This window comes from Rhizobium sp. LjRoot258 (assembly GCF_964254185.1).
Taxonomy (GTDB): domain Bacteria; phylum Pseudomonadota; class Alphaproteobacteria; order Rhizobiales; family Rhizobiaceae; genus Rhizobium.
Genome location: NZ_CAXUST020000001.1, coordinates 3245951 through 3301163 on the forward strand (window position 1 = coordinate 3245951; position 55213 = coordinate 3301163).

The 55213-nt window shown below is 61.4% G+C and carries 53 protein-coding genes and 2 pseudogenes (2 of these 55 cut by a window edge); 25 read left to right on the forward strand and 30 right to left on the reverse strand.

The genetic code is table 11. The features are described 5' to 3' along the window. Together ACSQ9D_RS15940 and ACSQ9D_RS15945 are read left to right on the forward strand one after the other, a co-directional pair. On the forward strand, nt 1–36 hold the final stretch of the coding sequence (locus ACSQ9D_RS15940) for a DUF1007 family protein (protein ID WP_037119613.1). Its footprint begins 606 nt before the window's first position; the window shows 36 of its 642 coding nt (coding positions 607–642); its start codon lies beyond the left edge, outside the window; it ends in the stop codon at nt 34–36. After that, on the forward strand, nt 30–1109 hold the full coding sequence (locus ACSQ9D_RS15945; protein ID WP_436283006.1) for a nickel/cobalt transporter: 1080 nt from the start codon (nt 30–32) through the stop codon (nt 1107–1109). Before ACSQ9D_RS15940 ends, ACSQ9D_RS15945 begins: the two co-directional genes overlap by 7 nt. Before the next feature lie 8 nt (nt 1110–1117). Here ACSQ9D_RS15945 and ACSQ9D_RS15950 read toward each other — a convergent pair whose 3' ends face one another. The 4 genes from ACSQ9D_RS15950 to ACSQ9D_RS15965 all read right to left on the reverse strand — a co-directional run bounded on the left by ACSQ9D_RS15950 (nt 1118) and on the right by ACSQ9D_RS15965 (nt 3551). Continuing rightward, nucleotides 1118–1333, reverse strand: coding sequence for a hypothetical protein (locus tag ACSQ9D_RS15950; protein ID WP_436283007.1), 216 nt, complete (start codon nt 1331–1333; stop codon nt 1118–1120). Further along, nucleotides 1330–2022 carry a GNAT family N-acetyltransferase gene (locus ACSQ9D_RS15955; RefSeq protein ID WP_436283008.1) on the reverse strand — a complete coding sequence of 231 codons (693 nt, stop codon included), beginning with the start codon at nt 2020–2022 and terminating at the stop codon, nt 1330–1332. The genes ACSQ9D_RS15950 and ACSQ9D_RS15955 overlap by 4 nt, the downstream gene beginning before the upstream one ends. Before the next feature lie 70 nt (nt 2023–2092). Further along, the gene (locus ACSQ9D_RS15960; RefSeq protein WP_436283009.1) at nt 2093–2803 is read right to left on the reverse strand and encodes a tellurite resistance TerB family protein; all 711 of its coding nucleotides are present in this window, start codon (nt 2801–2803) and stop codon (nt 2093–2095) included. A gap of 109 nt (nt 2804–2912) precedes the next feature. Beyond that, nucleotides 2913–3551, reverse strand: a complete 639-nt coding sequence (locus ACSQ9D_RS15965) for a 2-dehydro-3-deoxy-phosphogluconate aldolase (protein ID WP_436283010.1) — start codon at nt 3549–3551, stop codon at nt 2913–2915. Between the two features lie 156 nt (nt 3552–3707). Between ACSQ9D_RS15965 and ACSQ9D_RS15970 the strand changes: the two genes are divergently transcribed. From ACSQ9D_RS15970 to trhO, 3 genes are read left to right on the forward strand one after another with little or no spacing between them, the layout of a single operon-like run. Next, entirely contained in the window at nt 3708–4196 is a 489-nt protein-coding gene (locus ACSQ9D_RS15970) for a CYTH domain-containing protein (RefSeq protein WP_436283011.1), read from the forward strand. After that, nucleotides 4174–5082 (forward strand): CHAD domain-containing protein, encoded by a 909-nt coding sequence (locus tag ACSQ9D_RS15975; RefSeq protein ID WP_436283012.1) that lies wholly within the window; start codon nt 4174–4176, stop codon nt 5080–5082. Before ACSQ9D_RS15970 ends, ACSQ9D_RS15975 begins: the two co-directional genes overlap by 23 nt. Before the next feature lie 46 nt (nt 5083–5128). Beyond that, on the forward strand, nt 5129–6070 hold the full coding sequence (gene trhO, locus ACSQ9D_RS15980; protein WP_436283013.1) for an oxygen-dependent tRNA uridine(34) hydroxylase TrhO: 942 nt from the start codon (nt 5129–5131) through the stop codon (nt 6068–6070). Nucleotides 6071–6087: 17 nt separating this feature from the next. Here trhO and ACSQ9D_RS15985 read toward each other — a convergent pair whose 3' ends face one another. The 3 genes from ACSQ9D_RS15985 to ACSQ9D_RS15995 form a co-directional block, all read right to left on the reverse strand. Beyond that, complete coding sequence (locus ACSQ9D_RS15985; protein WP_436283014.1) at nt 6088–8298, reverse strand: putative bifunctional diguanylate cyclase/phosphodiesterase; 2211 nt, start codon at nt 8296–8298, stop codon at nt 6088–6090. A gap of 155 nt (nt 8299–8453) precedes the next feature. Beyond that, nucleotides 8454–9002, reverse strand: a complete 549-nt coding sequence (locus tag ACSQ9D_RS15990) for an NADPH-dependent FMN reductase (RefSeq protein ID WP_436283015.1) — start codon at nt 9000–9002, stop codon at nt 8454–8456. A gap of 39 nt (nt 9003–9041) precedes the next feature. Beyond that, nucleotides 9042–10415: a GH1 family beta-glucosidase gene (locus tag ACSQ9D_RS15995; RefSeq protein ID WP_436283016.1), complete on the reverse strand. Its 1374-nt coding sequence runs from the start codon at nt 10413–10415 to the stop codon at nt 9042–9044. A gap of 168 nt (nt 10416–10583) precedes the next feature. On the opposite strand from ACSQ9D_RS15995, the gene ACSQ9D_RS16000 reads away from it, so the two are divergent. Beyond that, complete coding sequence (locus ACSQ9D_RS16000) at nt 10584–11549, forward strand: acetylxylan esterase (protein ID WP_436283017.1); 966 nt, start codon at nt 10584–10586, stop codon at nt 11547–11549. Then, nucleotides 11546–12274 (forward strand): esterase family protein, encoded by a 729-nt coding sequence (locus ACSQ9D_RS16005; RefSeq protein WP_436283018.1) that lies wholly within the window; start codon nt 11546–11548, stop codon nt 12272–12274. The genes ACSQ9D_RS16000 and ACSQ9D_RS16005 overlap by 4 nt, the downstream gene beginning before the upstream one ends. 49 nt (nt 12275–12323) lie before the next feature. Here ACSQ9D_RS16005 and ACSQ9D_RS16010 read toward each other — a convergent pair whose 3' ends face one another. Further along, nucleotides 12324–12449, reverse strand: coding sequence for a hypothetical protein (locus tag ACSQ9D_RS16010; RefSeq protein ID WP_436283019.1), 126 nt, complete (start codon nt 12447–12449; stop codon nt 12324–12326). 94 nt (nt 12450–12543) lie between these two features. Between ACSQ9D_RS16010 and ACSQ9D_RS16015 the strand changes: the two genes are divergently transcribed. Then, complete coding sequence (locus tag ACSQ9D_RS16015) at nt 12544–12747, forward strand: hypothetical protein (protein ID WP_436283020.1); 204 nt, start codon at nt 12544–12546, stop codon at nt 12745–12747. A gap of 39 nt (nt 12748–12786) precedes the next feature. Here the strand turns inward: ACSQ9D_RS16015 and ACSQ9D_RS16020 are convergent, their stop codons facing one another. The 4 genes from ACSQ9D_RS16020 to ACSQ9D_RS16035 form a co-directional block, all read right to left on the reverse strand. Then, nucleotides 12787–14388, reverse strand: a complete 1602-nt coding sequence (locus tag ACSQ9D_RS16020) for an ABC-F family ATP-binding cassette domain-containing protein (protein WP_436283021.1) — start codon at nt 14386–14388, stop codon at nt 12787–12789. Between the two features lie 568 nt (nt 14389–14956). Further along, nucleotides 14957–15340 (reverse strand): hypothetical protein, encoded by a 384-nt coding sequence (locus ACSQ9D_RS16025; protein WP_037119643.1) that lies wholly within the window; start codon nt 15338–15340, stop codon nt 14957–14959. 124 nt (nt 15341–15464) lie between these two features. Continuing rightward, nucleotides 15465–16652: a Gfo/Idh/MocA family protein gene (locus ACSQ9D_RS16030; RefSeq protein ID WP_436283022.1), complete on the reverse strand. Its 1188-nt coding sequence runs from the start codon at nt 16650–16652 to the stop codon at nt 15465–15467. Nucleotides 16653–16749: 97 nt separating this feature from the next. Continuing rightward, complete coding sequence (locus tag ACSQ9D_RS16035) at nt 16750–17802, reverse strand: sugar phosphate isomerase/epimerase family protein (RefSeq protein WP_024314889.1); 1053 nt, start codon at nt 17800–17802, stop codon at nt 16750–16752. A 292-nt stretch (nt 17803–18094) separates the two neighbouring features. On the opposite strand from ACSQ9D_RS16035, the gene ACSQ9D_RS16040 reads away from it, so the two are divergent. Further along, nucleotides 18095–19870 carry a tetratricopeptide repeat protein gene (locus tag ACSQ9D_RS16040; RefSeq protein ID WP_436283023.1) on the forward strand — a complete coding sequence of 592 codons (1776 nt, stop codon included), beginning with the start codon at nt 18095–18097 and terminating at the stop codon, nt 19868–19870. A 64-nt stretch (nt 19871–19934) separates the two neighbouring features. Here ACSQ9D_RS16040 and ACSQ9D_RS16045 read toward each other — a convergent pair whose 3' ends face one another. The 3 genes from ACSQ9D_RS16045 to ACSQ9D_RS16055 all read right to left on the reverse strand — a co-directional run bounded on the left by ACSQ9D_RS16045 (nt 19935) and on the right by ACSQ9D_RS16055 (nt 23579). Further along, a complete protein-coding gene (locus ACSQ9D_RS16045) occupies nt 19935–20882 on the reverse strand; it encodes a substrate-binding domain-containing protein (RefSeq protein ID WP_037119650.1) in 948 nt (315 codons plus the stop codon). An 87-nt stretch (nt 20883–20969) separates the two neighbouring features. Continuing rightward, on the reverse strand, nt 20970–21974 hold the full coding sequence (locus tag ACSQ9D_RS16050) for an ABC transporter permease (protein ID WP_436283024.1): 1005 nt from the start codon (nt 21972–21974) through the stop codon (nt 20970–20972). An 81-nt stretch (nt 21975–22055) separates the two neighbouring features. Next, the gene (locus tag ACSQ9D_RS16055) at nt 22056–23579 is read right to left on the reverse strand and encodes a sugar ABC transporter ATP-binding protein (RefSeq protein ID WP_436283025.1); all 1524 of its coding nucleotides are present in this window, start codon (nt 23577–23579) and stop codon (nt 22056–22058) included. Between the two features lie 170 nt (nt 23580–23749). Here ACSQ9D_RS16055 and ACSQ9D_RS16060 point away from each other — a divergent pair, with 170 nt between their 5' ends. After that, a complete protein-coding gene (locus tag ACSQ9D_RS16060; RefSeq protein ID WP_037119656.1) occupies nt 23750–24781 on the forward strand; it encodes a LacI family DNA-binding transcriptional regulator in 1032 nt (343 codons plus the stop codon). A 102-nt stretch (nt 24782–24883) separates the two neighbouring features. On the opposite strand, the gene ACSQ9D_RS16065 is transcribed toward ACSQ9D_RS16060, so the two are convergent. From ACSQ9D_RS16065 to ACSQ9D_RS16075, 3 genes and pseudogenes are all read right to left on the reverse strand, one after another. Then, nucleotides 24884–25354, reverse strand: a complete 471-nt coding sequence (locus tag ACSQ9D_RS16065) for a cupin domain-containing protein (protein ID WP_436283026.1) — start codon at nt 25352–25354, stop codon at nt 24884–24886. Between the two features lie 128 nt (nt 25355–25482). After that, the gene (locus tag ACSQ9D_RS16070) at nt 25483–25701 is read right to left on the reverse strand and encodes a hypothetical protein (protein WP_436283027.1); all 219 of its coding nucleotides are present in this window, start codon (nt 25699–25701) and stop codon (nt 25483–25485) included. A 380-nt stretch (nt 25702–26081) separates the two neighbouring features. Then, a pseudogene (locus tag ACSQ9D_RS16075) lies at nt 26082–26210 on the reverse strand (AraC family transcriptional regulator); the annotation flags it as partial. Between ACSQ9D_RS16075 and ACSQ9D_RS16080 the strand changes: the two are divergent. Beyond that, nucleotides 26202–26527, forward strand: a pseudogene (locus ACSQ9D_RS16080) (DsrE family protein); the annotation flags it as partial. The pseudogenes ACSQ9D_RS16075 and ACSQ9D_RS16080 overlap by 9 nt on opposite strands. A gap of 154 nt (nt 26528–26681) precedes the next feature. On the opposite strand, the gene xylA reads toward ACSQ9D_RS16080, so the two are convergent. The 5 genes from xylA to ACSQ9D_RS16105 form a co-directional block, all read right to left on the reverse strand. Continuing rightward, entirely contained in the window at nt 26682–27992 is a 1311-nt protein-coding gene (xylA, locus tag ACSQ9D_RS16085) for a xylose isomerase (RefSeq protein ID WP_436283028.1), read from the reverse strand. Between the two features lie 37 nt (nt 27993–28029). Then, the gene (xylB, locus tag ACSQ9D_RS16090; protein WP_436283029.1) at nt 28030–29484 is read right to left on the reverse strand and encodes a xylulokinase; all 1455 of its coding nucleotides are present in this window, start codon (nt 29482–29484) and stop codon (nt 28030–28032) included. A gap of 18 nt (nt 29485–29502) precedes the next feature. Then, nucleotides 29503–30528 (reverse strand): LacI family DNA-binding transcriptional regulator, encoded by a 1026-nt coding sequence (locus ACSQ9D_RS16095; protein ID WP_436283030.1) that lies wholly within the window; start codon nt 30526–30528, stop codon nt 29503–29505. A 192-nt stretch (nt 30529–30720) separates the two neighbouring features. After that, nucleotides 30721–32313: a DHA2 family efflux MFS transporter permease subunit gene (locus ACSQ9D_RS16100; protein ID WP_436283031.1), complete on the reverse strand. Its 1593-nt coding sequence runs from the start codon at nt 32311–32313 to the stop codon at nt 30721–30723. A 22-nt stretch (nt 32314–32335) separates the two neighbouring features. Next, nucleotides 32336–33532 carry an HlyD family secretion protein gene (locus ACSQ9D_RS16105; RefSeq protein WP_436283032.1) on the reverse strand — a complete coding sequence of 399 codons (1197 nt, stop codon included), beginning with the start codon at nt 33530–33532 and terminating at the stop codon, nt 32336–32338. Nucleotides 33533–33686: 154 nt separating this feature from the next. Here ACSQ9D_RS16105 and ACSQ9D_RS16110 point away from each other — a divergent pair, with 154 nt between their 5' ends. The 3 genes from ACSQ9D_RS16110 to ACSQ9D_RS16120 all read left to right on the forward strand — a co-directional run bounded on the left by ACSQ9D_RS16110 (nt 33687) and on the right by ACSQ9D_RS16120 (nt 36157). Continuing rightward, the gene (locus ACSQ9D_RS16110) at nt 33687–34358 is read left to right on the forward strand and encodes a TetR/AcrR family transcriptional regulator (RefSeq protein ID WP_436283033.1); all 672 of its coding nucleotides are present in this window, start codon (nt 33687–33689) and stop codon (nt 34356–34358) included. Between the two features lie 107 nt (nt 34359–34465). Next, entirely contained in the window at nt 34466–35305 is an 840-nt protein-coding gene (locus ACSQ9D_RS16115) for an AraC family transcriptional regulator (protein ID WP_436283034.1), read from the forward strand. Between the two features lie 102 nt (nt 35306–35407). Continuing rightward, nucleotides 35408–36157 (forward strand): TerC family protein, encoded by a 750-nt coding sequence (locus ACSQ9D_RS16120; protein ID WP_436283035.1) that lies wholly within the window; start codon nt 35408–35410, stop codon nt 36155–36157. A 31-nt stretch (nt 36158–36188) separates the two neighbouring features. Here the strand turns inward: ACSQ9D_RS16120 and ACSQ9D_RS16125 are convergent, their stop codons facing one another. Further along, nucleotides 36189–37121: a phytanoyl-CoA dioxygenase family protein gene (locus tag ACSQ9D_RS16125; protein WP_436283036.1), complete on the reverse strand. Its 933-nt coding sequence runs from the start codon at nt 37119–37121 to the stop codon at nt 36189–36191. 75 nt (nt 37122–37196) lie between these two features. Between ACSQ9D_RS16125 and ACSQ9D_RS16130 the strand changes: the two genes are divergently transcribed. Continuing rightward, nucleotides 37197–38042, forward strand: coding sequence for an AraC family transcriptional regulator (locus ACSQ9D_RS16130; RefSeq protein ID WP_436283037.1), 846 nt, complete (start codon nt 37197–37199; stop codon nt 38040–38042). A gap of 46 nt (nt 38043–38088) precedes the next feature. Here the strand turns inward: ACSQ9D_RS16130 and ACSQ9D_RS16135 are convergent, their stop codons facing one another. Together ACSQ9D_RS16135 and ACSQ9D_RS16140 are read right to left on the reverse strand one after the other, a co-directional pair. Then, nucleotides 38089–39660: a DHA2 family efflux MFS transporter permease subunit gene (locus tag ACSQ9D_RS16135; protein ID WP_436283038.1), complete on the reverse strand. Its 1572-nt coding sequence runs from the start codon at nt 39658–39660 to the stop codon at nt 38089–38091. A gap of 24 nt (nt 39661–39684) precedes the next feature. After that, complete coding sequence (locus ACSQ9D_RS16140) at nt 39685–40884, reverse strand: HlyD family secretion protein (protein WP_436283039.1); 1200 nt, start codon at nt 40882–40884, stop codon at nt 39685–39687. A 123-nt stretch (nt 40885–41007) separates the two neighbouring features. On the opposite strand from ACSQ9D_RS16140, the gene ACSQ9D_RS16145 reads away from it, so the two are divergent. Then, complete coding sequence (locus ACSQ9D_RS16145) at nt 41008–41664, forward strand: TetR/AcrR family transcriptional regulator (protein ID WP_037119698.1); 657 nt, start codon at nt 41008–41010, stop codon at nt 41662–41664. Nucleotides 41665–41691: 27 nt separating this feature from the next. Here ACSQ9D_RS16145 and ACSQ9D_RS16150 read toward each other — a convergent pair whose 3' ends face one another. Next, on the reverse strand, nt 41692–42240 hold the full coding sequence (locus ACSQ9D_RS16150; protein ID WP_436283040.1) for a glutathione peroxidase: 549 nt from the start codon (nt 42238–42240) through the stop codon (nt 41692–41694). A 135-nt stretch (nt 42241–42375) separates the two neighbouring features. On the opposite strand from ACSQ9D_RS16150, the gene ACSQ9D_RS16155 reads away from it, so the two are divergent. Further along, nucleotides 42376–43134, forward strand: coding sequence for a hypothetical protein (locus tag ACSQ9D_RS16155; protein WP_436283041.1), 759 nt, complete (start codon nt 42376–42378; stop codon nt 43132–43134). 58 nt (nt 43135–43192) lie between these two features. On the opposite strand, the gene ACSQ9D_RS16160 is transcribed toward ACSQ9D_RS16155, so the two are convergent. Beyond that, the gene (locus tag ACSQ9D_RS16160; protein ID WP_436283042.1) at nt 43193–44227 is read right to left on the reverse strand and encodes an aldo/keto reductase; all 1035 of its coding nucleotides are present in this window, start codon (nt 44225–44227) and stop codon (nt 43193–43195) included. Nucleotides 44228–44340: 113 nt separating this feature from the next. On the opposite strand from ACSQ9D_RS16160, the gene ACSQ9D_RS16165 reads away from it, so the two are divergent. Continuing rightward, entirely contained in the window at nt 44341–44895 is a 555-nt protein-coding gene (locus tag ACSQ9D_RS16165; RefSeq protein WP_436283043.1) for a TetR/AcrR family transcriptional regulator, read from the forward strand. Here the strand turns inward: ACSQ9D_RS16165 and ACSQ9D_RS16170 are convergent. Continuing rightward, entirely contained in the window at nt 44892–45302 is a 411-nt protein-coding gene (locus ACSQ9D_RS16170; RefSeq protein ID WP_436283044.1) for a hypothetical protein, read from the reverse strand. The genes ACSQ9D_RS16165 and ACSQ9D_RS16170 overlap by 4 nt on opposite strands. Nucleotides 45303–45520: 218 nt before the next feature. Here ACSQ9D_RS16170 and ACSQ9D_RS16175 point away from each other — a divergent pair, with 218 nt between their 5' ends. The 3 genes from ACSQ9D_RS16175 (at nt 45521) to lysS (ending at nt 50492) form a co-directional block, all read left to right on the forward strand. Continuing rightward, nucleotides 45521–47290 carry an SLC13 family permease gene (locus ACSQ9D_RS16175; protein WP_436283045.1) on the forward strand — a complete coding sequence of 590 codons (1770 nt, stop codon included), beginning with the start codon at nt 45521–45523 and terminating at the stop codon, nt 47288–47290. Between the two features lie 188 nt (nt 47291–47478). Beyond that, complete coding sequence (gltX, locus tag ACSQ9D_RS16180) at nt 47479–48936, forward strand: glutamate--tRNA ligase (protein WP_436283046.1); 1458 nt, start codon at nt 47479–47481, stop codon at nt 48934–48936. An 11-nt stretch (nt 48937–48947) separates the two neighbouring features. Continuing rightward, nucleotides 48948–50492 (forward strand): lysine--tRNA ligase, encoded by a 1545-nt coding sequence (gene lysS / locus ACSQ9D_RS16185; RefSeq protein WP_436283047.1) that lies wholly within the window; start codon nt 48948–48950, stop codon nt 50490–50492. Between the two features lie 64 nt (nt 50493–50556). Here the strand turns inward: lysS and ACSQ9D_RS16190 are convergent, their stop codons facing one another. Continuing rightward, the gene (locus ACSQ9D_RS16190; RefSeq protein ID WP_436283048.1) at nt 50557–51279 is read right to left on the reverse strand and encodes a hypothetical protein; all 723 of its coding nucleotides are present in this window, start codon (nt 51277–51279) and stop codon (nt 50557–50559) included. Between the two features lie 180 nt (nt 51280–51459). Here ACSQ9D_RS16190 and ACSQ9D_RS16195 point away from each other — a divergent pair, with 180 nt between their 5' ends. The 4 genes from ACSQ9D_RS16195 to ACSQ9D_RS16210 form a co-directional block, all read left to right on the forward strand. Beyond that, complete coding sequence (locus ACSQ9D_RS16195; protein WP_436283049.1) at nt 51460–52368, forward strand: LysR family transcriptional regulator; 909 nt, start codon at nt 51460–51462, stop codon at nt 52366–52368. A gap of 123 nt (nt 52369–52491) precedes the next feature. Further along, nucleotides 52492–53652, forward strand: a complete 1161-nt coding sequence (locus ACSQ9D_RS16200; RefSeq protein WP_436283050.1) for an ABC transporter substrate-binding protein — start codon at nt 52492–52494, stop codon at nt 53650–53652. A gap of 195 nt (nt 53653–53847) precedes the next feature. Then, entirely contained in the window at nt 53848–54834 is a 987-nt protein-coding gene (locus tag ACSQ9D_RS16205; RefSeq protein WP_047519993.1) for an ABC transporter ATP-binding protein, read from the forward strand. Next, nucleotides 54831–55213, forward strand: partial view of an ABC transporter permease gene (locus ACSQ9D_RS16210; RefSeq protein WP_037119722.1) — the start only. Its footprint extends 592 nt past the window's final position; the window shows 383 of its 975 coding nt (coding positions 1–383); it begins with the start codon at nt 54831–54833; its stop codon lies beyond the right edge, outside the window. The genes ACSQ9D_RS16205 and ACSQ9D_RS16210 overlap by 4 nt, the downstream gene beginning before the upstream one ends.

A 55213-nucleotide genomic window follows, 5' to 3' on the forward strand; every position in this document is an offset into this window, starting at 1 on the left:
AAGCTCTTTGCGACGCGGTTAGACGTGACATGCTGAGGCACCGGCTTCGACCGCTTGCCCTGGGAGTAGCACTCGTGCTCGTCGCGGGCATAGCGGTCGCGCATGCGCAATCGCCGCTCGGCATCGGCACGTCGGAGCCAAGCTTCCAGCCAACCGGCGGGCCGCTCGCGCCCATTCTCCTTTACATCAATGCGCAACAGCAAGCCTTCTATCGCGCGCTGACCGGCGCGCTCAAAACCATGCGCGATGATTCCTGGCATCTCTGGACACTGATTGGCCTCTCCTTCGCCTATGGCGTCTTCCATGCCGCCGGTCCCGGACACGGCAAGGCTGTCATTTCCTCCTACATGATCGCGAACGAAATCGAGTTGAAACGCGGCGTGTCGATCTCCTTCGTGTCCGCCTTCCTACAAGGGCTTGTGGCGATCGCGCTCGTCGGCGGGGCATGGTTGGTGCTGCGTGGCACCGGCATTACCCTCACCGCAGCGACACAGGCGATGGAGATCGCGAGCTTCATCATGGTCGTCCTCTTCGGTTGCTGGCTGCTGTTTCGCAAGCTGCGCGCGATCGTCGCCGGCATGCCGCGCCGCGAAGTCATGGCAACGTCCTCCGGGCCCGTCAGCATGATGCTGGACTGGAGGGACAACGAGGCACAGAAGCAGGGGGCAAGCTACGCCTTCGGCGAGGCGCAAGCGCTCAAAGCCGGGCACAAGTTCATTGCGGGCATGGCCTGCGAGACCTGCGGGCAATCGCACATGCCCGACCCGTCCCTGCTCGGCGCGGAGAACTTCAATATCCGGGAAGCCTGGTCGGCCATCATCGCGGTCGGCCTGCGCCCCTGCTCCGGCGCGCTGCTGGTCATGACCTTCTCGCTGCTGAACGGCCTCTATCTCGGCGGCGTGCTGTCGGTGATCGCCATGTCGTTTGGCACCGCCATAACAGTCGCGATCCTGGCGACGCTTGCCGTCACCGCCAAGAGCGCCGCGATGCGGCTTGCCGGCCGTGGCTCTGCCGCTTCGATCTGGATCGGGAATACGATCGAAATTCTCGGCGCCCTGCTCGTGATTGCCATGGGCGCGCTGCTGCTCGGCGCCTCGCTGCAGGGTTAGCGGAAGCGCTACTTTCCGCGGCCGCGCTGGTATCGCGCCCTTAGCCAGAAGACGACAAAGAAAGCGAAAACCAGGCAGGCGCCGACGGCAGCCGCCAGATAAGGCGAGTAGCTGCCGAGCTTGAGAACGATGGTCGGCATGAAATAGAGTACGAGACCTGCCGCCACGAGGATGACGGCCGCGGCAATCGCCTGCGACCTGCTTTCCGATTTCGGAGCCGTCATACCGCCTGCTCCTTGCTGATCTCGGCGCGGATATCCTCCAGTCGGCGCTTCTGTTTGCCGTCCGCATCGAAATTGTCAGGCGACAGCCAGGCCTCGAACGCGGCGTTCAAGACGGGCCATTCGGAATCGATCATCGAAAACCACGCGGTATCGCGGTTGCGGCCCTTGGAGATCATATGCTGTCGGAACACGCCTTCGAAGGTGAAGCCGTAGCGGGCCGCGGTCGTTTTGCTCGCCTCGTTCAGATTGTCGCATTTCCACTCGTAGCGCCGGTAGCCGAGCGTCTCGAAGATATGCTTGGCCATGAGGTAATGGACTTCCGTGGACAGCGGCGAGCGCTTCATGTCGGGACCGTGCGCAACGCCGCCGACCTCGATCACGCCATTGGCCGGATCCGCCCGCATGTAGTTCGCCACGCCGACGATCTTGCCGGAGCTGTTGTCACGGAAGATGTGCGTCAGCCAGCCCGATTTGGCGACCGAATGAAGCCAGTTGGAGAAATCCTCCATGCCGGTGAAGTCGGGCTGGGTGAAATAGCGCAGCAGCGGGTTGATAGCCATGCCACCGAGTCCATCCCACAAGGCCTGCAGATGCTGCTCGCGGACATAGGGTTCAACGGTGACGAAACGGCCCTTGAGGGTTACCGGCTGTGGTGCCGGGCAGCCCTTGAAATTCGATAGATCGCGCATGCGCTCCTCCAGATAAGGAGACATGGCTTAGGCCAGCCGCCAGGGAAAGGCAACTGGCCGGATGATGCCCTTACAAACTGACCTTGGCGGAGGAAACCGTCGCCTCGATGTGATCGACGAGCGCATCGGGAAGACCGAGGCGGCCGGCCAGCAGATCGAGGTAGCCGCGCTCGGCGCGCGAATCCGGCTCGATGGTCAGGCGCGAGGCGGTGTAGAGTTCCACCCGCTGCTCCTCGGTGACGGCGGCTGCAACCAGCGCATCGATATCCGTCGGCTGCGACAGCTCCCGTTCGATGAAGGTGGCTGCCTCGCCGCTCACCTCGGCGGCCTTGACCTTGTCGAGAATGAGCGCGCGTTCGCCATCGTCGATGTGGCCATCAGCCTTCGCCGCCGCGATCATGGCGCGGATGAGAACGAGCACGAATTCGTTGCTCTGAGCGGGCGAAGCGGCGCCGAACCCGGACTCGGCGGGCGGCGGCAGCACGGCCGTCTTCGGCGGCGGCGCGTCGGACGGCGTCGCCGGCGCCTGCCCTGCCTGGTAATTCTTGTAGGCCTGATAGCCGAGGCCGGCGATTGCGGCCAGACCGCCGATGGTCAGCGCATTGCCGGCAATGCTGCGGCCGGTCTTGGTTCCGAGAAGCGCGGTTGCCAGCGCACCGGCTTTCCACGGATTGTCCTTGGCCATCTGGACCGCGTCACCAGCCCGGTCCCGGACAGAACCGCCGACACCCGGCACCTGCGAACCCAAGAACTGCTCAAGAAGCTTCTTCGCGTCGAACATTCCTCATCATCTCCCTGTCTAGAGGCCAGATGGGAGATAGGTATTGGCGAGGGAAATACAAATGCAGGTGGGAAATCCACCTGCATCGAATGATGGGTCTGCCCCGAAATCAGCTCTTCAACGCTGCCGCTTCCGATGCGAGCTTGGTGATGCCGGCCCAATCGCCAGCGGCGATCAGTTCCTTCGGCGCAACCCAGGAGCCGCCAACGCAGATGACGTTCGGCAGCGACAGGTAGTCCATCGCATTCTTCAGCGAGATGCCGCCGGTCGGGCAGAAAACGGTGCCGGCGAACGGCGAGGACAGCGCCTTGAGATAGGCAGCGCCGCCGGCCTGCTCTGCCGGGAAGAACTTCAGCACCTGATAACCTTCTTCGCGCAGCGCCATGACTTCGCTTGCGGTCGCAGCACCCGGCAGCAGGGGAACGGACGAAGAACGCGCGGCATCGAGCAGTTCCTGCGTTGCGCCCGGGCTGACGATGAACCTCGAGCCGGCAGCGACCGCGGCATCCCAATGAGCGACATTGAGGATGGTTCCGGCACCGACCTCGGCGCCTTCGACCTCGTCGGCAACGGCGCGGACGGCATCAAGTGCGACCGACGTGCGCATGGTAATCTCGATCGCCTTCAGACCGCCTGCGACAAGAGCGCGCGCCAGCAAAACGGCAGACTTGACGTCATCGACGATCAGGACCGGGACAACTGGCTGGAGTTTCAGGATGGAAAGGAGCTTTTCTGTCTTCTCGCCCATGGCCGCGTGATCCTTTTGAAACGATTGAATTCGGGACCCGAAATAACCCCAAGGGTAAGCTTTGTCGAGCCGAAACCCATCTTTGGAATAGAATGGGTACCCATGGCGATAGAATTAGGCTAGCGTAATAAAATCGTCACACAAGGTTCACCGGGAATGGCGAAAGAAATCGAACGGAAGTTTCTGGTGCACGGCGATGCCTGGCGTTCCGGAGCCGAGACGAAATCCATTTTAAAACAAGGCTATATCGCCTCGATGGACGATCGATCCGTGCGTGTGCGCGTGCTCGACAACACCAAGGCGCGGCTGACGGTCAAGATCGGCCGCAGCACGATGACCCGCGAGGAATTCGAATACGATATCCCCGTCGCCGACGCCGAACAACTGCTCGATGACGCGATCGGCATTATCATCGAGAAGACACGCTATCGCGTCCCCCACGGCGGTTTCGTGTGGGAGGTCGACGTGTTTGCCGGACAGCACCGTGGCTTGGTGATCGCCGAAGTGGAGATGCGCTCGGAGAGCGACAACCCCACGCTGCCTTCATGGGTCGGCCGCGAGGTGACAGGCGATTTCCGCTATTCAAACCAGGCGCTTGCCACTGAATACGAGCACGATCGGCATGCCCTTTCGCATACGGCCTGACCACAGTTTCACCGCAGAGTTCAGGAAAGCCGCTGGCGGCCAGCTCTCTCACGCGCTCCGCACGCTTGCAGAAATGCCTGAGGGCAAGCACGAGGCGATCCACGCCTTTCGCAAGAACCTGAAGCGCCTGCGCTCCCTCTACCGTCTGGTGGCCAGCGAAGTGCCGGAGTTTTGCGAGCGCGAGAACGCTCGGCTTCGTGATGTGGCAACGTCCCTGTCGGCGATCCGAGACGCGACAGCGCTGATCGAGACCGCCGCCTACCTGAAGGAAAACGCCCGCGACGCCGAAGAGGCGAAAGCACTTGGCCGCATTGTCGCGGCACTGGAAAGTCGGCGGGACAACATGGCTGACGCCGAGGTGGATATCGACAGGAAGCTCGCCGAAGCGCCGGAGGTGCTGAAGGACGCCATTGCAGCGGTGGAAGAGGTCCACTTCAACGGTGGCCCGCGCCGGAATGCACGGCTTGTCGCCAAGGGCTGGCGCAAGACAACGTTGAAGGCAGGGAAAGCCATCGCGCATTGCCAGGCCGAAGCCTCGGCGGACACCTTTCACACATTGCGCAAACGGGCACAGGACTACCGGGCATACCAACGGCTGCTTCGACCGCTCTGGCCGGCGGCGATGAAGGCGAAATACGAGGTGACAAGCAGCCTGATCGATCTGCTCGGCCATATCCACGACCTCGACGTGCTCTGCGCACTGGTGGAGGCCGAGCCGCAACATTTTCCAAATGCCGACGACCTCGCACATCTTCTCGATGCAATCATCTTCCGCCAGCAGGAGGACCGACATGCGGCGTTGGAACGGGCAGAGGACGTCTTCGCCGATGATCCGCAAGAGGAAGCGGAGCGGATCGAGTTGCTGTGGCGAGCGCAGGTGAGCTGAAACGCCCCAATTGCACAAAAGGCCCGAAAGCTGTATTTGCAGCCGCATGACAGACACGCTCACACAACCGACGTCTGCGACGAGCCCCTTCCTCGTTGCGGCTCTCTACCATTTCGTTTCGGTGCCGCGCTTCGAAAGCCTGCGCGAGCCGCTGCAGGCGCTTTGCGAAGAAAATGGTGTGAAGGGTACGCTGCTTCTGGCGCATGAGGGGATCAATGGCACGGTCGCCGGCCCGGATGCGGGTATCAGGACGGTGCTTGCCTATCTGCGTGCCCAGCCGGAATTTGCCGCGCTCGAGCACAAGGAAAGCCACGCATCGAAGATGCCCTTCGTTCGCATGAAGGTGAAGCTCAAGAAGGAGATCGTCACCATGGGGGTCGAAAACATCGACCCCAACAAGGTGGTCGGCACCTATGTGGCACCGCAGGACTGGAATGCTCTGATCTCCGATCCGGACACGATCGTCATCGATACGCGCAACGACTACGAGACGGCGATCGGTATCTTCCGCGGCGCTGTTGACCCGAAGACGAAGACCTTCCGTGAATTTCCGGACTGGGTGCGCGACAATACCGGCCTGCACAACAAGCCCAAAATCGCCATGTATTGCACCGGCGGCATCCGCTGCGAGAAGGCAACCGCCTTCATGAAGGACCAGGGTTTCGACGAGGTCTACCATCTCAAGGGTGGCATTCTGAAATATCTCGAGGAAATCCCGCAGGAAGAAAGCCTCTGGGACGGCGCCTGCTTCGTCTTCGACGAACGCGTGTCGGTCGAGCACGGCCTGAAGGAAGGGGAACATAAGCTCTGCCACGCCTGCCGCAATCCGATCACGGCCGAGGAGATCACCTCACCTTACTATGAGGAAGGCGTCTCCTGCAGCAACTGCTACCACACGCGCAGCGAAGACGACCGCCTGCGCTACCGCCAGCGGCAGCACCAGATCGCGCTCGCCAAGACGCGCGGGCAGAAGCACATCGGACGCTAAAGCGCGACGACCTGTTTTCAGGCGGCATTGGTGCGGCGGGTGGTAACCTTCGCCGCGCGCGCCTGCATCAGTCGCTCGGTGATCTGATCGGCCGGCATCGGCCGGCCAAAGAAGTAGCCCTGTAGCGTATCGCAGCCGAAGAGCCGCACCGCAATGGCCTGCTCCTCGGTCTCGATGCCCTCGGCGGTAACCGGAATGTCGAGCGACCGGGCAAGCGCCACTGTCGCCTGCAGCATTTCGCGCTGACTATCGCTTTCGAGGATATCCATGACCAACGAGCGGTCGATCTTGATGCGATCGAAGCCGAACTGGCGCAAATAGCCGATGGAGGAAAAGCCCGAGCCGAAATCATCGAGCGCAACCTTGACGCCAAGCGCCTTCAGCCGCTCGATCGCCTGCCGGGTTCGCTGTGGGTTCTGGATCATATAGCCTTCGGTGACTTCAAGCGTCACACGTTTGGCCTCGATCTCCGTCTGCTTCAGCACGTAACGGACATAGTCGGCAAAGGCCGGGTTGCGGAACTGGCCGGGAGAAACATTCACCGAGACACGCAGTTCCGGCCATTGCTTGGCAGTTTCGCAAGCCTTGCGCAGAACGAAAAGCCCCAGCGCCTCGATAAGCCCGCTGGTTTCCGCGATCGGGATAAATACTTCGGGCGAGACCGGGCCGTGTCCCGGGCGGTTCCATCGCACCAGTGCTTCGACACCGGTCATCTCATGGGTCGCTGCATCGATCAGCGGCTGATAGGCAATCTGCAGGTCGCCGCCTTCGATCGCCATCCGCAAATCGAGTTCCAGCGCATTGCGCTCTCCGCGGTCTGCGTCCATCGCCGGATCGTAAAGCGTCATGCGTGCACGGCCAGCTTCCTTGGCCTTGTACATGGCAAGATCGGCCCGACGCACCAGCTCTTCGCGGTCGATCGTGCCGCCTTCCGACATGGCGATACCGATGCTCGCACCGATGACGACGACGCGGCGACCAATCTCCAGAGGCTCTGCCAGGAAGTCCAGTATCTGCTCGGAAAGCTGCAGGGCAACCGCATGCTCGCTTTCGGAGACAAAGGCGATGGCGAATTCGTCGCCGCCGATACGTGCGAGAACGGCGCCCCGCGGAATGAGCACGTTAAGACCGGCGGCGACCGCGCGGATCAGCTGGTCGCCGGTACCATGGCCATAAGCGTCATTGACTTCCTTGAAGCCGTCGAGATCGAGATAAAGGATGAGCACGTTGCGGCGTGTTTGCGCCGCTTCGGCAACGAAGGCGTCGATGGCCGATCCAAGCCCATCGCGGTTCAGCAGGCCGCTCAGCCGGTCGCGGTTTGCTTCTTCCCGGGCATTGATTTCTTCTGACTTGAGGCGCCGCAGCGCCAGCCAGCCAATGATGAGCAGAACAACGAAGAACAGGCCAACAAGTCCAAGCGCCTTGACGACCATCGGACGAACTTCACCATAACCGATATCGCCGGGCGCCCGCGACACCCAGATGAGCTTGCCAAGAGTGACCGCTTGCGCGTCCGCGATCGCCACCGAATAGGGAGCTTGGAAATTTGGAGCGACCAGCTTCAACCCGTCGATAACGTAGGTCGCACCAAGCTCGGCAACTTTGTCGGCGCTGAGATGTCGCGCGAAGATGAGATAGCGATGCTTTCCTGCCGAGACGTCGAGCGCACCGGATTTCTCGCGTACCAGCGCCACCCCGACGACTGCTATACCGGCCTTCGTGCCAACGAAGCCCGTCGCCTCCGGATTATCCTGCGGCCCCGCCACCTTCACTTTGTCGAAGAGCCTCCAGAGCGACGGGGAGAAGAAATCATCCAGCGCGCCGTCCATCGGTCTGCCTTCCCGATAGACCATGATCGGCTTCTTCTCGTCATCGATCACGATCGCCATGTCGAAGAGAGAACTGTTGACCGACATCTCGCCGTAGTTGCTGATCGTCCAGGCCATGCCATCGGCCGCATAGACGTTCGCTGCGGCATCATCCCAGGCTGCGTAATCGTTGAGCGTCGCGCTCAATTGCATTTCGAAGGTCTTGAGCGCGCCGGACATGGTTTCCCGCGAGCGCTCGTCGTCCAGCACATTCGAACGGTCCGCAACGCGTTCGAGCGCGCTCAGCACCATGACGGTGACGATCGCGACGACAATTGCAAAGGAAAAAAGCACGCCGGCGACGGTCGCATGACGACCGAAGCCCGAAACTTTTTTGCTGCCCCCGAAAATTGCCTGCATTCGCTGCTCCCTATCACGGAAGTCTGCCAGCCAAGGGCTCAAAAAACGGTTAAAGGTCGATGTAACGATTAATCGTCACGATTTTGCAAGAGCGCTAGAAGTGGCGCAGATTCGTGCGGATTTGATCAATATTACCAATAACTTGAGCGATCAGACTAGATCCTGTTTCGATTGATTGCAGCGCAGAATTTTGCAAGCGCTGATAAGAGCCGGCGGTTTTCGACGCTCTCTGCGAGGACAGACGCCTGCGCGTCCTCCGATTTGCCGAGCAACGAAATCCGCAAAAAGGCGTCATGGACCACGTCGAAGGACATCGTCTGCAGGACCTCAGTCAGCTGTTCCAGCGCGAAATCACCGCGATGCGAGGCATGCGCGATCATCACGGGCTTGAACGGCACCTCGTCGCGGGAGACCAGCCAATCCAACGCGTTCTTCAACCCGCCCGGGAGGCCATGGGCGTATTCCGGACAGGCAACGATGATGCCGTCGCACGCACGGACCTTAGCCGCAAACTCTTCGACGAGCGCAGGCGTATTCTCGCCCTCACGATCCGGGTTGAAGATCGCCAGTTCGCCAATCAGATCGCAGATCTCGACGCAGACGCCCACGGGTGCATTGTCCCGCAGCGCTTCGAGCAGCCGGCGATTGGTCGAAGCCATTCGCTGGCTGCCGCAGAGCGCATAGAGGACAAGCGGCTTTTGCATGCGCCCGCTTTAAGGCACGACGGCGATTCGCGCCATGTGTCAGCTAGCCTTGTGGTTGCCCTTGGGAAACTGCGCCGCAAGGTCCCTGTACCACTCGCCGCTCTTCTTCACCGTGCGGACCTGCGTGTGATAATCGACATGCACGAGCCCGAAGCGCATGCGATAGCCCTCGGCCCACTCGAAATTGTCCATCAGGCTCCAAGCGAAATAGCCGCGCATCGGATAGCCGTCCTTGATCAGGTCGGCGACGACATCAAGATGATCGCTGTAGTAATCGAGGCGCGGCTGGTCATCGACCTCGCCGTTGACGACGTCCATGTTGTAGCAGGCGCCGTTCTCGGTGATGTAGCACTCCGGCAGCTCGTAGCGACGGTAGAGGTCCTCGACGACGTTCCTCAGGCCCGGTGCATAGACCTCCCAGCCGATATCGGTCTTCACGTCGCTGACGCGTGGCGCTTCGATCGTCCAGGGGAAGTCGCCGTTCTTCGCCGGATCATCGGCAACGCGCAGCGGCGTGTAGTAGTTGAGGCCCCACCAGTCGAGCTTCTGGTTGATGATCCTGAGGTCACCGTCTTCCACAACAGGCATACGGTCGCCAAGCGCTTCCAGGAATTCCTTCGGATATTCGCCCTTGAAGACCGGATCGAAGAAAGCGCCGTTGTGGAACTGGTGCGCGCGTTCGCCCGCGGCCTTGTCGGCTGCGCTCTCCGAACCCGGAATGACCGACGAAGCATTGAGCACGAGGCCGACGGGAACATTCGGGGCTACCGCGCGAATGGCCTCGACGCCGAGACCGTGGGCGAGGTTCATGTGGTGCATGGCGTGGAGTGCCGCCTGCATGTTGCGCTCACCCGGCGCATGAATGCCGTAGAGGTGGCTGAGCCAGACGATGCACCACGGCTCATTGAAGGTCGCGACGCTGTCGAGACGGTCGCCGAGGCGGGCCATCACGGTCTTGGCGTAGCGCTGGTAGGCATAGGCCGTCGAGCGCGCCGTCCAGCCGCCATCGCCGGCCAGAAGCAGCGGCAGATCCCAGTGGTAGAGCGTTGCGAAAGTCTTGATGCCCCGGGCTTTGCAGCCGTCGACGAGGCGATCGTAGAAATCCAGGCCGGCCTCGTTCACCGGACCGCTACCGTCCGGGATGATGCGCGGCCAGGCGATCGAGAAGCGATAGGCCTCGACGCCCATGGACTTGATGAGATCGAGATCCTGATCGAGCCGATTGTAGTGATCGCAGGCAACGTCGCCATTGTCGCGATTGTAGACGCGGCCCGGCATGTTGCAGAAGGCATCCCAGATGGAGGGCTTGCGGCCATCCGCCTTCGAAGCACCTTCAATCTGGAACGCGGCCGTCGCGACGCCAAAGGTGAAATCGCCCGGGAAGCGGGCAGCAAGGGTCTTCGGATCGATCATGGAAATCCCGTTCTTTTGGTTTCGAAGGCGGTTTAGCCAAGCGGACCGGTGTTGTACAGAGTGGAAATGACAGCGCTGTAACGTTTCAGTCGCGCCTTCCGCGCCGTTCCGCGCACTGCCAAAGTCATTGCCTTGCATTGTGCGTCTTTTCGCGAAAAAACCCTTCGCATGAGCATTCCCCTAACACACCCATTTGCCTTCGACCCGACCTACGGCATGAAGCTCCCCGACCTTCAGGCGATCGTGCCACCGGAGGCGCCGCCCGGCTTCGACTCGTTTTGGCAGACCCGGTACGAAAGGGCGATCGCGACGGACCCGCAGCCGGTGCTCCGGAGAAGCAAGCTGACGCATCCCGATTGGCAGGTTCTCGACATCGCCTACACCTCGACCGGCGGATTCAGGATCGGCGGTTGGCTGCTGTTGCCGCCCGACCGGCCGGTGCGCCGCGGGCTGGTGGTGGGTCACGGCTATGGTGGCCGCGACGCACCTGATTTCGATCTGCCCGTCGAAGACGCGGCGGTCCTCTTCCTCTGCTTTCGCGGCCTGTCGCTCAGCGCCCATCCGCCAATCCCGCCGGATGCATCGGGGCATGTTGTCCAGGATATCGACAAGCCCGACGACTACATCATCGGTGGCTGCGTCGATGACCTCTGGCTTGCCGTTTCAACGCTTCTGTCGCTCTATCCATGGCTTGCCGGTCATATCGGCTATAGCGGCGTCAGCTTCGGCGGCGGCATCGGCGCCTTGGCGATGCCATTCGATCTCCGCATCAATCGCGGCCACCTCGTCGTTCCGACCTTTGGCGACCGGGAGCAATGGCTGACACTGCCGACCGTCGGCAGCGCCGATTCCGTCCAGACCTACCAGAAGAACCATGGAAGCGTGCTCGAGGCCCTGCGCATGTTCGATGCGGCAAGCGCCGCGATCCGGATCAAGGTGCCGATGCTTGCTGCTGTCGCGCTGTTCGACCCTGCCGTCGCACCGCCCTGCCAATTTGCGGTGGCGAATGCTTTGCCGACATCAAAATATAATGAAACCTTCATCCTCGATGCCGGGCACTTCGACTATCCTGGTAGCACAGAACAGAATGCGCTTCTGCGTGAAAAGGTCCGGCATTTTTTCAAGGTGTTATGAACCGAGAATATTTGCGCTGGCATAGTCCGCGCTTGCATCGCGACATGGAACTGCTGGTGTTCGGCCATGCCGGCGCCAAGGTGTTGATGTTTCCCACGCGCGAGGGACGCTTCTGGGAATATGAAAGGCTCGGCCTTGTTGAAAGCCTTGCCGGCAAGCTGGAGGCTGGCCAACTCCAGCTCTATTGCATCGAGGGGCTGGCCGCCGAGACCTTCTACGGCTTCGATCGGCATCCAGCCGAGCGTATTCACCGCCATGCAGCCTTCGAAGACTATATCCTGAATGAAGTCCTGCCGCTGATGGCTTCGAGGAATGCGCATGATTGCACCATCGTGCATGGCTGCAGCCTCGGCGCCTTCCAGGCCGCTAGTCTGGTCTTTCGCCATCCGCATCTGTTTCGCAAACTCGTCGCCTTTTCCGGTCGCTACGATCTGACAATCAAGGTCGAATCCTTCGGCGATCTGTTCGACGGCTACTACGACAGTACAGTCTATTTCCACACTCCGACGCACTTCCTGCCGGGGCTTGATGGTGGCTGGCAGCTGGAGAAGTTGCGCCAGATCGAGATCATTCTGACGATCGGTGACGCCGATCCATTCCTTGACAACAATCACTACCTCAGCCGTCTGCTTGCCGAAAAGCAGGTCGGCCACCAGCTACACGTCTGGGAAGGGCGAGCCCATCGTGCCGGCGCCTGGCGGAAGATGGCAGCGCTTTATATCTGATCCTCAGGGCGGGCGGTTGATAACAGCTGCGTCGCGGGGCGTCGGCTGACTATTCCGCGACCATCCGGTCGAGGTTTTCGTTCAGGCGGCGCAACAAGGCGCAAAGCGTCGTAATCTCGTCTTCGCCGAAGCGCGCCAGAGCGCCCACGCTCCCTTGGCGCAGCACCTCGCGCACCGCAGACGCTTTCGCGCGCGCGTTGCGCGCGCGTTGTCTGTCAACGAGATCAGGCTGCTGGGGCCGTCGCTCGGATCGGGCGTGCCACGCGGCGATGCTCGATGCCGCAGAACTCGTGCGTCATCTGCTTGAGGGCAAGGACTGGCAAAGCGGCATTCGCGCCTATGAAGCCGACATGATCTCGCGCGTCGCGAAACCGGCTGCGCGGGCCTGGGAGGCGGCCGCAACCGAACTCTCCTATCTCAGGCTCGAGCTCGCGATCCAGCATAGGAGCGAACATCTCGGCGCCCGGCATTAGTACGCCTGCAAGCCCTCTCAGACGGTCTCCTCTGCCCCTTTACAGAATGATCTCTTCGCCAAGAGGTAGCTGAAGCCGTCTCGCAACGCCGATATTCTCCAGGAACACCTCGTCGTGACTGACGACAAGCAGCGCGCCGTCGTAGGCCTGCAAGCCGGCCTCCACGGCAGCGATGGAATCGATATCGAGATGGTTGGTCGGCTCGTCGAGGATCAGGAGCGGCGGCGGCTTTGCGCCGCCGAGCACGCAGGCAAGGCCGGCACGCAACAGCTGCCCGCCGGAGAGCGTCGAGACCTGCTGCAGAGCGGCGTCTGCCCGGAACATGAAACGCGCCAGCGCCGCGCGGCAGGCATTTTCGTTCGCTCGCGGATTGAGATTGCGGAAATTCTCGCGGATCGACAGCGCTCGATCGAGCAGGCTGACGCTCTGATCGAACAGCGAAAAGCCGGTCATGACGGATACCGTACCGGACCATGGCTGCAGTGTGCCTGAAATCAACGCGAGCAGCGTCGTCTTGCCCGAGCCATTCGGCCCGGCGATCGCCACGCGATCAGGACCGGTGATGCCGAAAGAGAGGTTTCGGACGATGGGCTCACCCGGCTGATAGCCGGCGGTGACGCCATACAGCCTCAGGACGTCCCGGCCCGACGGCAGTCCCGTCGACGCAAGCTGAGCCGAGAAGAGCTGAAGGATCTCGATCCGCTCCCGCGCCGCCGACGCCTCCTGCATCGCTTCCTCGCGGCGCTTTTCGCCGCGGCGAACCTTGTTGCCGCTGGTGTTTTCCGCCCGCCGCTGGAGGCCGCCGGCGACGATGCGGGGCATACCCCCCCTTGCCGCCTTCTTGCGCCCGGCGCGATCGCTGCGTGCCTGCCGCTCCGCCGTGACCTGGGCGCTGCGGACGACATCGGCGAGGCGCCTTTCGGCGTCTGCGAGATCGTGCTCGGTGGCAGCCAGTTCAATGGCCTTGCGCTCCCGGAACGCGCTCCAGTTTCCGCCGTATCGCCGGGCGCCGAGCGCGGTAATCTCGATGATCGCATCCATGGTCTCCAGCAGTTCGCGATCGTGGCTGACGACGACAGCACCGGCACGCCAGCTGGCCAGCAATGCGATGACAGCTTCGCGCCCGTCGCGATCGAGATTATTGGTCGGCTCGTCGAGTATGAGGAAATCGGGCTCAAAGAAGATAAGCGCAGCAAGACCGACGCGCGTCCGCTGCCCTCCGGATAGCGAGGCGAACAGGGTTTCCGGTTGGGCGTCGAGCCCGATACGCTCCAGTGCCGTGGCTATGCGTGCCTCGATGGTCCAATCCGCCAAGGCGATCTCGTCGGCAGTCGTCTCGCCGACCTCGGCACGGCGCAGGAGGGCCAGCGCATCGCTGGCCCCGAAGAAATCGGCAACCGTCGCACGCTCCTCCACCTGCACCGCCTGGCGCAGGAAGCCGAGCCGCCCGCCGAAGGCAATGCTGCCCGATTGCGGCTGCAACTCACCGGCGACGAGCTTCAGAAGCGTCGTCTTGCCGACGCCATTGCGTCCGACGAGGCCGGTTCGCTCGGCGCCGAAACTTAGGTCGAGATTGGAAAGAAGCGCGCGCCCGTCAGGCGTGGACCACGAAAGATTGGACAGGGTAATGGATGCAGGCATGGATAAAGGACTCCCGAATGGCAAGGCGAACTGGCGTTGCGATCGGGGTGAAATCCATTGCTGCACACATCCTGTTGGTGTTGGCGACGACCGCAATTTAGGCAGGCAGGACGCTGAAATCAAGGGGATGGCCTTGCCGCGGCAGCAATGAGGCTGAGCGCCAATAGCACCGCCGCCGCAGTCAAAAGCACCATCGCCGTCCTGTCGTCTGGCACCGCTATGGCGTTCCCGAGATTGGCGAGCCGCCACGCTAACGGCAGGAAAAGGGCGCATCCACCAACCGCGATAGATCTGCTGCACCACAAAGTAATCCGCTTTCGGCAGTCCGATTTTGTTCCGCAGCACAAAGAGGTGCGCGGCAGGGCGATCAGCGCAAGCCCGGTTATGACGACGGTCAGGAATCGCATGTGAAGCAACGGACCCTGAATTGATTTGTTCCACGACACAGCCCCGCCGGCGGCGGTCCCTTGAGCATCGACGGACCAAGCGCCAGCAGGCCGCCGCGGCCTAACAGGCGGTCGGCTCAAGGCGGCCGATTTGCCGCTTCGACCACAATGCCGAGGAACGGTTACGGCTTCTGCTGGCTATCCTTGAGCTTCACCGCCATCGTCACGGTGCCCCGCACGACGATGTCGTTTCGCGAACCGCGATTGAGATCCGCGCTGCTCGTGAGATTGGTGATCTGGCAGCTCTCCGCCAGCGTCTGCAGAATGAGATCGCACTGCCCGCCCGCCATCAGATAGAACCCCTTCTGGGCGGCCTTGATCTGCTCGCCAGCTTCCTGCCCGGCCTCGACCGGCACCGACAGGGAGACCGTCGTCTGCACGTTCACCGTGCCGGGGACACGCTGGCCGGCATAGAAGTTCGGCACGCGATTGGGGACTTCCTGCGACAACGCCGGAAAGGCGGCGAGCGCGAATGCGCAGGTCAGACCTCTAGCAGAAGATTTCATCGGACGCCTCTCCACCTGGTTGCGCGTATTTCTGCCACAGCATTGTTAAACGACAATGAGCGCACTCCCTAATATTGCAGAAGCGCGCTCAATAGTTGTATCATTCAGTCTGGCAGAGTGAGGATCAGACCTTGACCCAGCCACCGTTCTTCTTCGAGGAAGCCACGCAGGCCTCAACGAAGGCAACGCCCTTCACGCCGTCATCGACCGTCGGGTAAACGACAGCCTTGTCCACGGCCTTGCCCTTCTTGTGGGCGTTGATGGCATGGGCGGCTTCCGTGTAGATCGTCGCAAAGGCTTCAAGGTAACCTTCCGGATGACCGGAGGGAATGCGTGAAACGCGGGCAGCGGCCGGGCCGGAACCGGCGCCGTTGCGGGTGATCAAACGCTTTTGCTCACCGAACGGCGTGAACCAGAGATAGTTCGGATCCGCCTGTACCCACTCCAAACCACCCTTGGTGCCGTAGACGCGGACCTTCAGGCCGTTTTCATGACCGGGCGCCACTTGGCTGCACCAGAGCATGCCCTTGGCCGGCTTTTCGTTGCCCTTCGCTTTGAAGCGCAGCATCACATGGGCGTTGTCGTCGAGGCGACGACCTTCGACGAAGCTGTCGAGATCGGCGGCGAGGCTGTCGAGTTCGAGGCCGGAAACGAAGGATGCGAGGTTATAGGCATGCGTGCCGATGTCGCCGGTCGAGCCGCCCGCTCCCGACTGTGCTGGGTCGGTGCGCCAGACGGCCTGCTTGGCGCCAGTCTGCTCCACGGCTTCCGTCAGCCAGTCCTGCGGATACTCGGCCTGGACGATGCGGATATCGCCGAGCTCGCCGTTGGCGATCATCTCGCGGGCCTGACGGACCATCGGGTAGCCGGTATAGTTATGGGTCAGGATGAAGAGCGCACCGCTCTCGTCGGCGACCTTCTTCAGCTTCTTGGCGTCGGCAAGGTTCGATGTCAGCGGCTTGTCGCAGATGACGTGGATGCCACGACGCAGGAATTCCTTGGCGGCATCGTAGTGCACGTGGTTCGGCGTGACGATCGAGACGGCCTCAATGCCGTTCTTCAGCTTCGCTTCGCGGATCGCCATCTCGCGGTAGCTCGAATAGGTGCGCGATGGATCGAGGCCGAGGTCGCGGCCGGACGCCATCGCCTTTTCCGGCGTCGACGACAGCGCGCCGGCGATCAGATCGTACTGGTCGTCGATGCGGGCAGCGATGCGGTGGACCGCTCCAATGAATGCGCCCGCGCCGCCGCCGACCATGCCGAGGCGGATACGCGGTTCGCGCGCCGGTTCTGTAGATGCTTCAATTGCCATTGGTTCCTCCTGAAATGCGTGGGGGGCGGGGCTGGGAAGGGATGACCCCTTCCTGCAGCGTTCCAATCAGCCCTTCCCGTTAACAAGGGCGGGTGTCTTAGAGACCGAGCATGCGGCGGTTGGCCGCCTGGTCCGTACCGCCCGATGCAAAATCGTCAAACGCCTTTTCCGTGACGCGGATGATGTGCGCCTTGACGAACTCGGCGCCTTCGCGCGCGCCGTCCTCAGGATGCTTCAGCGCGCATTCCCACTCGACCACGGCCCAGCCGTCGAAGTTGTTGGCCGTCATCTTGGAGAAGACCGCGCCGAAATCGACCTGGCCGTCGCCGAGCGAACGGAAGCGACCGGCACGCTCGACCCAGCCCTGGTAACCGCCATAGACGCCCTGTCGGCCGGTCGGGTTGAACTCCGCGTCCTTGACGTGGAACATCTTGATGCGGTCTTTGTAGATGTCGATGTTGTCGAGATAGTCGAGGCACTGCAGGACGTAGTGCGACGGATCGTAGAGCATGTTTGCGCGCGGATGGTTGCCGACGCGCTCCAGGAACATCTCGTAGGTGATGCCGTCGTGCAGGTCTTCCCCGGGATGGATTTCGTAGCAGACGTCGACGCCGTTCTCGTCGGCATGGTCGAGGATCGGCTTCCAGCGGCGGGCAAGCTCGTCGAACGCGGTTTCGACGAGGCCGGCAGGGCGCTGCGGCCACGGATAGACGAACGGCCAGGCAAGCGCGCCGGAGAAGGTCGCGTGTGCCTTGATGCCGAGATGCTTCGAGGCCGTCAGCGCCATCTTCACCTGTTCGACAGCCCATTCCTGGCGCGCCTTCGGATTGCCGCGCACCTCAGGTGCGGCAAAGCCGTCGAAGGCTTCGTCATAGGCCGGGTGAACGGCCACGAGCTGGCCCTGAAGGTGGGTGGAAAGCTCGGTAACTTCGACGCCGTTTTCGCGCGCCTTGCCAGCGAACTCGTCGCAATAATCCTTCGAGGAGGCCGCCTTCTTGAGGTCGATCAGCTGGCCGGCCCAGGTCGGAACCTGCACGCCCTTGTAGCCGATGTCGGCCGCCCATTTGGTGATCGAATCCCACGAGTTGAACGGCGCGGCATCGCCCGCGAACTGTCCAAGGAAAAGGCCCGGACCCTTGATCGTTTTCATGTCAATTCCTCCCTAAAAGATGACCGTAAACGTTTCTGGCAGTGTTCTAGCACGCGATTTGCAGTCTGCAAGCCGATTTCGGCGAAACTGCAAATTTGCCCCAACGGGCGTAAATCAAAGGCGACCGACTTAATCACGGCCTGTCTCCGGCCGCAAGATGTACGTACCGCATTTCTCCTGTCCACCACGTCGCGACTGTACCACCTGCCTGCGATCCGAGCACCTGCGGCGTCGTGCGGCGGTAGACATCACGCCGTGCCGTGCTACTGTCTTTGGACCAGGAGGTTGGCGCATGACGCGGCGTCTGGCAGCAATCTTGGATGCGGATGTTGTCGGCTTTTCCCGGCTGATGGGCCTTGACGAAACCGGCACTTTCGCGAACCTGAAAGCACACAACAGCGAAGTCATCGTCCCCAGCATCGGCAGGCATCACGGACGGGTCGTCAAATTTGTCGGCGACGGCACGCTGGCGGAATTTGCGAGCGTCGTCGATGCCGTCGGCTGCGCCATGGAAATTCAAAGAGCATTGCTTCAGCGCAACGAGGCCATCGAGCCGGATCGACGCATGTTGTGGCGGATTGGCATCCATGTCGACGATGTGCTCGTCGAGGACGGCGACATCTTCGGCGACGGCGTGAACGTCGCCGCAAGCCTGCAGGCTCTGGCGCCTCCAGGTGGAATCTGCGCCTCCCAGCAGGTCAACGACCAGATCCGGTCGAAGCTTGACTTCAGGGCGATCGATTTCGGCAACCGCAGGCTCAAGAACATCGAGCGACCGATCCGTGTCTGGCGGTGGACGGCGCAAGGCGAGCAGCGGCCACCGCCGTCCGAGTGGAAGGAAGAAGCCGCATGGCCCGTGCGCAATCGCCCCTCGATCGCCGTGCTGCCCTTCAGCAACATGTCGAGCATCGAGGAACAGGAACATTTCTCGGACGGCTTCACGGACGAGCTGATCGCCACGCTGGCGCGCTGTCGCTGGCTGCTGGTCGCCGCCCGCAATTCCTCCTTCAGCTACAAGGGTCGGCAGGCCAATGCGCGGCAGGTGGCAGAGGATCTTGGTGTCAAGTACGTGCTCGAAGGCAGCGTGCGCCGCGCCGCCAATCGCGTTCGCATCACCGCGCAATTGCTGAGCGGCACGGATGGCACGCTGCTCTGGGCGGAACGCTACGACCGGACGTTGGCCGACATCTTCGAGGTCCAGGACCAGCTCGCTTCCGAGATCACCGGAACGATCGAGCCGGAACTGGGCTCCATCGAGTTCGCCGCTCTTCGCGGCCGCGCCGTGCTCGACATGGACGCCTGGGAGATTTACCTGAAGGGTCTCTGGCATCTCTACCGATTCACGCTTGACGAACTGAAGACCGCGAAGGCGCTTTTCGAACAGGCGATCAGGATTGATCCGACGTTCGCGCAGGCACAGGCCCGCTTGGCCTACGTTCACATTCAGCTCGGCTGGTACGGCCCCCTTGACGAGCGGGGTGAGCGCATCTGCGAGGCGATCGAGCTTGCCGAACGGGCGATCGGACTGGATCAGAAGGAACCCGCCGCGCACCTCGCCTTGGGCAGAGCGCTTGCGCTTGATGGGGCGACGGAGGCGGGAATTGCGCATCTGCATAACGCCTTGCAACTGGATCAGAGTTTCGCGCAAGCTCACTTCGCGCTCGGCCAGGTACTCTGCTACGTCGAGCGGCCCGCGGAGGGCATTGCCGAGATCAAGGAAGCGTTCCGGCTCAGTCCTCGCGATCCGCATCTTTGGACCTTCCATAACGTTCTCGCCATCGCGAACTATCAATTGGGCGACATGGCGGAAGCAGCCAAGGCAGCCCGTGCATCGCTCCGCTCACCGAATGCCACCTTCTGGCCGGCGATCGTTCTGGTTGCGACCCTCGGAAGGCAAGGCGAAACGGACGAGGCTCGAGAAGCGATTTTCAGGCTTCATCGCTTCCGGCCGGGAATGAACTGCGCCGACGCCCGGCGGGAATTCTATTTCGGCGACAATCCGGTGATGACCGAAGCCTTCATCAACCGCTTCATCGCCGATCTCGCCAGCGCCGGCCTGCCCGGCTAGCAAGCGACACCATCAAGGAAAGGCGCCCGTCCTTTCGAACGGGCGCCGCACTAGGCTTTTCGGATCAGAACGGAGAATCCGGGAAGTAGAAGTCCTTGGCGTTGTCCTTCGTGACGAGCGTCGCGTCGAGGACGAAGGTGCCGCGAACCGGCACCTGGTCGTAGAGACCAGCGGCCGTCAGTTCCATTGCCGTGCCGACCATTGCCGGTGGATAGAGAACGTCGACCGGGATCATCTTGTCACCGTCCATGACCTTCTTGACCATGTCCTTGGAGCCGGCGCCGGCAACGACATACTTGATGTCGGTACGCTTGGCCTGCTCGATCGCCTGCAGCACGCCGACAGCCATGTCGTCATCCTGGCACCAGACCACGTCGATCTTCGGATACTTCGTCAGGTAGTCCTGCATGACCTTGAAGGCATCGTCGCGGTTCCAGTTGCCGTACTGGCGGTCGAGAACCTTGACCTTGGAGCCGGCAATGCCCTTGTCGAAGCCGTCCTGGCGCTGCTGATCGATCGGGATCGGCAGACCGCGGATGATGACCACTTCGGCGTCCGGCGTCTGAGAAGCGATATACTTGCCGGCGACTTCACCGAGCGCCGGATTGTTGCCAGCAACGTAGAGGTCGCGGACGGAGTCATCGTTGGTCGATGGCGCGCGGTCGACGAGAGCGACGTACTTGCCCTTGCCCTTGACTTCCTTGATTGCGTTGACGAGCGGATCCGGATCCGACGGCAGGATGACGAGTGCATCGATGCCCTGCGTGTCAAGATCTTGTACGGCGTTGGCCTGGCTGGCAGCGTCCGGCGAGGTCTTGACGATGACATTCAGGCCCGGATGCTCTTCCATCAGCTTCTTGGCGATGCGTTCAGCATGGAACACGACGCCTGAGGTCCAGCCATGGTCGGCGGCCGGAATGGACACGCCGATGGTGAACTTCTTGTCCTGTGCGTATGCGGTACCCGCCAGCGTGACGGCCGCAACCGCAAGACCCAACATGAGTTTGCGCATTCTATTTCCTCCCAATAAACGTCAGGGACTTTTCCTACCCGTCAACCGGACGCCCTGTGATCCCGGCCAATTGCTGGAGCTGATCCGCTATGATTTGCGGACCAGCGAGCGCTGTACCAGCATGGCGATGATGATGATCGCACCCTGGATCGCACCGATGAGATATTCGCTGATGAAGTTCGACAGCAGCATGATGTTGCCGACGAGCTCGAGAATGAAAGCGCCGCAGATCGTACCCCAGACACGGCCGGCACCACCCTTAAGCGCGGTGCCGCCGACGACGACGGCGGTGATCGCCTGTAGCTCCCACAGAATACCTGTCGTTGCCGAGGTTGAGCCGAGGCGCGGCACGTAGAGCAGCACGGCGATGGCAACACACAGTCCCTGGATGACGAAGGCGATGGTGCGCACGCGATTGACTGCAATGCCGGAATAGCGCGCGACATCGCTGTTCGAGCCGACCGCGACGACGTGCCGACCGTAACGCGTGCGGTAGAGGATGAAGGCAGCAACGGCAGTCACGGCCAGGATCACGACAATCGGCACCGGCACGCCGAGAATGCTGCCGAAATAGGCCGGACGGTAGAGCGTCTGAATGTCGGGCGAGCGTAGCGTAATCGCCCCGCCCTGCGACAACCAGGTCGTCAGGCCGCGATAGATACCCATGGTGCCGAGCGTGGCGATAAACGGCTCGATCCTGCCGACGGTGGTAATCAGACCATTGGCAAGCCCGCAGAGCGCGCCGGCAACAAGCGTAAACAGGACGGCGGCGATCAGCATCAACGTCGGATCGGCAATCACGCCGGAATTCATCAACAGGATCATCAGGCTGGCGACGAAAGCCACCATCGAACCAACCGAAAGATCGAGATCCCCCGCCGAGATGACGAAGGTGGCTCCGACAGCAATGATGGCGATGAAGGCACAGCGCGTCGCGACATTTGCAAGGTTCGTAATGCCGATGAAGTTCGGGTTGACCATCGCCCCCACGATCAAAAGCAATATCAGGGCTGCAAAAGGCGCAACCGCCCGCAGATCGATATCCCGCCAGGGGCGACGCCTGATTTGCCGGGTCTCCTCGTTCACACTCATCTCCAAACCGACCTCCCGCCCCAAATTAGATGGGCATCATACCTGCGCGGCCCGCTGAACGCAGCCGCCTCCCCGCCAGCATCAGGCGGCCTTCTTCTTCAATCCGGCTGCATAGCGCATGATCTCCTGCTCGGAGATCTCTTCGCCCTCGAGCACGCCGACAATGCGCCCCTCGCGCATCACGGCGACCCGGGTGCAGAGCCCGATCACCTCAGGCATCTCCGAGGAGACGACGATGATGGATCGACCGTCGCGCGCCAGCGCCGAGATGAAATGATAGATCTGCTGCTTGGTGCCGACATCGATGCCGCGTGTCGGCTCGTCGATGATGATGATCTCAGGCTCGGTCTCCATGACCTTGGCAAGCAGCAGCTTCTGCTGATTGCCACCCGACATGCGACCGGCAACGATATTGGTGTCGCGAACGCGGATATCGAAACGTCGCCGCGCCGTCGCAAGCGCCTTGGCCTCGCTGCTCGGGCTGAGATAGCCGTGCCGCGAATGCTGGCCGAGCGACTGAAGCGTCAGATTGGTCATCATCCCGGAACGCAGGAGCAGACCCTTCGACTTGCGATCCTTCGTCATGTAGGCAAGCCCGGCGCGGTTGGCGGCATGCACATCGCCCGAAAGCACGGTCTCGCCGCGAATGACGACCTCGCCGGATGCGCGGGCGCGCAACCCCGCGATCGCCTCCATCAGCTCCGTGCGGCCGGAGCCGATCATGCCGGAAAATCCGATGATCTCACCCTTGCGGACCTCGAAGCTCGCATCCTGCACGTATCCCGTCGAAACCCCTTCGACCCGGAGGACGATTTCCTCGTCGACATTGGGCTCGGCCTTGGTCGGATAGAGGCTTGAAAGCTCGCGCCCGACCATCAGCTGGGCGATGGATTCGCCGTCGAGCATCGCGGTCGGCGCCGTCTTGACCCACTGCCCATCGCGCAGCACGGTCACCCGGTCGGTGATCTCCATCACCTCATCGAGCTTATGCGATACGAAGATGAAGCTCGTCCCCTTGTCGCGCAGCTTGCGCACCTGCCGGAACAGGAAACTCGTCTCTTCGCGCGATAGCACGGCCGTCGGTTCGTCCATGATGACGACGCGTGCATCGCGACTGATTGCCTTGGCGATTTCCACCATTTGCTTGTCAGCGATCGACAATGTGCCGATTATGGCATTCGCGTCGACATGCGAACCGAGGAGATCGAGCGCCTTGCGGGTCTCGGCGCGCATGTGTCTGCGGTCAAGGACGCCGAAACGCGTGACCTCGCGACCAAGGAAGAGGCTCTCGGTGACGGTCAGATGTTCGGCGAGATTGAATTCCTGGTGGATGAGAACGATGCCGAGAGCTTCCGCCGCACCGTTGGCGGGCAGCACGACCGGCTTGCCGTCGAGCAATATCTCGCCCGAGCTCGGCTGCTCGAAGCCGGACATAACCTTGACCAAAGTCGATTTGCCCGCGCCGTTTTCGCCCATGAGAGCATGGATTTCGCCGGCGCGCAGATCGAAGTTGACACTGAAGAGAACTTGCACGCCGCTGAACGACTTGCAGATGCGCCGCGCGGACAACACCACAGGCGCGGCGTCGACAGAATCCACACTCATTGACTGGCTTCCTCCCTGCGGCTCCCATCCGCTGGACGCCATATGTAAACCTTTACACGGCGCATGTAAAGGTTTACATAATCGTTACACACAGATCTGCCGGTTCCGGCGTTTGACCTCTCGACAAGTCTGTGTAGTGTCGCGGCGAAGGCATCCCAAGGCAGGACGCAGTGTCGAATTCCACGCCCGCAACCATAGAAGACGTCGCTCGGATCGCCGAGGTTTCGATCGCGACGGTGTCGCGGGCGATCCACATGCCGGAGAAGGTCGCCAACTCGACGCGGCTAAAGGTCAACCAGGCGATCGCCATCACCGGCTACACCACCAACGCCATGGCGCGGAGCCTGCGGCTCGGCCGGTCGAACATGATTCTCGTGGTGGCCCCCGACATCGGCGACCCGAATTTTTCCAACATTCTCGTCGGCCTCGAGAACGAAGCGCGCGCCCATGGCTACGGCATTCTTATCGGCCATACGCAGAATGATGCGCAGCGCGGCCTTGAATATCTGAAGTTTCTGAATTCCAACCAGGCCGCCGGTCTGATTCTCTTTACCGGCATCCTGCCCTTCGGCCATCAGACAATGACCGCCCGCCTGCCGCCAAGCGTCGGCGTCTTCGAGCCGGTCTTCAACGGCGGTATCCCCTATGTCGGTGTCGATGATGTGGAGGGGGCCAGAAAGGCGGTCGACCTGCTGCTTGCAGAGGGTCATCGCAACATTGCCTTCATCGGCGATTCGCGCACCCGTCTCGCCTACGCCAGACGTCGCGAGGGCTATGACGCGGGGCTCGATGCGGCAGGCGTTGCGCCCGACAAGCGCATCGTGCTCGAAGGCGACGGAACGCTTGAAAGTGGCCGCCATGCCGTCGAGCAATTGTTCATGCGCGACACGCTGCCGACGGCCTTCATGTGTGTGAACGACCAGACGGCGATTGGCGTGATGATCGGCCTCGGCGCCCGCGGCTACGATATTCCGACCGACTTTTCGGTGACCGGCTTCGATGACGTGCCGCAGGCCGTCTTCATGTCGCCGCCGCTCACAACCATCCGCCAGCCGCGAACCGCGATCGGCAAGCAGGCCATGGCTCTTCTCTTGGAATTCCTGTCCGACGGCCAGCCGGCGGAGACCGAAATCCTGCTGCGCCCGGACCTTGTGGTGCGCAATTCAGTGGGCGCGCCGTCGCGGCGATGGACAAAGCGCTGACGCCGGTAACAGATGTTTTTGCCACCCGACTGCGACATGGACGTCCCGCCGCGCTTGGCGGCGGCGGGAGCGGTTGGCCTTCGTGCCGCAACTGGCTATTGGCTATTGCGACTTTTGAGGATCGTCTGCAGGGTTGACGTACTTAATGCCCCACGGACCGTTGGTGTTGATTTGGACGACAGTCTCATCGTCGAAGTAAACAAAATGCGCCGTGCCCGGCGGCAAGGCAAAGAAACTGCCTGCGGGTAGTGCCTTCGTGGCGCTCCGATCGGCGGTTTTGCCCATGCCGAATTTGGCAGCCCCGGATATGACCGTCACCACTTCATAGCCAGGATGCGTGTGTGGTGGGATCGCATACCCTGGCGGCAATTTGAGCCGAAGGGCAAACAAGCCTTTCTTGGTGGGATTGCCGAACAAGACCGCCGCTTGTGCTCCGGCAGGAAGCGTCTTGGGAGCCTCGACCCACTTGACATCACCGGGAGCGAATATTGGGTGCGCATCCTCTGCCAAGGCAAAGGCTGCGGTCCCGCAGAAGCCAATCCAACCGACTGCGAATATCGATGCGATTTTCATGATATCCTCCCTCTCGCCGGGCCTTTCACCTCGGCTGCACGCTGGTGCAGGCTCGCGAATGCTAAGAATACGTCCGCGGACCATCTCTAGGCAAGCGCTCCTCGGTCATCCGATCGAATGTCGGCAAGTCATTTCACCCGCTTGAACATCCATTTCACGACGTATTCGCCGTTTCGCTTCATCTTCGTTTTCATCTTGACCTGGACCGGCCCGCCAAGAGCGGCCTCGGCTACATCAAACGCCTGCCGGGCCTCGGCCATTGCTTTGTGGTAGGCGCTGTTGTCGCGTTTGGGGCTGTCGGCGACTGCCTGCACGAGGGCGGTCCAATCACGTTCGCTGTCGCCCATGTATCGGCCCTCCCGTTTGCATGAAACCGGTCTACGCTCGTCAGCGCGTGCTGCGCAAGCCATGATGATCGACCGATTTCTGTAATGCCCGCTGGGGGTGCTCGCAAACGAGGTTGGCACCCCAGTCAGGTTCACCCATTGCGGTCGGCATAAGTGGCTAGCCACTATCGTCTGCCTTTAAACGCCTCCCGTCGCTCTCCCGCTTCCGGCCGCTTCGGTAACCTGTCGTCGGTGGCGCGAGAGTCTTGACCACGCGTGCTAGTCTGCGCCTTTGCGCGCCATGTCGCGGGCAGCGTGTCGAAGCCCGCGAGACGGCTCGATTGCAGGCCGCCTCTTTCGCATATCCGGCGTTCTAAGCAATGGTCACGATCGGCTCGCCGGGCCACCATGGAGGGCTTGTCATCGGTCTGCCAGTCGCCAGACGGCATGAAGCAGAACTGCAGCGATCCTGAACGACGCATCGCTGAGAGCAATGTCGACAACACGTCGTCCCGCGCGCGATCGCCAATGGCCGCATCACAGCTGGGCTCAAAGTCTCGGTGTTCCTCACCGGCACCGGTATCGATTTGGTGCGAAAGGGCGGCCAGCGCATGACACATGTCCCCCCGCTGGATCCACTCGCGGATTTGATCGAGGATTTCCAGAACCGCGGCGCCACGATCTGCGCCTGCACCCACCCTGCGTGAAGTCACGCTGCTACGATCAGGAAGACCTCCTCGACGGCGTCGTGATTGTCGGTGCGAGCGTCATGCATGCCGAGATCAAGGAAGGAGCCCACGCTCTCAAGCTTGGAGGCGCAACCCGTGCCGAGATCGGGTCCCGTTAGATGGCGAAAAGGTCGGCCTTCGTCATGACATTGCCTCCTGTTTCCACGGCCCCGGAGCCAGGTAGGGCGACGCGAACGTCGCCCGATAGCAGACCAAATAAAAAAGCCGGGAAGCTTTCGCTCCCCGGCCCTCTCCTCCACATTCAACCGCCGATCAGACGTAACGGTTGACGATGTTTTCGAGCAGTTCCTGCTTGCCGGACTTCGGCTGCGGGTTGACGTCCTTGCTTTCGACCCACTCGGCGATCTGCTCCAGCGAGTATTCGCCGCGGATGAGCTTCTGGCCTTCCGCCGTGCCCCAGCCGGCGTAGCGGTCTTCCAGCGGCTGGGAGAGCGCCTTGTCCTCGATCATCTTGGCGGCAGCCTTCAGGCCGCGGGCGCAGCAATCCATGCCGCCGATGTGGCCTATCAGGAGATCTGCCGGGTCCAGCGACTGGCGACGCAGCTTGGCATCGAAGTTCGTACCACCGGTCTTGAAGCCGCCGCCGGCGAGAACGTGATAGTAGGCCAGTGCCATTTCTGGAACATTGTTCGGGAACTGGTCGGTATCCCAGCCGGACTGATAGTCGTTGCGGTTCATGTCGATCGAGCCGAAGATGCCGAGCGCGTTGGCAAGCGCCAGCTCGTGCTCGAAGGAATGGCCGGCGAGGATCGCGTGGCCCTGCTCGATATTGACCTTCACTTCGTTCTCGAGGCCGTTCCTCTTCAGGAAGCCGTAGACGGTCGCGACGTCGTAGTCGTACTGGTGTTTGGTCGGCTCCTGCGGCTTCGGCTCGATCAGGATCGTGCCCTTGTAGCCGATCTTGTGCTTGTATTCGACGACGAGGTTGAGGAAGCGGCCGAGTTGGTCGAGTTCGCGCTTCAGGTCGGTGTTGAGCAGCGTCTCGTAACCTTCGCGGCCGCCCCACAGCACGTAGTTTTCGCCGCCGAGCTTGTGCGTGGCGTCCATGCAGGTCTTCACCGTCGCCGCGGAGAAGGCGAAAACGTCCGGATCCGGATTGGTCGCGGCACCCGACATGAAGCGGCGGTTGGAGAAGAGGTTCGCCGTGCCCCAGAGCAGCTTGGTGCCGGTCGCGGCCTGCTTCTCGGCGAAGTAGTCGACGATCTCGTTGAGGTTCTTGGTGTTCTCGGCGAAGTTCTTGCCTTCCGGACGCACGTCGGCATCGTGGAAGCAGTAGTACGGAGCGCCAAGCAGCGAGAAGAACTCAAACGCGACGTCAGCCTTCAGCTTCGCAGCCTGCATCGTGTCGTCGAACCATGGGCGCAGGAAGGTCTGGCCGCCGAAGGGGTCGCCGCCCGGCCAGGTGAAGGTGTGCCAATAGGCAACGGCAAAGCGCAGATGGTCTTCCATGCGCTTGCCGAAGACGACTTCGTCCTTGTTGTAATGGCGGAAGGCCAGCGGATTGGTGCTATCCGGGCCTTCATACTTGATCTTCTGGATGTCGCCGAAAAATCCGGTGCTCATCTCGTATCTCCTCAGGTTTGAGATTGTTGTTCTGGGTTCAGTGCTGTAGCGACTTGATCGCCGGGTAAAGAGCGCGATAGCGGTTGTAGGCGTCCTCGTAAGCACCGCTCAAAGTCGCGACGGGCTCAATCGTGCCGGCCGTCTTCGGCGGTGTGCAGACGGCAACCGGATCGGCGCCGGTCGCGGCGATCAGGCCGAGACGCGCGGCGCCGAAAGCCGCGCCGAAGTCGCCATCCGCCGGCAGGTCGACCGGTACGCCGAGCGCCGTGGCGATCGAGGCCAGCCAGTAGCGCGAGCGCGAGCCGCCGCCGATCGCAGTGACGCGGGAAATATCCGTGCCAGCCGAGCGCAGTGCTTCGAGATTGTCGCGGATGGCGAAGGATACGCCTTCCAGCACGGCTTGGGTCAGCACCACGCGGCTGCTCTCGTGCTCGAGGCCGATGAAGGCGCCGCGAATGACGGCGTCGTTGTGCGGCGTGCGCTCGCCTGAGAGATAGGGAAGGAAGGTAACACCCGATGGCGCCTTCAGCGTTTCCCCAAGTTCGGTGGTCAGATCCGCGGCCGACTTGCCGGTGACACCGGAATGCCAGTTCAGTGCATCCGTCGCCGACAGGATGACGCCCATCTGGTGCCAGGTATCAGGCAGCGCGTGGCAGAAGGCATGCACGGCGCTTTCCGGCTTCGGCAGATAGGCGCCATTGGCGGCAAAAAGAACGCCCGAGGTACCGAGCGAAACGAAGGCGGCGCCATCGCTGACGGTACCCATGCCACAGGCCGAAGCTGCGTTATCACCTGCGCCGCCGGCAACGACGACGCTTTCCGGCATACCCCACTTGCCGGCCAGCTCACTGCGAAGCATGCCACCCTGCTCAGTGCCTTCGATCAGATGAGGCATCTGCTTTTCATCGAGGCCGGTGACCGCAAGAAGCTCCGATGACCATTTGCGCTTGCCGGTATCGAGCCAGGAGGTACCTGCCGAATCCGACATTTCGGAGATGTGCTCGCCGGTCAGCCAGAGACGCAGGTAGTCCTTCGGCAGCAGGACCTTGGCGAGCTTGGCGAAGATTTCGGGCTCATGCTTGGCGACCCAGGCAAGCTTCGGCGCGGTAAAGCCGGGGAAAACGATGTTGCCGGTCAGCTTGCGGAAGCGCGGATCGGAATCGAGCGCGGCCGCTTCGACGTAGGAGCGGGTATCGTTCCAGAGAATGCAGGGGCGCAACACCTTGTCGTCGGCATCGACCAGGGTCGCGCCGTGCATCTGGCCGGAGAGGCCGATGCCCTTCACGGCGGCGAGTTCCTTCGGATGCTTTGCCTGCAGGCCGGCAACGGCCTCTTCGGTGGCACGGATCCAGTGCGACGGCTCCTGCTCCGACCAGCCGGAATGCGGACGCGAGACATCGAGCGCGCCGTTGGCCGAACCGATGATCTTCTGATCGCCGTCGATCAGCATGGCTTTGACGCCGGAGGTTCCGAGATCGAGACCCAGATACATGTGTTTCTCCCCTTGCCGTTACGGCAGATTGTCTTTCAGGAATATGTCGAGGCGGATGCGCTCCTGCGCGTCGATCACGGAAAGTCCGTCCGCCTTCGCCTTGAGGACGCGGATGGCGCTGCGCACCTCATGACCCGCATCCTGGTTCAGAATTGCGTCAATCGTGCCGTCAAGAAGCGCGGCGCGTGTATGCGCGGTCAGCTCATGGGCGATGACTGTCAGCGACCGATCGACTGCCTTTTCCTTCAGCGCCTTGATCAGGCCGCGATTGCCGGCACCGAGGCTGTAGATGCCGATGATGCCGCTGTTCTTCGACAGGGCATCTGCCACCAGCATATGGGCCATCTCCGGATCGTCGCGGCCCTCGATGACAGGCAGGATCGAGAGCGATGGAAACTCCGCCGCTATAACGGCGGCGAAACCCTCGAGGCGTTCGCGATGGTCACGCACCAGCATCGAGCCGGCGAGCACCGCGATCTCGCCCTTGGCGCCGCCGAGGAAACGCCCCAGCAGCCGCGCGGCCGTGCGACCGGCGGCAATATTGTCGACACCGGCATAGTGATGGCGCTGCGAGCCGGTGAGATCCGAAACCAGCGTCACGACGGGAATGCCGTCCTTCACCAGCCGGTCGACGGCATCGCGCACTTCAGGCGCATCGGTGGCTACAAGCGCGATTCCCGAAGGCCGCTCCTTGCGAAGCTCATCCAGAACATTCACGAGCGCGCTCGGATCGAAGGCTGGCACCTCGAGGGTGCGAATATTCGTTCGCTCCACGGACGAACGCGCGGCGGCCGCGCGGACCTCAGCGTTCAGCCCGTGCATGAAGGAATTGTCGCTGGCCGGCAGGATGAAGACGAGCGGATAAGTGCGGCCCTTGGCGAGGTTGGCAGCAGCGACATCCCTGATGTAACCGATCTCGCGAATGGCATTCTCGACCTTCTCGCGCGTCACATGGCGCACACCCGGTCGCTGGTTCAAAACCCGGTCGACGGTTGCCAGACTGACGCCTGCCGCAGCAGCGATATCGTGAACTGTAGGTCTCATCTCTCCTCCTGACGAGACCTTTAGCTCCAAATTTGATGTACGTAAATCAAAATCTGCAAACACATCTTCTATCGAAGATCGGCCGCTGATTTTTCACGGCCTGAAGGTTGATGTGCGATGGCGTGGAAAGCCAAATGCAACAACGCCGGCTTGGTTTCCCGGGCCGGCGTCACACTGCATTCATCGGGGAAATCAGTGGCCGCCGCCACCCCCGCCGCCGCCCTGCGGAGCGGGTTTGTCGATCAGCACAATGCCGACGATCATGGCGAGGAACAGCACGGTCAGCAACATAAAGATATCGGCGAACGACATCACCATCGCCTGCTTCGTTACCAGACCGACCATCTGCTTGATCGCGACCACCGCCCCATCCATGCCATAGGCATCATAGTTCGACGTCATGTTCTTGATCTGATCGAGCGCCATCGGATTGCCCCAGTCGAGGCCCTCGCGGATCCGCTGATAGTGCACGTCCTGCCGGTTCGTCAGCACTGTGTTGATCACGGCAAGACCCACGGCGCCACCGAGGTTACGCGTTAGGTTGAAGAGACCGGATGCGCCGCGCATACGCGCCGGCGGCATCGTGCCGAGCGCGATATTGTTGATCGGCACCATGCACATCATCAGCCCGAAGCCGCGCAGGATTTGCGGAATGAACAGCTCGTAGAAATCCCAGTCCGTGGTCATGCCGGTCATGATGTAGGTGCCGGCAGCAAAGCTCGCGAAGCCCAGCACCATCATCAGCCTGAGGTCCATCTTGGTCGACAGCTTGCCGGCGATGGGCGCAGTGAAAAACATCGCGAGACCCGACACGAACATCGTCTCGCCGATCATCAGCGAATCGTAGCCTCGGATGCGCCCGAGATAGAGCGGATAGATATAGGTCAGTCCGTAGAGGCCAATACCCATGACGAAGGAGAACAGCGAGCCGACGGCAAAGTTTCGGTTGCTGAAGGCCCTGAGATCGACGACCGGGAAGTCCACCTTGAACGCCCGGTAGAAGAACACGACGCAACCGATCGCCGAGGCGACGGCACCCATGGCGATGTTGCGGTCGTTGAACCAGTCGTTCGAATTGCCTTCTTCCAGTACATATTCCAGCGCGCCGAGGAACATGCCCATGGAGAGCAATCCCCACCAATCGAACTTCTTGATCAGCGAGAATTCCGGCTTGTCGAAGTCGATGAAGTTCCAGGTGACGATCGTCACGATGATGCCGGGCACGATATTGACCAGAAACAGCCAGTGCCAGGAGAAGGCATGACTGAGATAGCCGCCGACGGTCGGGCCGATCGTCGGGGCAAGCGTGGCGATCAGGCCGATGATCGGCGACACGATGCTACGCTTGGAGGGCGGGAAGATCGTGAATGCGGCCGCAAAGACCGACGGGATCATGCCGCCGCCGATGAAGCCCTGAATGGCGCGGTAGACGATCATCTGGTCGATGTTGGTCGCCGTCGCACAAAGCGCACTCGCCATGGTGAACCCAGCAGCCGAGGCCGCAAACAGATATCGCGTCGAGACGATGCGTGCGAGCGTGCCCGACAGCGGAATCATGATGACTTCAGCGATCAGGTAAGATGTCTGCACCCAGCCGATCTCGTCCGAACCGGCGCTGAGGCCCGCCTGGATTTCGGCAAGCGACGCCGACACGATCTGAATGTCGAGGATCGACATGAACATGCCGAGCACCATCGCGAAGAACGCGATGAGCTTGCGGGGATCCATATGATCCGTGGCAGCCGGAGTGGCCGGAACGGTTCCAACTGTTGCGCTCGCGGCCATGGGGCTACCTCGTCAGACGATATTACTTGGCCGCATCCGGCGCTGTGCGGGTGTCGACATCAACGACGACGCTGAGGCCAGCACGCAGGCGGCCGCTATCGAGGGCGTCCTGCGGCAGCGAGATGCGAACCGGCACGCGCTGGATAATCTTCGTGAAGTTGCCCGTCGCATTTTCCGGGGGCAGCAGCGAGAAGACGGAGCCGGATGCCGGCGAGATCGACTCGACCGTGCCGACGACCGGGTGATCGCCATAGGCATCCACGTGGACGTTAACCTTGGAGCCCGGAACCAAATGCTGGATCTGCGTTTCCTTGAAATTCGCGTCGATGAAGAGCTGGCGGACCGGAACGAGCGCCATCAGACGCTGTCCGGGCGACACAAGATCGCCTTCCTGGACGGAACGGTTGCCGACGACGCCGTCATAAGGCGCCTTCAAAACCGTGAAGGAGAGGTCACGGGCAGCCTTGTCGCGCGAAAGCTCGAGCTGGCGGATCGTGCCCTCAGCTTCGCGGCGCTGCGCCTGCAGGAGCGTGATGTTTGCCTCTGCCGATGCGATCGCCGCATCGCCACCGATGAGGTTCGCCTTTGCCTGATCGAGCGCGATGTTCGCAGCGTCGAGGTTGGCGGTGGTGCCGACAGACTTGGATTGCAGTTCTGCAGCACGGGTCTGCGTGATCTGTGCACCGCGAACGGTGGCTTCCAAGGCGGTCTTCTGGGCTTTGGCCTGATCAAGGCTTGCCTGTCCGCCGGCGATCTGCGCGTCGATGCGCTGCAGCGAGAGCTTTTCGGTATCAAGGGACGCCACGGCCTGATCGAGGGCGAGCTTGTAGTCGCCGTCGTCGAGCGATGCCAAGACGTCGCCTGCCTTGATTTTCTGGTTGGCAACGACATTCACCTTGGCGACGTAGCCTGTGACCTTCGGCGAGATCGTCGCGATGTCGCCTCCGATATAGGCGTCATCGGTCGAGACCAGGAAACGGCCCGTCGTCCACCAATCGTAGCCATACCACGCAGCGCCTGCCAGCAGCGCAAGGCCAATGATCGGCAGAGCGAGACTGCGCTTTTTCTTCTTCTCTGCGGGAGCGGCCTGCGTCTCAGCAGGAGCTTGCGGCGCGCGCGGTGCTTCCGCGGTGGGAACTGCTGCTTCCTGAGCCTTGCCCTCGGTATCAGCAGGCTCGCTGACGATGCGGGCAACATTGGCTTTTGGACTGGACGACATGGGCGGCTACCGGTAAATCGAGTGAATTTAATCGAACTGAACGGTTCGGTTCAGTTGACATAGAACCTTTTTCCATTCATATCAAGATATATCGAACCGGTTGGTTCGGTTTTATTAACGAAAAATTCGCTGATGCGGATATGGTTAAGGAGCGATGACAGAGCTTTCCGATACGCGCGTGGACGACTCTCCCTCGACTGGCGGCCGATGGGCTGCAGGCGAAGACCCTGCCAAGCGCAAACAAATTCTCGACGGCGCCCGACGCGTTTTCATGAAACTTGGCTTCGATGCCGCGAGCATGAACGATGTAACGCGCGAGGCCGGAGTTTCAAAGGGAACGCTCTACGTCTACTTCGCCAACAAGGAAGAGCTCTTCACCGCGATGATGGAGAGCGAGCGAGCGGCTTTCGTCGCCAGCGTGCGCAATACTCTCAAGGAATCCAGTGATCCCGACGTCGCGTTGCACGACTTCGGCATGACCTTTGTCAGCCACCTGACCGAGGATAAGGTCATCAATGCAATGCGCACGGTCATCGGCGTACGCGACCGCATGCCGCACCTCTGTCAGCGCTTTTTCACCGGCCCGGAGAACATCAGGACGGTGTTGAAGGATTTCCTGACGAGCCAGGTCGAGGCTGGCCGTTTCGAGATCGACGACATCGAGCTTGCCGCCCGGCAGTTCCTGGAACTCTGCGGTGGAAGTTTCTTCAAGCTGCGCCTGTTCGGCGACATGGACGCCCCTCCTCCGCGCGAGGAGATGGATCGCGTGGTCAATGGCGCCATCCGCGTCTTCACGGCAGCCTACGGCGCCAAGAAGCAGTCCTGAACCCCGCCCTTTGATTTCTTCCTCCGTCCGCGCCAGAATTGCGCAACCGCGATCAAACGCGACCTGCTGCCCTTCGCTATGAAAGGCATGCAGCCAAGGGAGAAGGAATGAGCGCCGTCGGACGAGCGATCTGGTTTATCGAAAGTCATTTCGGCAACGACATCACTCTGCAGGAGATTTCGGACGTTGCCGGGCTTTCGCGCTACCACCTTTCGCGCGTCTTCGGGCTTGTCACCGGGCATTCGATCAGCGGCTATATTCGCGCCCGCCGCCTCAGCGGTGCGGCACGGACGCTGCTCGATCAACCGGCCAACATTCTCGAGGTTGCTCTCGACGCGGGTTACGGCTCGCACGAGGCATTCACCCGTGCCTTTCGCGATCAGTTCGGTCTAACACCTGAGGCCGTCCGCAAGCAGGGGCATACGCGCAACCTCGCACTTCTGGAGCCGATCCGCATGGACCCCGCCCGCCTTCCCGAACTCGAACCGCCGCGCTTCGAAACCCTGCCGCCGATGCTCTTGGCCGGTTTGCAGGAGACATATCCCTACGGTGGCAACGCCGCGATCCCCTCACTATGGCAAAAATTCAATGTTCATTTCGGCAACATTCCCGGCCAGATCGGCAATGTCGCCTATGGTGTCTGCACGCATATCGAGGGCGAGGCAGAGAAGTTCCGCTACATGGCGGCAGTGGCAATCGATGACGGCAGCGACCTGCCGGACGGCTTTACCACGCTGAAGATACCCGGTCAGCGCTACGCGGTCTTTGCTCATCGCGGCCATGTCTCTGGCATTCCCGCAACGATGCATCAGATTTTCGGGAGCTGGATGCCGAACTCCGGCATTCAATTCGGCGACATGCCCGACATGTTCGAGCGCTACGACGAGCGCTTCGACCCCTATACCGGCATGGGCCTGACGGAAATCTGGATTCCCATCAAGGAATAAAAGTCGTCTGGCTTTCGTATATCCCCTTGCGCGCTTGCCAAGGCAGGCTGCGTCCGTACATTGCGAGCGTCAAATCTATGTGGCGCAAGGGGACATACGCCAATGCAAGACATCATGATGCTCGTTCAGGACCCGGCCGCCTGGGTGGCCCTCGTCACCCTCGTGGTGATGGAAGTGGTCCTCGGGATCGACAACCTCATCTTCATTTCTATTCTCACCAACAAGCTGCCGCCCGAGCATCGCGAGAAAGCACGCAAGGTGGGCATTGGCCTCGCCCTTGTGATGCGACTTGCCCTCCTCGGCACCATTGCCTGGATCGTGAAGCTGACGACACCGATCTTCGAACTGTTCGGCCACGGCTTCTCTTGGAAGGACATCATCCTCATCGCTGGCGGTCTCTTCCTGCTGTGGAAGGCGACGAAGGAAATTCACCACAACGTCGATCCAGTCGATCACAACGAGGATTTCATTGCCACGGCAGCGACCGCCGGCTTTGCAGCCGCGATCGGTCAGATCCTGCTGCTGGACCTCGTCTTCTCGGTCGACAGCATCATCACCGCCGTCGGCATGACACCGCATTTGCCGATCATGGTCGTCGCCGTGATTGCGGCAGTAACCGTGATGCTGGTCGCCGCCACGCCGCTTGCGAATTTCATCGAGAAGAACCCAACCATCGTCATGCTGGCCCTTGCCTTCCTGATGATGATCGGCACGACCCTGATCGCCGAGGGCATGGGCTTCCACGTGCCGAAGGGCTACGTCTACGCTGCGATGGCCTTCTCGGCGTTGGTGGAGGGGCTCAACATGTTCGCACGCAATGCCCGCCAGCGGAAAAAGCAAGGCGGCCACTGAACCACCAAAGGGCGCGGCTCTGGGCCGCGCCCTAAAGCATGTCCCCCAGGCTCCAATGATTGCCCCACCGCGCATCGATCTCGTCATCGACGTTCTGATAGCGGATGTCCGTCGATAGCCTGATCCGGTTTGAGGCGCTTTGGTTCGTGGTCGAGGCGTGCATCATATAAGGACTGTGCAACACGACGTCGCCGGCCTCGTAGTCGGCGACCAGCCAGCGCGTATTGAAGCGCTCCGCCATCTCGGGGAGGTCCTTCGAAACCCAGCCGCCCTCGGTCATGTTGCGGTTGAATGCACTGATCCTTTCCTCTGCAGACAGGTCGAGGCTCTTCCTGGAAAACTCCTCTTCCATACGCACGCCGACGGCATGCGATCCCTCGAGATAGACGAGCCCGCCCATGTCGACCGGTGTATCGCCGATCGGAATCCAGGCGGTCACCAGCCGGTTGGTGCCGCCCCGCAGATAGACGAGATCGTAATGCGCCGGGGTTGCCGTCGCCGTGCCGGGTAGGGTGAAACGCATGATCTTGCGCTTGTGCAGGTAGGAGATTGCGGAAAGGAACTCGTCCATGAACCGCGCAAGCCGCGGCTGCGCGCAAAAACCCTCAAAGGCGACCGAGCGGACGAGCGCCATCAGAATGCGATCTACCTGGCCTTTGTCTAAGCCCGTGCCGGCGGATAGCCCGAGCATCGGATCGGAGCCGGGTGCGACGAGCCCGCCGCGTGCCAGATGCGAGAAAACCCAGCCGCGAAACGCATTGACCGCTTCGGGATCGAGAAAGCGCTTCAACCAGACATAGCCGTTTTCGTGATAAAGCCTGCGGATCGCCTCCACGCCGATCGACGGATCCGTCGGCACGAGCCCACCCAACCGGTTCGCCGCCGTCGAAAGGACCTTCCCGTTGGCGTCCAGGTCTGTCGCCAACGCCTGACCGGGCTTGCGATCCAGAGCAAGACTTGACATTTCGATCACTCCCAAAGCGAAATAGACGCTGGAAAATCTGGTGGAAAGAAAGCTGACTTGCCATGGATGGAAAGAATGACTGGATTTTTCGCTCATGACGAAACACCGATCGCCCTCTATCGCTCACCCTCTGCCGGCGGCACGGCGCTCGCCGTCACGGGGTTCGGCCGGCAACGTATTGGAACACGTATCGCCAACCGCCGCCTGCCGATGCACGCCGTCGTCCTCGTGGAAGCCGGGCATGGCACGCTACAGACGGTGAAGGCGGGTGTTCAGGAGATCCGCGCGCCATCGCTCTTCTGGCTGCCCGCCGGCACATTGCATTCCTATGGCCCGACGAACGGAGAGAGTTGCGAGGAACGATGGGCTCTCTTCGAGGGAACGCTGATGGCAGACCTGATGCGTCAGCGCCTGATATCGGCGGCAGCTCCGCTGGTGCGCTTGCACAATCGTCGCGAGATGCAGCATCTCTTCAGCGCGCTTCACTCGGACTTTGCCGCAGGCGATCCACTCAGCCTTGCATCGGCAGCAGCCACGCTTCACCGCATCGCCGTCCAATGTGCCCGCCAGGCAAGCACGCGCAAGAACGATGCCGGCGACGTAAAAGTCGAATTGGTGATTGAGACCTTGCAGCGTCGCGCATTCGAGCCGACGGACATGCGGTCCCTAGCGCAGGAATTCGGCATGTCCCCGGCAACGTTGCGGCGGCGTTTCCAGGCGGCCATCGGCCTGTCACCGAAGGCCTTCCAGCGGCGCCTTCGCATCGATCGCGCCAAGCAGTTGCTGGCGACATCCAATCTCTCCATCGAGGCGATTTCGAATGCCGTCGGCATCGAGGACGCATTCTACTTTTCCCGAATGTTTCACGATTGCGAACACTGTTCGCCAAGCGAGTTTCGCCGCCAGCACTGCAGATTGTGAGTGCAGCCGATATCAACCGGTCTTCGCCATTTGACGAATGGCGGGCTCAGTGCGCGCCGGCACCACCACCCGCCTGCGACTTCCGGGTGAGCAACAGAGCGAACGCGGCGATGGCAAGCACCACCCCGATGACCGCGAAAGTGTCGCTGAAGCCAAGAATGAGCGCCTGGCGCTTGACGATTTGACCCAAGAGGACGATGGCTTTCTTGCTCGCGACCGCTGGGTCTGAGACCCCGTGCGCCAGGAAATAATTCGTCGTTTGGCTGAGGCGGTCGCGAACCTCGTCGCGGGCCAGCGTCACAGACTGACCGATGATATTCGAATGGAACTGCTCGCGCTTCGTCAGGATCGTACCCAGCGATGCCGTGCCGACGGCGCCGCCGAGGTTGCGCAGCATGTTCGTCAAGCCCGAGGCAGCCGCAGCATCCGACGCAGCGATGCCGGCAGTCGTGATGGCGGTGATCGGGGTCAGGACAAGGGCCTGGCCCACGGCGCGCACGATATTCGGAATCCAGAACTGATCACCGGCGTTGTCTGCCGACAGCGTGATGTTCATGAAACAGCTGATCGCGAAGATCGAAATCCCGAGGAAGCCGATATAGCGGGCGTCGAAGCGCTTCATCAGCAGTGGGACCAGCGGGATGAGGAGCAGTTGCGGCAATCCGGTCCAGGCCAGCACATTGCCGATCTGCTCGGCGTTGTACCTCTGCACCTGACCCAGATACTGCGGGAGGATGTAGACGGTGCCGAAGAGGGCGACGCCGACGAGCACATTGACAGCAACGCCGATACCGAAATTGCGTTGTTTCAAAAGACGCAGCTTCACCAGGGGTTTTTCAACCGCCAGTTCGATCCAGATGAACGTGACGAGGAAGACAACGGCCACGATGCTGAGCTTGACGATGAAAGGCGAGGAGAACCAGTCCTCCTTGTTGCCCTCCTCAAGCACCGTCTGCAGGGCAGAAAGGCCGATCGCCATTGTAAAAATGCCAGCCCAGTCGCCCTCCTTCAGCAGGTGGAGCTGCATCGGCTGCTTCTCGAGCGTCAAGGCAAGCGCGATCACCATGATTGTGCTCGGAACAGCGTTGATGAAGAAGATGGTCTGCCAGCCGTAATTTTCGGTAAGAAAGCCGCCGATCGTGGGGCCGATGGCCGGAGCGAAGGTAACGGACAGGGCAAAGAGCGCCAGGCCGCGCGGCTGCTGCACCTTCGGCAGCTTGGTCAAGACCATGGTGAAAGCCATCGGGATCAGCACACCGCCGGCAAATCCCTGCAGCCCGCGCAACAGGATCATCGTCCCGAGATCATGGGCGAACGCACATGCAATCGAGAAGATCGGGAAGAGAACCGAATTGACGAGAATGTAGCGGCGGAAGGAAAAGACGCTGCTGAAATACGCCGTCAGCGGAATGACGACGATCTCGCCGATCAGATATGAGGTCGAAATCCAGGCACCATTGTCGACGCCTGTGCCGATGCCGCCCTCGATTTCGAGGAGGGAGGCATTGGTGATCTGGATGTTGAGGATTGCCATGAATGCGCCGATCATGCCGGCAAGGACGGCAATCCAATCCTTCATGCTGGCACGCGGCTCTGAGATAGCAATTGTGGTAGACATGACAAGATCCTCATCCTCTGCCCATCAGGCCCCATGAGCCGCGTTGGCGGCCTTGGTGTTGATGCTCGGTTGCACCGACATGCCAGGACGAAGGTCGCCGCTGGCGGCGCCATTGCCATCGAGCACGATCTTGACCGGGATCCGCTGCACGACCTTCGTGAAGTTGCCGGTCGCATTGTCGGGCGGCAGCAGGGCGAACTCCTGGCCGCTGGCCGGCGCTATGCTGTCGACATGACCGTGATAGATGCGGCCGGGGAACGTATCGACTTCGATGTCGACCGGCTGGCCGGCATGCACGTCGGTCAGCTGCGTTTCCTTATAGTTCGCAATCACATAGGCCGCATTCGTCGGGACGACCGACATCAACTGCGTACCTGCTTGAACGTACTGACCCACGCGCAGCGTCCGGTTGCCGACGGTGCCGTCAACCGGTGCCACGATCGTCGCATAGGAGAGATTGAGCTCGGCCTGACGCTCGACGGCCTGGCTGCGGGCCAGAGCAGCTTTTGCCTGAGCAAGCTCAGCGTCCAGAAGATCGACGTGTTTTACGGCAGCATCGAGGGCTGCGCTATCGCGCACGATCGTTGCCTGTGCCGCGGCGATCTGCGAGGCCGCCTGCTGGGCGGTCTGGACCGGGGCGTAGCCGTTGGTGGCAAGGCTCGAATAGCGCTTGTTGTTCTGCTCGGCGAACGTCTCGTTGGCCTTGTCAACCTCGACGGTGGCGCGGGCGGCAGCGATCGTCGACTGCTGGATAGCGAGGGCGGCCTGCTTGGCATTCAGCGTGGCCGCAGCGGCGGAAACGTCGGCTTTTGCCTGGTCGAGCGCGGTCTGGAAATCGCGATCATCGATGCGCGCAAGCGGCAGGCCCGCCTTCACCGGCTGGTTGTCATTGACAAGCACCTCGGCCAGATAGCCAGAGACCTTGGGGGCGATCGTGCTGCTATCCGCCTTTACATAGGCGTCGTCGGTCGACACATAGAAGCGACCGACCGTCCAGTAATCGTGCCCGTAATAGGCGCCCGCGGCCACGATCGCGAGGGCAGCCGCACCAAGCAGCAGCGACCGACCCGGTCGCCCGCGCGATTGCGGCGCCTTGGCGGCAGCGCGTGGCGCCTCCGCTTGCAGCGGCCTGCCAGCCTCAAGCGTTTCCGGGGCCGCCTCTACCACCGCTTCAGTGGTTGGGGCGCTGTTGTTGTTCAGAGCATGCAGCTTCTGGGCGGTCATTGTTTTCTCCGGATCATGGCCGCCGTCGGGAGGGCTGCGGCTTCTGATGCATAAAAAGGAAAATTGACGTTTTCCAAAATATGCTCTATAAAATCGATGTCAACATGAATTTGGAAAATCGTGATGGTCCCAAATCACAAGATCGAGAGAAGGCCACGTGGCAGACCGCAGGCGCGGTGCGACGAGGATACCAGGAGCGTCATCATCGAGGCTGCGAACAAGCAGTTTCACCAGAATGGATATGCGACGGCAAGCATCGCGGCGATCGCGCAGGAAGCTGGTGTCTCGACGAAGACGCTCTACCGGCTCTTTCCGACAAAAGCCGACCTCTTCTCGGATCTGATTTCCGATCGCATCGGCCGCTTTCTGTTGGCGCTCGACCCGACCACGCTTGCGGCGGCTGATCTGCGCCAGGGGCTGGAGCGGATGCTGATGGCCTACGGCATGCTGACGCTCTCGGAAGACACCATCACGATGATGCGCCTTGTGATCGGCGAGTCCGACCGGTTCCCCGAGATCGCGGCCTCGTTCTATGAAAACGCCATCGTCCGAACGAATGCGCTGATGGAGGGATGGCTGCGCAAGCAGGTCGATCGCGGCGTCATCGCCCTCGCCGACCCGCATGCCGCCTGCGGGATGCTGCGCGGCATGATGGCCATGGAGCCCCAGCGCGCCGCAATGTTGCGCCAGCAGCCGGCCCCCGGGATCGAGGAGATCGCCGCGCGGGCAAAAATGTGCGCCGATCTGTTTATGAACGGCGCGGCAGTCGTTCCGGCATAGTAGCCGCGCTTAAGCGCAACGACGGCGTCAGGCGGTCCTTGCAAGCTCCTTGTCGATCGCCGAGACCAGCCGCTGATCCTCGGCGGTGACATCAGGCGCAAACCGCGCAGCCACCTTGCCGTCGCGACCGACCAGGAACTTTTCGAAATTCCAGAGGATTTCACTGTTGTCGCCGCTCGCCAGGCCGCTGGTGCGCAGCCGCTCCCGCATCGGACCGTCGCCGATGGCAGTACCGGCAGCGGCTGTCAGCAGTTGGTAAAGCGGATGCTTGTCCTCGCCCTTTACCGAGATCTTCGAGAAGATCGGGAATTTCACGTCGTAGGTCAGGGTGCAGAATTCGACGATCTCGGCATCCGTGCCAGGCTCCTGCCCCTTGAAATTGTTTGCCGGAAAGGCGGCAATGACGAAGCCGCGCTCGCGCTTGTCCTCATAGAGCTTCTCAAGCCCTTCATACTGGACGGTCAGCCCACATTTGGAGGCGACATTGACGACCAGGATCACCTTGCCACGGTGATCGTTCAGAGTCGTCTCGCGACCATCAGCCAGCTTCACGGGTACATTCAAAACATCAGTCATCGCCATCTCCAGCATCAATTTCGCTGCGGAAGCTATACCCACCCATACGTTTGTCCAGCGGGCAGACGCAGTCCACTGGCAAAAACAATTAAAACAGCTAGTTTGCCCCGAGAGCACGGGAGGGCGCGACGGAAGATGGTGCTGGAATTGCTGGTGGCGGTCGTTGTCTTTTCCTTGCTCATGACAGCCTCGATCGGAACGATGCTGACTTATTCGAAGCTGCCGGTCCATCACCGCCAGGACGAGACGAACACCGTCGTCCGGCTGGTCGCCAACATCTTCGTCGTCATGACCTCGCTCGTCTTCGGCCTGATGATCAATTCCTCAAAGAACACCTTCGCCGAGATCGACAAGAACGTTCACGCCTTCGCAACGCAGATCATCCTACTTGACCGGACATTGCGCACCTACGGCCTCGAGGCCAACGAAACCCGTAAACGTCTGGAAAACTACGTCGAAACCGCCCTTAGCAACCCGGTCCGGGCACCGGATCCGTTGGTAAAAAGCGACCGAAGGAGCGAGCTTGCTCTCAACGCTGTCGGCGACAGTCTTGCGCTGATCGCGCCATCCGACCCGGGGCATGTTGTGCTGTGGAACGACGCCCGCCAGCAGTATCAAAGGATCGTCGAGCAGCGCTGGATCATCGTCGAACAGTCGGAGGGCGTCATCCCCCGGCCGCTCATCACGATGTTGACGGCGTGGTTGACGCTGATTTTTGCAAGCTTCGGCTATCGCGCGCCGAGGAACGTCATCGTTGTCCTGATGTTCTTCATATCTGCGCTGCTGATATCCTTATCGATCTTCGTCGTGCTCGACATGGACGTTCCGTTCGCGGGCTGGATCCAGATTTCCGACACGCCTCTCCGCAGGGCGCTGGCTGAGCTTCAACAGTAGCAGCGCCCGATCGCCGCGCCATCGAGAACCGACGGCACGGTGCGACGCCTCATCTGGCTCAGCGAACCGCAACCGCGGGCCAGTGGATGAGATCGGCCTTGGCGCCGGCGAGAGTATCGCGGCTGCGCGCAACGACATCATGGGGAAAACCAAGCGGAAAGGCGCTCGCGTCATCCAGCCGCCGGACTTGTTCGTCGGTAAGCTTCACGTCGAGCGCTCCGAGGTTGTCGGAAAGCTGAGCAGGTGTGCGGGGGCCGATGATCGGCAGCGTGCCCTTGTGCAGCACCCATGCGATGGCGATCTGACCGGCGGGAATTCCGGTTTCCTCTACGATGGCAATCAGAGTGTCGACAATCGCCGTCTTGCGCGCATCGCTCTCGCCGTGAATGACGACGCCGAGGCCCTGCTTCCGGCCGGTCTCTCCCTTGCGATACTTGCCGGTGAGCAGTCCGCCGCCAAGCGGCGACCAGCCAACGGCGCCAAGGCCAAAGGCTGCCGCCATCGGAAGCAGTTCACGCTCGGCTGTGCGCTCGACGAGGCTGTATTCGAGCTGCAGGGCCGAAAGCGGCGCCCAGCCGCGAAGCTCTGCAAGCGTGGCCCCGGTTGCCGCTCGCCAGGCAGGAAAGTCGGAAAGGCCCGCGTAGAGAATCTTGCCCGATCGGACGAGGTCATCGAAGCCGCGCATGATCTCATCGATCGGCGTCACTGCGTCGGGCATATGCGCCCAGAGAAGATCGATGCGATCGGTGCGAAGCCGTTTCAGGCTTGCCTCGACGGACTGGACCATGGCCTTGCGGCTATTGCCGGTGCGCTGCAGCCCCGCGCCATGGGTGTCGCCAAGGGAGAACTTGGTGGCCACAATGACATCGTCGCGATCGCCTTGGATGAAATCGCCGAGCATCATTTCCGATTGACCGAACTGGTACTGGTCGGCCGTGTCGAGAAAATTTCCGCCAGCGGCGCGATAGCCGTCGAAGATCGCCTTGGCGTCTTCGCGGCTCGACCCGTAACCCCAGCCGGTTCCGAAGTTGCCGGTACCGAGCGCCATAGTGGAGACACGAAGGCCTGTCCGGCCAAAGATTCCATAACGCATTGTCATTGCCCTTCTTGTGTCCTTCATCTATTTTTAAATGACGATCGTCATTCGTTTGCATTTAAATGACGAACGTCATATGATTTGTCAAGGATAAATGATCAGAGCCTAAAATGCGCCCGACCAAGGAACAGGCAAATCAAAACCGCCAGCGGATCATCGACACGGCCGGCAAGCTGTTTCGCGAGAAGGGGATTCATGCCGTTGGCGTCGACGAAGTCATGAAGGGCGCCGGACTGACGCATGGCGGCTTCTACGGCCACTTCAGATCGAAGGGCGACCTCGCCGCGGAGGCCCTGAGCCAGGCCATGGAAGAAAGCCTGAGATCGGAGCAGGATTACCCCTCGCTCGCGGCCCTCGCCGAGACCTATCTGTCCAAAGCGCATCGAGACGAAGCCGAGAATGGCTGCACGGTGGCTTCGCTCGGCCCCGAACTTGCGCGTCTGCCGAGCGGCAAGCGCGGCGCAATCGCCAGCTACATCAGGAAGCGCATAGGACAGGTCGAGGCGCTGCAGGAAAAAACCGGCGGCAACGCTGATCGCGGCAAGGCGATTGCCGATCTCTCAAGCCTCGTCGGCGCCCTTGTCATGGCACGCGCGGTCGATGACGAGGCACTATCCGACGAGATCCTCGCAGAAACGATCCGCATAATCGGCAGCAATCGTTAGCCTTTGCGGTGGGCGGTGCTCAAACGCCGCGCAACCATCACCGGCCATCGGCCACGGCCGGAGGGGGGGGCGATGGCCAGCGATGGTTGCGGTCCATTGCCGCCAGGCTCTCTCAACCCCTCCTCGATCTTGCTGAGGTTGAACGAGCCAGGCACCTGATTTGGCGCATACTCCTTCATGGTCGTCGGGAACTGCGCCGCCAACCCCTGGATCGGCACAAGGACGAAGGCACGGTCGAGGAACCAGTCGTTATAAGTACTGGAATTGTGCTGGGCCTTTTCGAAAGGGTCGCGGCGCAAATTGAACAGCAGAAGAACGCGCAATTGCGTGAAGGGCGCACGCCAGACGCGCCTCGCCGCGATTTTCCTGGAACACGACCTTCCCCTCATCATAGCGCGCAGCAACAATCTGGCCGTCGTCGTTGACGCATCAGAACTCGTGACGAGGATCTTCTCGATGGGACATTCGCGTCTTGACGGCCATTGTCCAGCGTCCTGGACGACGGATCACAGCACCTATTTGCATGCAGGGAGTTTTGCTGGCGCAGCGGGATTGAATAGCCGCCGGCGCGGCACAGTTATCCCTCAGGAGCCTTCTGCCGCCCAGTCTCAGTTTCCGGAAGAGCATGACAACGCATCAGATCCTCGCCTTTGGCGTCATCGGCCTGATGATGGCAGTCTTCATCTGGGATCGGTTCCGCTATGACGTGGTCGCCTGTTGTTCTCTCGTCCTGGCGGTGGCGGTCGGCATCGTCCCTTTCGACAAGGCATTTTCGGGTTTCAGCGATGACATCGTCATCATCGTCGGCAGTGCGCTCATCGTCAGCGCCGGCGTCGCGCGCTCGGGAATCGTCGATACGACGATCAAGCGTTTCTTCCCTAACCTGAACAAGCCGCATGCGCAGCTTGCCCTGCTGCTCATCGTCGTCGCGGTTCTTTCCGCCTTCATCAAGAACATCGGCGCGCTTGCGATCATGATCCCGGTCGCTTTCCAGTTTGCCCGCAAAACCGGGAGATCGCCATCGCTCTACCTGATGCCCATGAGCTTTGCTGCCCTTCTCGGCGGGCTGATGACCCAGATCGGCACGTCGCCGAACATCGTGGTCTCGCGCCTTCGCGGCGAAATTGCCGGGGCGCCGTTCACCATGTTCGACTTTACGCCTGTCGGCGCGACGCTCACTCTGGTCGGAATCGTCTTCCTGATTTTCTTCCACTGGCTCGTTCCCGAGCGGCAGAACGAGAATCCGTCGCTGGAGGAAGCGCTGGATCTCAAGAACTACTTCTCTGAAGCAACCGTGGTGGAGGGCTCGAGCTTTGAAGGCAAGGAGCTGAACGGGATCCTGCAGCTCGGCGATGGAGAAGTGGTCGCAACTGCGATCCTGCGCGGACATTCGCGACTCTCGCCGTTCCCTGACGTACTTCTAAAGGCAGGAGATACGATCCTGCTGGAGGGACGCCCGGAAGCGCTGGACCGCGTCGTTTCCAATGCCAAGCTCAAGCTTTCCGGCAAGCCGATTCCCGAAGCAAAAGCCGAAGGAGACGTGACCTCGATCGAAGCCGTCATCTCATCGGAATCGATGTTGATCGGCTGGTCTGCACGCCAGCTCTCACTGTGGAACCGCCGTCGGATCAACCTGCTTGCCGTCAGCCGCCATGGCCACCGGCTGACGGAGCGGCTGAGCGAAGTGACACTGCGCGCCGGCGATGTTCTTGTGTTGCAGGGCAGCCGCCGAAACTTGCCTGCCTTCCTGCAGGAATTCTCCTGCCTTCCTTTGGCGCAGCGCGACATCATGCTTGGCACGCCACGCAGGGCCTATGTGCCGCTGCTGATCCTCGCGGCCGCGATGGCCGTGACGGCAGCCGGAATGGTCCCGGTTTCGGTCGCCTTCTTCTGCGCCGCACTGGCGATGGTCGTCTTCCGGGCGATCCCGCTCGCCGAGGTCTACAAGGCCGTGGACGGACCGATCCTGATCATGCTTGCAGCTTTGATCCCTGTCTCCGACACACTGCGAACGTCCGGTGGCAGCGATCTGATCGCCGGATGGCTCGGGCACTTTGCGGCCCAGATGCCGCCCTTCGGCGCATTGGCGCTGATCCTCATCACCGCCATGGCTGTGACACCGTTTCTCAACAATGCGGCGACGGTCCTGGTCATGGCGCCGATTGCGGCGAGCTTTGCCCAAGCGCTCGGCTATAGACCCGAGGCCTTCCTGATGGCGGTCGCCATCGGTGCTGGTTGCGATTTCCTGACGCCGATCGGCCATCAGTGCAACACGCTGGTTTTCGGCCCCGGCGGTTATCGCTTCAGCGATTACCCCCGCCTCGGCCTGCCGTTGTCCTTCATCATCGTCCTCGTCAGCGTGCCCGCACTGCTCTATGTCTGGCCAGTTCACTGACGCTATTGCCCATTTTCCTTGACGCGCGCGGTCGAATATGGCCTTAAGGCCAGCCAAATGGGCAATCGGCGACGAACAGGGGCAGTGCCCTTTTCCGGCCGGTTTCCTGATCCAGTTATCTGCATTCTTTCCGGCCGAACGTCGCTTTCTGAGGAAAGCCGTCCGGCATCATTTGACGGGCACATAAAATGACAGCTTCCGGCGTCCGCGTCCGCATTGCTCCCTCGCCGACCGGCGAGCCGCATGTCGGCACAGCTTACATCGCTCTCTTCAACTATCTTTTCGCCAAAAAGAACGGCGGCGAGTTCATCCTGCGCATCGAAGACACCGATGCGACGCGCTCGACCCCGGAATTCGAAAAGAAGGTGCTGGACGCGCTGAAATGGTGCGGGCTCGAGTGGAAGGAAGGCCCGGACATCGGCGGTCCCTATGGTCCTTACCGCCAATCGGACCGCAAGGAAATCTACACGCCCTACGGCCAGGAGCTGTTGGACAAGGGCCATGCCTTCCGCTGTTTCTGCACCCCCGAGCGTCTGGAAAAGATGCGCGAAGAGCAGCGCGCCGCCGGCAAGGCGCCGAAATATGATGGTCTCTGCCTGAAGCTCACCGCCGAGGAAGTCACCGCCAAGATGGCAGCTGGCGAAAGCTCTGTCATCCGCATGAAGATCCCCGCCGAAGGTTCCTGCGACTTCACCGACGGCGTCTACGGCGATGTCAGCATTCCGTGGGACTCAGTCGACATGCAGGTGCTGATCAAGGGCGACGGCATGCCCACCTATCACATGGCGAACGTCATCGACGACCACCTGATGAAGATCACCCACGTCGCTCGCGGCGAAGAGTGGCTGGCCTCGGTGCCGAAGCACATCCTGCTTTATCGCTACTTCGACTGGGAAGCACCGGTCTTCATGCACCTGTCGCTGATGCGCAATGCCGACAAGTCGAAGCTGTCAAAGCGCAAGAACCCGACCTCGATCTCCTACTACTCCGCTCTCGGCTACATCCCGGAAGCGCTGATGAACTTCCTCGGTCTGTTCTTCGTGCAGATCGCCGAAGGCGACGAGCTGCTGACGATGGACGAGCTCTCCGAGAAGTTCGATCCGGACAACCTTTCCAAGGCCGGCGCGATCTTCGACATCCAGAAGCTCGATTGGCTGAACGGTCGCTGGATCCGTGAGAAGCTGTCGGAAGAAGAATTCCAGACCCGCGTGCTTGATTGGGCGATGGAAAACGATCGGCTGAAGGCCGGCCTGCGCCTGTCGCAGTCGCGTATCTCCAAGCTCGGCGAACTTCCGGATCTCGCAGGCTTCCTGCTGAAGTCCGATCTCGGCCTCGACCCGTCGGCCTTCGCCAAGATCAAGTCGCCGCCGGAAGAGATCCTCGAGATCCTCAACACCGTCCAGCCGGACCTCGAAAAGATCCTCGAATGGAATGTCGCGACCATCGAGGCCGAACTGCGCGCTATTGCCGATCGCATGGGCAAGAAGCTGAAGGTCGTCGTGGCGCCGCTCTTCGTCGCCGTCTCCGGCTCGTCGCGCTCGCTGCCGCTGTTTGACTCGATGGCGATCCTCGGCCGCTCGGTCGTGCGCCAGCGGTTGAAACTGGCGTCGCAGGCCGTGGCGTCGCTCGTCGGCCCGAAGAACTGAAGGCTAGAAACATGACTGATAAAAACGAAAAGCGCACAGCAACGACAAACATCATCGAACAAGATGATACGCTCAAATCCACTGGCTTATCTTCAGACGCCACTCAAGTGCGCGCCCAGAAGCTCGAGCTGCTGCGCGAGCAGATCGGCGACGTCTATCCGGCGCATTTCCACCGCAGCATCACCAATGCGGAGCTGGTCGAGAAGTACAAGGACCTCGAAGCCGACGTCGAGACGCAGGACATCGTGACCGTTGCCGGCCGTGTCTACTCCTCGCGCAACTCCGGCATGTTCATGGATATCCATGATGCCGGCGGCAAGATTCAGATCTTCAGCCACAAGGACACCACGCCGGAAGACGCCCGCGCCCTACTGCCGATGATCGACATCGGCGACATCATCGGCGTGAGCGGCGTCGTGCGTCGCACCAAGCGCGGCGAACTCACGATCAACGCCCAGAAGATCGAAATGCTGACCAAGTCGCTGCTGCCGATGCCTGAGAAGTGGCATGGCCTCACCGACATCGAGGCGCGCTATCGCAAGCGCCACCTCGACATCATGACCAACGAAGAGTCGAAATTGCGCTTTCAGCAGCGTTCGAAGATTGTCTCCGGCATCCGTCGCTTCATGGAAAACGACGGCTTCATGGAAGTCGAAACACCGATGCTGCACTCCGTCTATGGCGGTGCCACCGCCGAGCCGTTCAAGACGCATCACAACACGCTGAAGCTCGACATGTACCTGCGCATCGCGCCGGAACTGTTCCTGAAGCGCACGCTGGTTTCGGGCCTAACCGACAAGGTGTTCGAGATCAACCGCAACTTCCGCAATGAAGGCGTCTCGACCCGGCACAATCCTGAATTCACCATGATGGAGTGCTACTGGGCCTATGCCGACTACGAGGACATCATGGACCTCGTCGAGCGGCTGTTCGAAAGCCTGGCGCTGTCGATCCACGCGACCACGGAGTTCCCCTTCGGCGACAAAACGATCTCGTTCAAGGGCCCGTTCAAGCGCGTACCGATGCCCGACGCCGTCAAGGAAGTGACCGGCATCGACTTCCTCAGCCTCAAGACCGACGAGGAAGCGCGCGCTGCCGCCAAGGCTGCCGGGTTCGCGGTCGAGAAGGACTGGACCTGGGGCGAATGCCTTGCCTTCATTTTCGAGGAGAAGGTCGAGGCGACGCTCATTCAGCCATCGCATGTCACGCATTTCCCGAAGGACATCTCGCCCTTTGCCAAGGAAGTGCCGGGCGAACCGCGCCTTGTCGAGCGCTTCGAGACCTACTGCAACGCCTGGGAACTCGGCAACGCCTTCTCCGAGCTCAACGATCCGGAAGAGCAGCGCCGCCGCATGGTCGAGCAGCTGGAGCAGGCACATGCCCGCGGTGAAAAGGAAAAACAGCTGGACGACGAATTCCTCGATGCGATCGACCAGGGCATGCCGCCGGCCGGCGGCCTCGGTATCGGCGTCGACCGCCTGATCATGCTCTTGACCAACGCCCCGTCGATCCGCGACGTCATCCTTTTTCCGGCTCGCCGTAGCAAGGCTGACTGAAACAGGCATACTTGAATAGAAAAAAGGCGGCGGCCCGATGGGCTCGCCGCTTTTTTTCGAACCGTCAGTGAGCCGCAGCCGGTGCCGCTTCTTCCGCCGCAGGTTGTTCAGCAGGCGCAGCACCGTGCCCGCCGCCCTCGGCCGGCTTTTCTTCCTTCGCCTCTTGCGCCTTCTCGCCCTTGCTGTCGCCTTCGCCACCCTTCGTGGCAGCGACAGCGATCGGATCGATACAGTCGGAGTATTCCTTGAAGGATGCGTTCAGGGCGGTGATTTCGTCTTCGGGCAAATCGACGCGTTCGCCGAAGAACAGCCCGTTGGCGGCAGCCGACCCGTCGTAATAGCGGGCGGTGTAGGTCTTGGCCTCCGCGCTTTCGAGAACGGGATCGGGATGCGGTATGTAGACGACGTCGGCGCCGATTGCCCGGCCGCGAATGTCGGATCGCATCGTCGGCCCATTGGTATCGAGGACGACGACCTGCACCAGATCAGGCTTCTGCGCATCGTAGACCGCCTTGGCCACCCGAAGCGCGGTCTTGACCCGCGTCATGCCATCGGTCGGTTCGGTCTTGATGTACTTGCGGATCCAGACCCGGTTCTGCTTCTTGATGGTGACGAGATTGACGTCGGTGCAGGAGAGACCGTTCATTGTTTCCGCGGAAAGGCCTAGGATCTCGTCTGTGCCGATAAAAAGCGCGGCACCGCCGGAGACGCCCCCGAGAAGGGCGACGCCAGCGATGATAAACACCAGTTTCCGGGAAGGCCGGAAGATGCGCAGTAGGGCCTTCACGCCAACTGCTCCGCCATTAACGAGCTCCAACGCAATACGAGTGGTTTCGACGCTAGAGAAATGACGTTTCTGAATACTTAAACGAGCCCTCCAAGTTTGCGCCAGTATGGGCTTAGCACCAAAAAAGGTCCAAGCTTCCCTATGCTTGCCAATGTCCTTGTGGCCATGCTCTAACGACGCATGGCCTTCACCCTTCGCCAGATTCAGTATTTCGTTGCGGTCGCCGAACAGGGCTCCGTGACGCGCGCCGCGCAGAACCTTTCGATCTCGCAATCCTCGGTTACGGAAGCCTTGAAGGAGCTGGAAACCGACCTCGGCGTCGAGCTTTTCGAGCGCCATCCACGCGGCCTGACGATCACCCACAACGGCCACCAGTTCCTGCGCCATGCGACGAAGATCCTGGCGAGCGTCACCGATGCTCGCACCAGCTTTTCCGGCAAGCAGAACGCCATTTCCGGAACGCTCAACATCGGCGTCACCTCGCTCGTCGCCGGCTATGTCCTCTCCGATCTCCTGGCGCGCTATCGCCGCGCCTGCCCGGGCGTCGAAGTCAGTGCCATCGAGGACAATGGCGGCTATCTTGAACACCTGCTGGTCGGCGGCGAGTTGGATGTGGCGGTCATGGTCATCTCCAACCTGCGCGACCGCATGGCCCTGCAGGCGGAAATCCTGGAAACCTCGCCCTACCGGCTGTGGCTACCCATGGGCCATCCGCTGGTCTCTGCCGACATCATTTCCGTCGCCGACATCGCCCGCGAGCCGCTGATTATGCTGACCGTCGACGAAATCGAGGAGAACACCGGCAAGCTGCTGTCGGCGCTCGGCGCGCGTCCGCATGTTGCCTTCCGCACCCGCTCCGTGGAAGCGGTACGCAGTCTGGTCGCCACCGGCGCCGGCGTGGCACTGCTACCCGATCTCGTCTATCGCCCTTGGTCGCTGGAAGGCGATCGCATTGAGAGCCGCGACGTGTCCGGCTCGCTGCCGGTCGTCCAGGTCGGCATGGTCTGGCGCAAGGGCTCGAGTCTGCCGCAAGCCGCGCGCGACTTCGTCGGCATCGCCGAAGCGCTGCGATCCGGCCGGCCTCGCTGACGAGATATCGGAAATTCCGATATCGGCTTTCTGATAAATGAATTTGCGAAACCGAAAAATTCGTCGCACCTTTTCAACCGGGAACATAACGCCACGAAAAGTGGCAAAACCGGGAGACAGGCGATGAAATATCTTCTGAAATCGTGCACTGCTGCCCTCGCGAGCCTGAGCTTCGTGACGCAGGTTGCCGCTGCCGAGCCGCTGAAGGCGGTGGGCAACGGTGAAGGTGCGGTCAGCATCGTAGCCTGGGCGGGCTACATCGAGCGTGGCGAAAGCGACAAGAGCTACGACTGGGTCACTGCCTTCGAAAAGGAAACCGGCTGCAAGGTTTCCGTCAAGACGGCGGCGACCTCTGACGAAATGGTCTCGCTGATGAACGAAGGCGGCTTCGATCTCGTCACCGCCTCCGGCGACGCATCGCTTCGCCTGATCGCCGGCAAGCGTGTGCAGCCGATCAATACCGACCTCATCCCGAGCTTCAAGAACGTCGATCCGCGCCTGCAGAAGGGCCCCTGGTACACCGTCAACGACGTCCACTACGGCGTTCCCTACCTTTGGGGACCGAACGTGCTGATGTATAACACCGATGCCTTCAAGGGGAAGGCACCGACCAGCTGGAAGGTCGTTTTCGAGGAAGAGACCCTTCCGGACGGCAAGTCCAACAAGGGTCGCGTCCAGGCCTATGACGGTCCGATCTACGTTGCCGATGCCGCGCTCTACCTGATGGCGCACAAGCCGGAACTCGGCATCAAGGATCCCTATGAGCTGAACGAAGATCAGTACAAGGCGGCCCTCGACCTGCTGCGCGGCCAGCGCAAGCTCGTTTCGCGCTACTGGCACGACGCAATGATCCAGATCGACGACTTCAAGAACGAGGGTGTCGTGGCCTCGGGCTCCTGGCCGTTCCAGGTCAACCTGATGCAGGCTGACAAGCAGAAGATCGCCTCAACCTTCCCGGAAGAAGGGGCGACCGGCTGGGCCGACACGACCATGCTGCATGTCGACAGCGAGCATCCGAACTGCGCCTACATGTGGATGGAACATTCGCTGCAGGCCAAGGTCCAGGGCGATGCCGCTGCCTGGTTCGGCGCCGTACCTTCAGTTCCCGCAGCCTGCAAGGGCAACGAACTGCTGACCGATGCAGGTTGCGCAACGAACGGCTATGATCATTTCGACAAGATCAAGTTCTGGAGAACGCCGACGGCCAAGTGCACGACGCAGCGCGAGTGCGTGCCGTATCACCGTTGGGTCTCCGACTATATCGGCGTGATCGGCGGACGATAATCTCGCCCGCAACCTCCTTCTCCGTAAGCGGAGAAGACGCCCTTTGAGGGGCAGACGAGGGGGCAGACGAAGACAAGAGCGGACGTCCGAGCGCTGCGCGACGACGGAAAGCCGGCTTGTCCCCTCGTCGAAGCCTTTGGGCTACCGTCTTCCCGCGGGGAAGACGAGACATCAGACACAATCCCGGAGTTTACAATGACCCCCGCCGTCCGTTTCCAAAAGGTCTCACGCCATTTCGGGCAGGTTCGCGCCGTCGATGGCGTCAATCTCGAAATCGCGCCGGGCGAATTCTTCGCCATGCTTGGCCCTTCCGGATCCGGCAAGACGACCTGCCTGCGCCTGATCGCAGGCTTCGAGCAGCCGACGGGCGGCCACATCGAAATCTTCGGCGAGACGGCTGAGGGCATTCCGCCTTATCGCCGCAACGTCAACACCGTCTTCCAGGACTACGCGCTCTTCCCGCATCTCAACATCCTCGACAACGTCGCCTACGGGCTGATGGTCAAGGGCATCGGTAAGGCGGAGCGCACCAAGGCTGCCGAGCAGGCGCTGGAGCTGGTGAAGCTTCCCGGCTATGGTGCGCGCAGGCCCGGACAGCTTTCCGGCGGCCAGCGGCAGCGCGTGGCGCTCGCCCGCGCCCTCGTCAACAAGCCGAAGGTCCTTCTCCTCGATGAACCGCTCGGCGCCCTCGATCTGAAGCTGCGCGAGCAGATGCAGGAAGAGCTGAAGAGCCTGCAGCGCGCGCTCGGCATCACCTTCGTCTTCGTCACCCATGACCAGGGCGAGGCCCTGTCGATGGCAGACCGCGTCGCCGTCTTCAACAACGGCGGCATCGTCCAGGAGGGCACGCCGCACGACATCTATAGCCGCCCGAAGACCCGCTTCGTCGCCGATTTCGTTGGCTCCTCGAATGTCATCGCGCCCGACCTGATGACTTCGCTCGGCGGCGAGAAGCGTTGGGCGAGCCTGCGCCCCGAAGCGATCCATCTCGCCGGCGACGGCGTCGAGGCGCGCGTCGAGAATGCAAGCTTCCTTGGCGCGGCAACCCGCCTCTCGGTCGATATCCGCGGCACCCGCCTGCACGTCATGCTGCCGGCCGGCACCAACGTGCCGGATGTCGGCACGAGCGTCCGTCTCGTCTGGCAGCCCGTCGACGTGCACTACATGGATGACGCAGCATGACAGCGCTTGCCCTCACCAAGCCGGCCGAGCTGCGGGAAACCTCGATCCTGCCCGGCCGCGGCGGTTTTTTCGGACAGCTCTCCGATGCCTTCTGGCGGCATCCGAAGCTGCTGCTCTTCCTGATGCTAACGCCGCCACTTCTGTGGCTCGGCATCATTTACATCGGCTCGCTGATCGCACTGCTACTGCAGAGCTTCTTCTCGATCGACGATTTCTCGGGCCTGGTGAACTACGAGTTCACGCTCGCGACCTATGCGCAGCTCCTCAGCCCGACGAACTTCGACATCATCATCCGCACCATCGTCATGGCGGCTTTGGTGACGCTGGCCTCCGCCGTTGTCGCCTTCCCCATCGCCTACTATGCCGCCCGCTATGCGCA

What these genes read in the sequence shown, in the direction of transcription:
- ACSQ9D_RS15945 (WP_436283006.1), top strand. Translation starts at nt 30, where the DNA reads ATGCTGAGGCACCGGCTTCGACCGCTTGCCCTGGGAGTAGCACTCGTG.
- ACSQ9D_RS15950 (WP_436283007.1), bottom strand. Translation starts at nt 1,333, where the DNA reads ATGACGGCTCCGAAATCGGAAAGCAGGTCGCAGGCGATTGCCGCGGCC.
- ACSQ9D_RS15955 (WP_436283008.1), bottom strand. Translation starts at nt 2,022, where the DNA reads ATGCGCGATCTATCGAATTTCAAGGGCTGCCCGGCACCACAGCCGGTA.
- ACSQ9D_RS15960 (WP_436283009.1), bottom strand. Translation starts at nt 2,803, where the DNA reads ATGTTCGACGCGAAGAAGCTTCTTGAGCAGTTCTTGGGTTCGCAGGTG.
- ACSQ9D_RS15965 (WP_436283010.1), bottom strand. Translation starts at nt 3,551, where the DNA reads ATGGGCGAGAAGACAGAAAAGCTCCTTTCCATCCTGAAACTCCAGCCA.
- ACSQ9D_RS15970 (WP_436283011.1), top strand. Translation starts at nt 3,708, where the DNA reads ATGGCGAAAGAAATCGAACGGAAGTTTCTGGTGCACGGCGATGCCTGG.
- ACSQ9D_RS15975 (WP_436283012.1), top strand. Translation starts at nt 4,174, where the DNA reads ATGCCCTTTCGCATACGGCCTGACCACAGTTTCACCGCAGAGTTCAGG.
- trhO (WP_436283013.1), top strand. Translation starts at nt 5,129, where the DNA reads ATGACAGACACGCTCACACAACCGACGTCTGCGACGAGCCCCTTCCTC.
- ACSQ9D_RS15985 (WP_436283014.1), bottom strand. Translation starts at nt 8,298, where the DNA reads ATGCAGGCAATTTTCGGGGGCAGCAAAAAAGTTTCGGGCTTCGGTCGT.
- ACSQ9D_RS15990 (WP_436283015.1), bottom strand. Translation starts at nt 9,002, where the DNA reads ATGCAAAAGCCGCTTGTCCTCTATGCGCTCTGCGGCAGCCAGCGAATG.
- ACSQ9D_RS15995 (WP_436283016.1), bottom strand. Translation starts at nt 10,415, where the DNA reads ATGATCGATCCGAAGACCCTTGCTGCCCGCTTCCCGGGCGATTTCACC.
- ACSQ9D_RS16000 (WP_436283017.1), top strand. Translation starts at nt 10,584, where the DNA reads ATGAGCATTCCCCTAACACACCCATTTGCCTTCGACCCGACCTACGGC.
- ACSQ9D_RS16005 (WP_436283018.1), top strand. Translation starts at nt 11,546, where the DNA reads ATGAACCGAGAATATTTGCGCTGGCATAGTCCGCGCTTGCATCGCGAC.
- ACSQ9D_RS16015 (WP_436283020.1), top strand. Translation starts at nt 12,544, where the DNA reads ATGCTCGATGCCGCAGAACTCGTGCGTCATCTGCTTGAGGGCAAGGAC.
- ACSQ9D_RS16020 (WP_436283021.1), bottom strand. Translation starts at nt 14,388, where the DNA reads ATGCCTGCATCCATTACCCTGTCCAATCTTTCGTGGTCCACGCCTGAC.
- ACSQ9D_RS16025 (WP_037119643.1), bottom strand. Translation starts at nt 15,340, where the DNA reads ATGAAATCTTCTGCTAGAGGTCTGACCTGCGCATTCGCGCTCGCCGCC.
- ACSQ9D_RS16030 (WP_436283022.1), bottom strand. Translation starts at nt 16,652, where the DNA reads ATGGCAATTGAAGCATCTACAGAACCGGCGCGCGAACCGCGTATCCGC.
- ACSQ9D_RS16035 (WP_024314889.1), bottom strand. Translation starts at nt 17,802, where the DNA reads ATGAAAACGATCAAGGGTCCGGGCCTTTTCCTTGGACAGTTCGCGGGC.
- ACSQ9D_RS16040 (WP_436283023.1), top strand. Translation starts at nt 18,095, where the DNA reads ATGACGCGGCGTCTGGCAGCAATCTTGGATGCGGATGTTGTCGGCTTT.
- ACSQ9D_RS16045 (WP_037119650.1), bottom strand. Translation starts at nt 20,882, where the DNA reads ATGCGCAAACTCATGTTGGGTCTTGCGGTTGCGGCCGTCACGCTGGCG.
- ACSQ9D_RS16050 (WP_436283024.1), bottom strand. Translation starts at nt 21,974, where the DNA reads ATGAGTGTGAACGAGGAGACCCGGCAAATCAGGCGTCGCCCCTGGCGG.
- ACSQ9D_RS16055 (WP_436283025.1), bottom strand. Translation starts at nt 23,579, where the DNA reads ATGAGTGTGGATTCTGTCGACGCCGCGCCTGTGGTGTTGTCCGCGCGG.
- ACSQ9D_RS16065 (WP_436283026.1), bottom strand. Translation starts at nt 25,354, where the DNA reads ATGAAAATCGCATCGATATTCGCAGTCGGTTGGATTGGCTTCTGCGGG.
- ACSQ9D_RS16070 (WP_436283027.1), bottom strand. Translation starts at nt 25,701, where the DNA reads ATGGGCGACAGCGAACGTGATTGGACCGCCCTCGTGCAGGCAGTCGCC.
- xylA (WP_436283028.1), bottom strand. Translation starts at nt 27,992, where the DNA reads ATGAGCACCGGATTTTTCGGCGACATCCAGAAGATCAAGTATGAAGGC.
- xylB (WP_436283029.1), bottom strand. Translation starts at nt 29,484, where the DNA reads ATGTATCTGGGTCTCGATCTCGGAACCTCCGGCGTCAAAGCCATGCTG.
- ACSQ9D_RS16095 (WP_436283030.1), bottom strand. Translation starts at nt 30,528, where the DNA reads ATGAGACCTACAGTTCACGATATCGCTGCTGCGGCAGGCGTCAGTCTG.
- ACSQ9D_RS16100 (WP_436283031.1), bottom strand. Translation starts at nt 32,313, where the DNA reads ATGGCCGCGAGCGCAACAGTTGGAACCGTTCCGGCCACTCCGGCTGCC.
- ACSQ9D_RS16105 (WP_436283032.1), bottom strand. Translation starts at nt 33,532, where the DNA reads ATGTCGTCCAGTCCAAAAGCCAATGTTGCCCGCATCGTCAGCGAGCCT.
- ACSQ9D_RS16110 (WP_436283033.1), top strand. Translation starts at nt 33,687, where the DNA reads ATGACAGAGCTTTCCGATACGCGCGTGGACGACTCTCCCTCGACTGGC.
- ACSQ9D_RS16115 (WP_436283034.1), top strand. Translation starts at nt 34,466, where the DNA reads ATGAGCGCCGTCGGACGAGCGATCTGGTTTATCGAAAGTCATTTCGGC.
- ACSQ9D_RS16120 (WP_436283035.1), top strand. Translation starts at nt 35,408, where the DNA reads ATGCAAGACATCATGATGCTCGTTCAGGACCCGGCCGCCTGGGTGGCC.
- ACSQ9D_RS16125 (WP_436283036.1), bottom strand. Translation starts at nt 37,121, where the DNA reads ATGTCAAGTCTTGCTCTGGATCGCAAGCCCGGTCAGGCGTTGGCGACA.
- ACSQ9D_RS16130 (WP_436283037.1), top strand. Translation starts at nt 37,197, where the DNA reads ATGACTGGATTTTTCGCTCATGACGAAACACCGATCGCCCTCTATCGC.
- ACSQ9D_RS16135 (WP_436283038.1), bottom strand. Translation starts at nt 39,660, where the DNA reads ATGTCTACCACAATTGCTATCTCAGAGCCGCGTGCCAGCATGAAGGAT.
- ACSQ9D_RS16140 (WP_436283039.1), bottom strand. Translation starts at nt 40,884, where the DNA reads ATGACCGCCCAGAAGCTGCATGCTCTGAACAACAACAGCGCCCCAACC.
- ACSQ9D_RS16145 (WP_037119698.1), top strand. Translation starts at nt 41,008, where the DNA reads ATGGTCCCAAATCACAAGATCGAGAGAAGGCCACGTGGCAGACCGCAG.
- ACSQ9D_RS16150 (WP_436283040.1), bottom strand. Translation starts at nt 42,240, where the DNA reads ATGACTGATGTTTTGAATGTACCCGTGAAGCTGGCTGATGGTCGCGAG.
- ACSQ9D_RS16155 (WP_436283041.1), top strand. Translation starts at nt 42,376, where the DNA reads ATGGTGCTGGAATTGCTGGTGGCGGTCGTTGTCTTTTCCTTGCTCATG.
- ACSQ9D_RS16160 (WP_436283042.1), bottom strand. Translation starts at nt 44,227, where the DNA reads ATGCGTTATGGAATCTTTGGCCGGACAGGCCTTCGTGTCTCCACTATG.
- ACSQ9D_RS16165 (WP_436283043.1), top strand. Translation starts at nt 44,341, where the DNA reads ATGCGCCCGACCAAGGAACAGGCAAATCAAAACCGCCAGCGGATCATC.
- ACSQ9D_RS16175 (WP_436283045.1), top strand. Translation starts at nt 45,521, where the DNA reads ATGACAACGCATCAGATCCTCGCCTTTGGCGTCATCGGCCTGATGATG.
- gltX (WP_436283046.1), top strand. Translation starts at nt 47,479, where the DNA reads ATGACAGCTTCCGGCGTCCGCGTCCGCATTGCTCCCTCGCCGACCGGC.
- lysS (WP_436283047.1), top strand. Translation starts at nt 48,948, where the DNA reads ATGACTGATAAAAACGAAAAGCGCACAGCAACGACAAACATCATCGAA.
- ACSQ9D_RS16195 (WP_436283049.1), top strand. Translation starts at nt 51,460, where the DNA reads ATGGCCTTCACCCTTCGCCAGATTCAGTATTTCGTTGCGGTCGCCGAA.
- ACSQ9D_RS16200 (WP_436283050.1), top strand. Translation starts at nt 52,492, where the DNA reads ATGAAATATCTTCTGAAATCGTGCACTGCTGCCCTCGCGAGCCTGAGC.
- ACSQ9D_RS16205 (WP_047519993.1), top strand. Translation starts at nt 53,848, where the DNA reads ATGACCCCCGCCGTCCGTTTCCAAAAGGTCTCACGCCATTTCGGGCAG.